Genomic DNA, 44288 nt, shown 5'->3' with positions numbered 1-44288 from the left:
CCGCGCGCTCCATCACCGAACTGCAGCCCCACCTACCACCCACAAGAGGAAGTACCTTCATGTCCACAAATGTCCGCGTAGCCATCGACGTCGGTGGAACCTTTACCGACATGGTGAAGCTCGTACCGGAGACCGGTGAGCTTCGCTTCGAGAAGGTTCCCACCACCCCGCAGCAGCCCACCGCCGGCGTGCTGGCCGCATTCGACAAGGCGGATGCCGCGCCCTCAACGGTCGAGACCTTCAACCACGGCAGCACACTGGGCCTGAACTCGCTCCTGACGCGCAGCGGCGCGCGCATCGCGACGATCGCGACCCGCGGCTTCCGTGACGTCTATCTGCTCGGTCGCACGGACCGCAAGGTGATGTACGACTTCGCCTACCAAAAGCCGAAGGCGTTGCTCGAGCGGTACGACACGTTCGAGGTCAGCGAGCGCAGCTACTTCGACGGCACGGTCGGCACCCCCTTCGACGAGGAGGATGCCCGATCGGTCGCCCGTGAGATCGCGAGCCGCGGCTATGACGCCGTCGCCGTCGCATTCCTGCACGCCTACGCGAACCCAGACCACGAGGTCCGGATGCGCGAGGTCCTCGCGCAGGAGGCCCCCGGCGTCGAGGTCACGCTCTCACACGAGCTGTCCCGCGAGTACCGCGAGTACGAGCGCACGAGCACCGCGGTGCTCGACGCCTACATCAAGCCCATCATGCGCACCTATCTGAAGGCGCTCGAGAGCGAGCTGGAGCAGCGCGGATTCACCGGTCGGTTCCTGATGTCCCGCTCCGGCGGCGGCGCGATGACGGCATCCGCCGCCCGCGAGCAGCCGGTGCACCTGATCCTCTCCGGCCCCGCCGGCGGAGTCGTCGGCGCTGCGGCATTCTCGAAGCTCATCGACCGCCCCAATCTGATCACCATCGACATGGGCGGCACGAGCCTGGACGCCTCGCTCGTGCAGAACGGCCAGCCGGTTCTCTATCACGGCGCCGAGTTTGAGGGCCTGCCCATCAACACGCCGTCGCTGTACATCCACACCATCGGCGCGGGCGGCGGATCGCTCGGCTACCTCGACGAGGCCGGCGCGCTCCAGGTGGGGCCGAAGAGCGCCGGTGCGGTGCCGGGCCCCGCCGCCTATGGCCGTGGCGGCACGCAGCCGACCTTCACCGACGCGGCACTCGCGATCGGCTACCTCGGTGTCGACACGCCGCTCGGCGGCGAGCTCACCCTCGACCGGGAGAAGTCGTTGGAGTCGCTCGCTGCGATCGCCGGCGAGCTCGGTCTCACGGTGACGCAGTTGGCGCGCGGCATGGTGCGGATCTCCAACACCAAGATCGTCGGCGCCGTCCGTGCGATCACCATCGAGCTCGGCAACGACCCCAAGGACTTCTCCCTGTTGTCCTTCGGCGGCGGCGGCGGCCTCGTCGCCGTCGATGTCGCGCGGGAGCTCGGCATCCCCGAGGTGATCGTCCCGCCGGGGCAGGGCGCGTTCTCGGCACTCGGCATGCTCATGGCCGATGTGCAGCACGACTACTCCCGCACCAGCCTCCAGAACCTCGACGACCTCGACGACGCCATCGCGAACGAGCTGTTCGCGGAGATGGAGGCCGACGCCGTCAGCACGCTCGAGAGCGAGGGCTTCGGCGCGGAGCGTCGGTCGTTCCAGCGCGTCGTCGCCGTTCGATACTCGGGCCAGGAGCACTCGGTGACGGTCCCGTACCCCGCCGGGAGCGCCGACGCCAGGGCCGCGATCCGCGAGGAGTTCGACCGCCTGCACCTGCGCCAGTACGGCCACATCATGGACGACCCGATCGAGACGACGGCACTGCGCCTGTCCGCGATCGGCATCGTCGACAAGCCCGATCTGCCGAAGGCGCCCGTCCGCCCCGCCGGCGAGAGCTACCCGGCCGGCACCCGCACCGTGACGCTCGACGGCGACAGCACCGCGGAGTACACCCTCGTCGCCCGTGAGGCCCTCATGGCCGGCGACGTCGTCGAGGGCCCCGCAGTCATCACCGAGCACACGGCCACCACCGTGATGCACGCCGGCGACCGCCTCGAGGTCGGCCTGTACGGCGAGCTCACCATCTCGATCAAGAACAACCAGAAGGAGTCCGCTCGTGGCTGACGCAGTAACCACGGAGATCATCCGCCATGGCCTTCTCGCCGCAGCCGAGGAGATCGCCCGCAACCTCTGCCGCACCGCGTACAACACGGTCGTGTATGAGATTCACGACTACGGAATCGGCCTGCACGACGTGAACGGCGACGTCGTCGCGGATGCCCCCGGCATCGCCGTGTTCACCCGCGGCAACGACGCCGGCATCAAGCACTCGATGGAGTTCCTCGGCGTCGACGCGATGGAACCGGGCGACGTCTTCATCTTGAACTACCCGTACTGGTCGAGCGCGCACACTCTGGACCCACTGGTGTTCGCCCCCATACACGCGGAGGACCAGCTCATCGGCTTCGCCTCCTGCCGCGTGCACATCACGGACCTCAACCAGAAGGACCCCGGCTACGTTCTCGACTCGACGCACAAGTCGCAGGAGGGACTCATGATGCCCGCCTCGAAGCTGTACCGGCGCGGCGAGCGCAACGACGACGTGTTCAACATCATCCGGTTCAACAGCCGGATGCCCAAGCACACCATCGGCGACATCCAGGCCCAGGTCTCCGCGTGTGTCACCGGCGTGCGCCGCACCCAGGAGCTCGCCGACAAGTACGGCGTTGCCGTGCTCACCGAGGTGATGGAGTCGATCCACGAGCACGGCGAGCGGCTCGCCCGCCTGGCCCTCGCCAAGCTGCCGAAGGGAACCTGGAGCGCCGTGGACTACGTCGACGACGACGGGATCAACAAGGGCGAGCTCGTTCGCCTGCAGTGCACCGTCACCGTCAGCGACGAGGAGATGGTGGTCGACTGGACCGGCAGCGCCGAGAACGTCGAGGGCCCGATCAACCTGCCCGTCGGGCAGACCGCCGCGCTGTCGAGCCTGATCTTCAAGTCGTTGACGACTCCGAACTCGCCCGTCGTCGCCGGCAACTTCGCCCCCCTTCGGGTGATCACCGTGCCCGGTTCGGTCATGCACGCCGTCGACCCGATGCCGACCTTCACCCTGTGGACCGGGCTGCTGGCCGGCGAGGTGATCCTGCGCGCCCTCGCCCAGGGCATGCCCGAGCTCGTGCCGGCCTGTTCCGGCGGCGATGTCTGCTCGATGATGGGGCTCGGCATCAACCCGCGGACGGGCGAGCCGTGGCAGGAGGCCACCAACGAGGCCGTTGGCTACGGCGGATCGGCGCACCACGACGGCGAGGACGGCATCATGCACCTCTCGGAGCCCGGCTGTCGCAACAACCCCGTCGAGGTGCTCGAGGCCAAGTCGTCGATGATCATCGACCACTACGGCTACCGGCCGGACTCGGGCGGCGCGGGCGAGTTCCGCGGCGGGGTCGGCGTCAGCCGCTCCTACCGCTTCACCGCCCCGTCCACCGGAATCTGCCTCGTGTACAAGACGAAGACCGAGCCGTGGTCGATCGGCGGCGGCCAGGAAGGGCGCCCGAACCGGATCGTGCTGAACCCCGGGACGCCGCGCGAGGTCATTCAGGGCGGCAGCTACAACAAGCTCGACGCCGGCGATGTCCTCGTGAACGCGACGGGTGGCGGTGGTGGCTACGGCCTGCCGTTCAAGCGCGATCCGCTCGCTGTCGCACGCGACGTGCGCAACGGCTTCGTTTCGGAGGAATCCGCGCGGAACGACTACGGTGTAGCGATGATGGAGGACTTCCGGGTCGACGAGGTGGCAACAGCCGCGCTCCGCGCCTAGCGGTCAGGAGGCCCGGGCGCTCCGACCGCCCGGGCCCCTCCCACGTCCAATTGTGAGACTCAACTCGAGAGGTGACACGAGATGTCGCAGACTGCTTCGCTGACCATTTCCGGCGCACACGTATGGGCGGGGGAGGGCCGGGGGTTCTCCGCCCGAGACATCGCGATCGTCGATGGCGTGGTCGCCGCTCACGCCGACCCCGCCGCGGAGGTCGTCGACGGTTCGGGTTCCTGGATCGTTCCGGGTTTCGTTGACGCGCACTTCCATGCCTACGCGACCAGCATGGACGGCTTCGAGAACGAGCGCGGCCCGCTCAGCTTCTCGGCGATCAACGGAACCCTGCGCCTCGAGAAGGCGCTCCAGCGCGGCTTCACGACCGTCCGCGACGTGGCCGGAGGCGACATCGGCCTCGCGCGCGCCATCGACGCGAATCTGTTCGCCTCGCCGCGGTACCACTTCACCGGGCCGGCGCTCAGCCAGACCGGGGGCCACGGCGACCCACGCTCAGAGCACGTCGACGTGTGCTTCAGCCACGGCCACATGTGTGAGGTCGTCGACGGAGCCGAGAACCTCCGCGTCGCCGTGCGCGAGCGCTTCCGCACCGGTGCGCACGCCATCAAGGTGATGACTTCCGGCGGGGTCTTCTCGCTCACCGACCCGATCCGCATCCCGCAGTACTCCCCGGAGGAGCTGCGCGTCATCGTCGACGAGGCAACGCGTCGCGGGAGCTACGTCGCCGCGCACGCCTACTCCTCGGAGGCCGTGCAGCACTCGATCGAGAACGGTGTCCGCTCGATCGAGCACGGCAACTTGATTGACTCCGAGACGGCCCGGCTGATGGCCGAGCGAGACGCCTTCCTCGTCCCCACGCTGGCCGCCTACGACGCCATGGACCGCCGTGGCGCAGAGATCGGCCTCAACGCGATCTCGCTCGCCAAGAACTCCGAGGTGCTCTCCAAGGGCCAGGAGGCCATTCAGCTCGCCCTGGCCGCCGGCGTGCGCGTGGGCTTCGGCAGCGACCTCATGGGCGATCTCGAAGACGACCAGCTGTGCGGCATCCGCTTGCAGACGGAGGCCGCTGGGCCCAGCGCCATGCTGCGCTCGCTCACGCAGGAGAACGCGGCCCTCATCGGCGACGACAAGCTCGGACACTTGGGCGTCGGCGCGTACGGCGACCTGCTCATGCTCACCGCGAACCCGCTCGAGGATCCGTCGGCCCTCTGGGAGCAGGACGCCCGTCGCGCCGTCGTCCAGGCGGGGCGCATCGTCCGCGCCGAGCGCTAGCCGCGGGTGCCGGCTGGCCTCGACCTCGAGCAGGGCACCGCCATCTGGATGCAGTACCTGACCTCGTGGTTCGCCTTCGTCGAGGTCGCGAGGCTGCGCCCCGACGACACGGTGCTCATCACCGCCGCGGCCAGCAGCGCGGGGCTCGGCGCGCTCCAGATTGCTCGGCTGCTCGGCGTGCGCTCGAGGCCGGCAGGCTGGCGCCGATCATCGACAGGGTCTTCGACTTCCACGAGCTCATCGACGCCTACCGGTACATGGAGTCCAACGCCCAGAACGGCAAGATCGTCGTGCGCGGCGAAACGCCCCACACGACTCAGGGCTAGCCCCCTAGTCGCCCTCCGAGGCCGGGCGTAGGTTTCCCCCCGAGCGACGGCCCCGCCGTTGCCCTGGGGGCACAACCGAAAAGGCAGTGTCGCGTGCACACGGGTCGTCGGGGGTTGCCCTGCTCGTCCGGCTCTGCCTCCCTGATCGACCTCGTTCCGAGATCATGGAGGACCCAATGAGAATCACGTCCATCGTCGCCGCGGCCGGCGTCCTCGCGCTCGCGTCGCTCGCCGTCGCCGGCCCCGCAGTGGCCGGAGGCCGCGACAACAATCCACCGCCCCAGGCGGGCACCCCGGTCACCCTGGCCGACGGGCTGCTCACACCGCTCAGCATGGCGGTGGGCCGCGACGGCAGCGTCTACGTCAGCCAGAACTTCACCGGCACGCTAAACAAGGTGGGGAGGGACGGCACCACGAGCGTCGTCGCGAGCGCGCCCGGCGATGAGATCGGCGCCGTGTCGGTGCGGAGGAACACGGTCTACTACGCCCAGGCGGCCCAAGACCACACCCGCTCGAACATGGTGTCGATCGGCAAGAAGGGCACGCCGACCCCGTTCGCCGATATCTTCGCGTACGAGAGCACGGTCAACCCCGACCAGATCAACACCTACGGCTTCATCGGGCTGCCGCAATCCTGCGCCGACCAGTTCGATCCCACGGTGGAACCGTTCCTCCCCGCCACGTACACGGGCGTCGTCGACACGCATGCCTACGCGTCCATCGCGCTCGACGACGCGATCTATGTGGCGGATGCCGGAGCGAACGCGATCCTGCGCATCGACTACGACGGCACCATCTCGACGACGGCGGTGCTGCCGCCGGCCACACCGGTCACCGCGACCGCGGAGATCGTGGCCGCGTTCGGCTTCCCCGCCTGCGCGGCCGGCTACCCGTACGCGTTCGAGCCGGTGCCCACCGGCATCGCGCTGGGCCCGGACGGCTGGCTCTACGTGTCCAGCCTGCCCGGCGGCCCGGAGGACGCGAGCCTCGGCGCCCGCGGTTCGGTGCTGAAGATCGACCCGGATGACGGGGAGATTCGCACCGTCGCCACCGGATTCGTCGGCAGCACCGGCGTCGCCGTCTCGCCGAAGACCGGCACGGTGTACGTGACGGAGCTGTTCGGCGGCCCGACCGGCACCGGTCAGGTCTCGGTCGTCCCGCGCGGCGCGAAGACCCCGACAGTCTTGCTGGCCATCAACTCGCCGGCGGCGATCGCACTGGCCAAGGGCAAGCTCTACCTGACGACGGACGCCTTCGTGCTCGGCGAGACCGGTCCGCAGCCGGTCGGCAAGGTCACCCAGGTGCCCCTGCGCGGCAGCGGGCAGGGCGACGACTCAGAGGATGACGGCGGGCACGGCCACCACGGCGGCAACGGCCACTGGGGCAACCACGGCCAGAACGGCCACTCCGGGGGCCACCGCTAGCGAGAGGCACACGGCAGAGGGGCCGGCCGCGCGGCCGGCCCCTCTGTCTGCGCGCTCATTCGTTCCGCGTGATGCAGCGCCCCGAAACGCGGCCCGAGAATGAACGGGGGAGGAGGCGCCCGTGGACGTGAAGTCGATCTGGCACGCGATCTCGCGCCGCTGGAGCCGAGACGACCGCCCGGACGTCCACGAGGAGGCCGACCCAGCCGCGGCGCAGCGCTTCCTCGTCGGCCTGGGGAGCGCCCTGCTCTCGGTCGGTGTCGCCACGACCGACATCCACCGGACGCTGCACGGCGTCGCCCGGGCGCTCGGCTACGAGCAGGCGTCGATCATCGTGCTGCCGACCGTGATGATCGTCTCGCTCACCGAGGCCAGCGAGCGCGGGCTCGCGGCGACGGAGCCGCACGACGGCGAGGTGCGATTCGACCGCGCGTCCGGCGTCTACCAGCTCGTCCTCGCCGCCCAGCGCGGCGAGCTCACCGCCGAGGAGGGGTTGGACAAGCTGGCGGAGATCCGGGCCGAGCCGCCGCGGTTCCGCTGGCCGGTGCGGATCATCGGGCACGGCGTCGCGGCATCCGGGGTGGCCCTCATCCTCCTCGGCGCCGACCTGACCAGCATGATCGGCGCGCTGCTCCTCGGCTCGCTGGTCGGGGCAGCCAAGCTCGTCGTGCGGCCCAACTCCTTCTCCGCGACCCTGCTGCCGGCGTTCATGTCGTTCCTGACCGCGCTGCTCGTCTTCGCGGCGGCCGAGGCGCACCTGCTCGCCGTGCCGCTGCAGGTGCTCGTCCCCGCCCTGGTCACGCTGCTGCCCGGAGCGGCGCTCACCACCGGCATCCAGGAGCTGGCCGCCGGCGACATGATCTCCGGGTCGAGCCGCCTCGTCTCGGGGGCCAGCCAGCTCGTCCTCCTGGCCTTCGGGATCATCGCCGCCCTCACCATCAGCGGCCTGTCGCCCTCCCGCGCGCTCCAGGTGACCGGGCCGGGGTTCGGCGCGTTCGAGCCGTGGGTCGGCGTCATCCTGATGGCCCTGGGCTTCTTCCTGTACTACTGCGGCCCGCCGCGCTCCGTGTACTTCCTCACCGTCACCCTGTTCGCCGCCTACGGCGCGCAGGTGCTCTCGGCGCTGATCGTCCCGGCCGTCTTCAGCGGCTTCGTCGGCGCGCTCGTGCTCACCGTCGTCGCCTACCTGCTGCAGTCCTTCCGCGGCGCCCCGCCCGCCGTGGTCTGCTTCCTGCCGGCCTTCTGGCTCCTCGTGCCCGGAGCAGCGGGCCTGATCGACTTCACCCAGAAGGTGCTCGGCCTCGCCCTGGAGACGGTGAACACCTTCTCCGTGCTCGGCTCGATCGTGGCTATCGCGCTCGGCGTCGTCACCGGCACCGCCGTCTACCGGCAGATCTACCGGCTCGCGCCGCGCCGCTGGGGTCTCCAGTTCAGCTGATCGGCCACGGCTGCCACCCGGCCCCCGGTGATCGAGAGCATCACCCGGTTCGGGTGACGTCGGGCGCGTTGCCCGCGTCTACGGTCTGAGTACCGCTGGGCAACGAGAGGCAGGTGCGAAAATGTGTCGATGGCTGGCATACACAGGTGAACCGCTGCAAGCCTCCACAGTGATTCTGGATGCTCAACACTCGCTGGTGGCACAGTCGCTGGATTCGCCGCTCGGCAACGAGACCGTCAACGGCGACGGATTCGGTTTCGGCTGGTATCCCGAGAACGCTCACGCGGGGGACGCGCCGGCGTTCTTCCGCAGCATCGAACCGGCCTGGAACGACCAGAACCTGCGGGAGCTGACCCGCAGCGTGCGCAGCCCGCTGTTCTTCAGCCATGTTCGGGCGGCCGCCGGGCCACCGATCCAGCAGACCAATTGCCATCCGTTCCGGCACCAGAACTGGATGTTCATGCACAACGGCTTCCTCGACGGGTTCGCGAAGATGAAGCGCGACCTGACCTTCGCCGTTGACCCGTCTCTGTACCCGACCATTCTGGGCACGACCGACTCCGAGGTGCTGTTCAACCTCGCGCTGACGCTCGGCCTCACAGACGACCCGATCGCGGCGATGGGGGAGGCGATCCGAATGGTCGAGGCCGTCGGGCGTGAGCGCGGCATCGCATTTCCGATGCAGGGCACGCTCGCCGTCACAGACGGTGTCACCGTGTGGGCGTTCCGATACTCCTCGCAGGGGCGCACGCGCACGCTGTTCCATTCCGTTGACGTCGACACCGTGCGCGAGATGTACCCGGGCGCCGAACGACTCAAGCTGTTCGGATCGCGCGCCCGGCTCATCGTGTCTGAACCGCTCAACAACCTACCCGGAGTCTTCAACGAGGTGCCCGAATCGACGGTCGCCGTCGTGGATGCCTCCGGTTACCACCACGAGCCGTTCCTCGCGACAAACGACTGACGCTGTGCGGCGCATGGCGGCGACAACGAATGGCGCGTTCAGGCCGTTGCGACGATCACCGTAGCGTCGCGTGTTTCATCGCGCGCGATGCGAGTCGTGAACCCGGCCGCCGAAAACAACGCCGCAGAGGCGCCGGCCTGAGCGCTGCTCGTCTCGATCAACAGGGTGGAGCTCGGGTGCAGCCACTCTGCGGCCTCCGCCGCGATCCGGCGGTGCACGTCGAGGCCGTCGCTGCCGCCGTCGAGCGAGGCCAGCGGCTCGTGCTCACGGGCCTCCGGCGGCATGAAGGCGATCGCCTCGCTCGGCACGTAGGGCGCGTTGACGGCGAGCACATCGATCCGGCCGCGGAGGCCGCCCGGCAGCGCCGCGAACAGGTCGCCCCTCAGCACCGTGGCGCGGCCGGCCAGGTTGCCCGCCGCGCACGCGACGCTCGCGGCCGAGACGTCGCTGGCGTACAGCCGCACGCCGGGCCGGGCGGCGAGGATCGCGGCGCCGATCGCCCCGCTGCCGCAGCAGAGGTCGACGGCGATCGCCCCCGGGGCGCAGGCGGCGATCGCCTCCCGGGCGAGCAGCTCGGTGCGCCGGCGCGGCACGAAGACGCCGGGCGCGACGCCGATGCGGATGCCGGCGAACTCGGCCCAGCCGAGCACCTGCTCCAACGGCCTCCCGTCGAGCCGCTCCGCCAGCAGCCCCGCCAGCCGGGCGGGATCGCCGCCCGCGGCCTGAGCGAGCAGCGCGGCCTCGTCCTCCGCGAACACGGAGCCGCCCGCCCGGAGCGCGCGGACGAGCTCGGGCAGCAGCGACTGGGCTTCGGGAGGGGGCAGGGCGCGCCTTTCGACGGATCGATGCTAAACCCTTGAGCCGCGGAATGCACGAGCGGCGCGGGTCGCGGCATTCGAACGTGCGTTCGGTAGTGGAGAATGGGTGGGTGACCATCGTTCTCGCCCGCAACAGCCCGACCGAGGTCGTGGCGAGCAGCGTGGACGCGCACGGCGAGCTGCTCGGCGAGGCCACCGTGCTGCCGTTCGACCGGCTCGCCGGCTTCGTCGCCGAACGGGAGGGCGCCCCGGAGCCGGAGCGCTGGGTGTGGAGCGACAGCTCCCGCTGGTACGGCGACCTTTTGAACGCCGGGGTGCGCGTGCGGCGCTGCCACGACCTGCGGCTCAGCCACGCGATCCTCCGCAACTCGACCCTCACCGCGCACACGGCCTTCGCCCGCGCCGAGCCGACCGCCTGGGATCAGCCGGTCGAGCCGCCGAGCGCGCACGTGGCGCCCGTGCACAGCACCCTGTTCGACCTCGGCGAGACCATGGCCAGCGGCCGCAGCGCCGCCCGCGAGGACAGCGCGGCCGAGTACCGGCACCAGCTGCAGGCCCTCTCCGAGGTGCCGGATGCCGGCCGGCTGCGGCTGCTGCTGGCCGCCGAGTCCGTCGGCGCGCTCATCGCCGCCGAGATGCGCCACGCCGGGCTGCCGTGGCGCACCGAGGTGCACGACGCCCTCTTGACCGCTGAGCTCGGCCCGCGCGTGCCCTACGGCACCCGCCCGGCCCGGCTCGAGGAGCTGGCCGGCCGCATTCGCGGCATCCTCGGCGACCAGAGCGTCAACCCGGACTCCCCACCGAACGTGCTCAAGGCGCTGAACCGCGCCGGGCTGATGATCACCTCCACCAACCGCTGGGAGCTGGCCGAGTACAGCCACCCGGTGATCGAGCCGCTGCTCGAGTACAAGAAGCGGGCCAGGCTGCTGACCGCCAACGGCTGGACCTGGATGGACCAGTGGATCATCGACGAGCGCTTCCACCCCGACTACGTGCCGGGCGGTGCCGCGACCGGCCGCTGGGCGACGAGCGGCGGCGGCGCCTTGCAGCTGCCGAAGCAGATCCGCGCCGCCGTCACCGCCGACCCCGGCTGGAAGCTGGTCGTGGCTGATGCCGCCCAGCTGGAGCCGCGCATCCTGGCCGCCCTCTCGGCCGACACCGCGATGGCCGCGGCCGGCCGCGGCACCGACATGTATGCCGGCATCGTCGCCAGCGGCGTGGTGGAGAGCCGCGAGCACGCCAAGGTCGCCATGCTCGGCGCCATGTACGGCGCGACGACGGGGGAGAGCGGGCGGCTGATGCCGAAGCTCACCCGGGCCTACCCGCGCGCGATCCGGCTGGTGGAGCAGGCGGCCAGGGCCGGAGAGCGCGGCGAGCACGTCACCAGCTGGCTCGGCCGCTCGTCGCCGGCGCCCGGCGCGGACTGGCAGGAGGCCCAGCGCCTGGCCAGCCAGCCGGGGGCGAGCGCCGCCGAGGAGTCCCGGGCACGCAGCCGGGCCCGCGACTGGGGCCGGTTCACCCGCAACTTCGTCGTGCAGGGCAGCGCGGCCGAGTGGGCGCTCTGCTGGATGGGGGAGATCCGCAACGGGCTGCGCGCCATCGAGCAGCGCTCCAGCACCCCGCCGGGGCGCCTCGCCACGGCATCCGGTGCCGTCTTCGAGTCCCTCCCGCACCTCGTGTTCTTCCTGCACGACGAGATCATCGTGCACACGCCGGAGGAGCACGCGGAGGAGGTCGCCCAGACGGTGACCGAGGCGGCCGCCTTCGCCGGCCGGCTACTGTTCCGCGACTTCCCGGTGGACTTCCCGCTCGGCATCGCGGTCGTCGACCGCTACTCCGAGGCCAAATAGCCCCGGCTCAACTGCGGCTCAGGCCGCGGGGCGCCGCCCGCGGCGGGGGCGGGACTCGCTGAGCGGACGGGCGAGCGCCGTGCCGGCGGCTGCCGCCTCGCAGGCGTCGAGCCAGCGCAGGGCGGCCGCGCGCAGCTCCTCCTCGGATGCCGCGGCGAGGGCGCCCTGCGCGGACTCCGGCTCGGTCTCGCGCAGCAGCGGCGCGCCCCAGAGCTCGCGGTGCTGGGCGAGCAGGCTCGCGAACGGGGCACCGGGCAGCGAGGAGGCGACCAGCAGCTGGTCCAGCATCTCGTTCCAGTCCAGCTGCCCCGGGCCGACGACGCTCAGCCACTCCCTGGCGGCCAGCGTGCCGGAGGGCGTCAGCGCGTAGAGCGGCAGGCCGTCTGCGGTGGCACCGGCGTCGCGCACCAGGGCGCTCTTGCCGAGGCGGTCGAGGGTGGCGTAGATCTGGCCGACGTTGATGTCGCGGCGGTGGCCGAGACGGGAGAGGAGCTCCGCGTGCAGCTGTGCCCCGTAGGCCGGCCCCAAGGTGAGCACGGCGAGCAGGCTCTCGCGTACCGACATCCCGCTCCTCTCATCGACCCCACTTCGTGCCTCGAGCCTATGCAGCACGCGGTGCGCCGGGGTGTTGCCACGCTGGGCGCGCGGAATTCCGGGGCGGAGCGGCTATGCCAGTGCCGAGACGAACGCCGCAGCCAGGCGCTCCGGCGCGACCACCGCCACCTGCTGGGCCACGTAGCCGCCGCTCGAGGAGCCGAGCAGCACGGCGCGGCAGCCCGGCGGCATCCATGAACGCCAGCGCCTCCGCCGCCAGCGACGCGAGCGTGCGGGGCGCCGCGGCGTCGTCCCGGCGTTGGTCGACGGTCCACGCCCCCACGCGTGCAGCAGGAGAAGGGGTGCAGTCATGCCCCATGCGAGGCCGCAGAGGCTAGACGCTGGCCGCACTCTCAGGGCATAATCGGGGAAGTGCCCGTTGGGGAAGCCGTTTCAGAGGTCGTTGGGGAAGACGCACCTCAGAGGAAACGGAGAGAACATGACGGCACCCACAGCCCGTCAGGCGAGCCCCGCACGGGGAGTCATCTATGTCCACTCGGCGCCCAAGGCCATGTGCCCGCACGTCGAATGGGCGGTCGGCCGAGCCCTTGAGCGCGCCGTGAACTTCGACTGGGCCGGGCAGCCCGCCCTCGACGGCGCCCTGCGCACCGAGTTCTACTGGGAGGGCGAGCGCGGCACCGGCGCTGCCATCGCCTCCGCCCTGCACGGCTGGGAGCAGCTGCGCTTCGAGGTGACCGAGGATGCCGGCAGCGGCTCCGACGGGTCCCGCTGGATGCACACGCCGAGCCTCGGCATCGTTTGGGTGCAGATCGACAGCGCGGGCAACATGGTCGTGCCGGAGGACCGGATCCGCTCGGCCATGGCGCGCGCCGGGACCGACGCGCTGGAGCTGCACCGGGAGCTGCGGCTCGCCCTCGGCCAGGAGTGGGACGACGAGCTGGACGTGTACCGCTACGCCAGCGACTTCGCCCCGGTGGTCTGGCTGCACAAGACCGGCTGACCCCACAGACGCAGAAGGCCCGCGCGGAATACCGTGCGGGCCTTCTGAGCGTCGGGGCTCCGGGGCTAGATGCTCCGGAACGCGACGACGGCGTTGTGGCCGCCGAAGCCGAAGGAGTTGGAGATGGCCAGCTGCGGGCCGTCGCCGAGCGGGATCGGCTGGCCGGAGATGGTCAGCGGGATCTCGGGGTCCTGCGTGGTGAGGTTGATCGTGGGCGGTGCCACGCGGTTCGTGATCGCGAGGATCGTGAAGATGGCCTCCAGTGCGCCGGTGCCGCCGAGGAGGTGGCCGGTTGCGCCCTTGGTGCCAGACACGGGGATCTCGTTGACGCGCTCACCGAACACGGCCTTGAGCGCCGCGTACTCGGCGATGTCGCCGACGGGCGTGCTCGTGGCGTGCGCGTTGATGTGCGTGACATCCTCCGGGCGGGCGCCGGCCAGCTCGAGCGCCATCTCGACGGCGCGGCTGGCGCCGCGACCCTCCGGGTCGTTGGCGGTGATGTGGTATGAGTCGGCGGTGACGCCGCCGCCGGCGACCTCGGCGTAGATGCGCGCACCGCGGGCCAGGGCGTGCTCTTCCGTCTCGAGCACGAGGCTGGCCGCGCCCTCGCCCATGACGAAGCCGTCACGGTCGACGCTGTACGGCCGGGACGCGTGCGACGGGTCGTCGTTGCGCTTGGAGAGCGCCTGCATCGAGGAGAAGGACGCCATGGTGATGGGGTGGATGGCGCTCTCGGTGCCACCGGCGATGACGACGTCCGCGTACCCGGCCTGCAGGTGCTCGTAGGCGTTCACGATCGACTCGGTGCTCGAGGCGCAGGCGGAGGCCACGGTGCGGGCGAAGGCGCGCGCACCGAAGTGCATCGACACGGCCGCGGAGGCCGCGTTCGGCATCAGCATCGGCACGGTCATGGGGAGGACGCGGCGGGGGCCCTTCTCTCGGAGGACGTCCCACGCGTCGAGGAGGGTCCAGATGCCGCCGATGCCGGTGGCGAAGTCGACGCCCAGGCGTTCCGGGGCGACATCGGGTGCGCCGGCATCCGCCCACGCCTCCATGGCCGAGATCAGGGCGAACTGTGCCGAGGGGTCGAGGCGCTTCGCCACGGGACGGTCGAGGACCTCCTCGGGGCGAACCTTCGCGCGGGCGGCGAACTTCACGGGAAGCTCGTACTGCTCAACCCATTCGAAGGGGAGCGTCTCGGCGCCGGAGACGCCGGCGAGCAGCGCTTCCCAGGTCTCGGATACGGTTCCGCCGAGGGGCGACGTCGCACCGATACCCGTAACAACAATCTTTTTGGTCATAACGGTCAAACTCTCCACGCAGTGAGGAACAAGCGGGCATGCCCGGTCAAGCGGGTCGGGCTGAGCCGACCCGCCAGACGGGGAAAGGGGTCTTAAGCCTGGGCTCCGACGATGAAGGTGACAGCGTCACCAACGGTCTTGAGGTTCTTGACCTCTTCGTCGGGGATCTTGACGTCGAACTTCTCTTCAGCGTTGACGACAATCGTCATCATCGAGATCGAGTCGATGTCGAGGTCGTCGGTGAACGACTTGCCCAGCTCAACCGTGTCGGTCGCGATGCCAGTCTCGTCGTTGATGAGCTCGGCCAGGCCGGCAAGAACTTCTTCGGTGGACAATGCCATGTGTTTTCTCCTTGAGGGGGGTGTTTCGTTTGACCGCCACCTAGTTTAGGGGGACGGCAGGATTGTTAGGGCAGCACCACGACCTGTGCGCCGAAGACCAGACCGGCGCCGAAGCCGATCTGCAGGGCGAGGCCGCCGCTCAGCCCGGGGTGTTCCTCGAGCAGGCGGTGGGTGGCCAGCGGGATCGACGCCGCCGAGGTGTTGCCGGTCGTCGCGATGTCGCGGGCGATGGCCACGCTCTCCGGCAGCTTCAGCTGCTTGGCGAACTCGTCGATGATGCGCATGTTGGCCTGGTGGGGGATGAAGGCGGCGAGGTCGTCGGCGGTGATGCCGGCGGCGGCGAGGGCCTCCTTGGCCACCTTCGCCATGTCCCAGACGGCCCAGCGGAAGACCGTCTGGCCCTCCTGGCGGAGCGTGGGCCACTCGGACGCACCGTCGCGGTACTCGACCAGCGTGTGGTTCATGCCGACTGCGGCGGCCTTGGAGCCGTCGGATCCCCAGACGGTGCGGGAGATGCCGGCGAAGTCGCTCGGGCCGATGACGACGGCGCCCGCGCCGTCGCCGAGCAGGAACGAGATGCTGCGGTCGGTGGGGTCGACGATGTCGGAGAGCTTCTCCGCGCCGATGACGAGCGCGTAGTGGGCGACGCCCGCGCGGATCAGGGCGTCGGCCTGGGCGACGGCGTAGGCGTACCCGGCGCAGGCGGCGTTGACGTCGTAGGCGGCGGCGGGGTTCGCGCCGACACGGTCGGCGACGACGGCGGCCATCGACGGCGACTGCTGGGTGTTGCTGATGGTGGCGACGATGACGGCGTCGATGAGCTCGGGGGCGATGCCGCTGCGCTCGATCGCCTCGCGGGCGGCATCCGTGGCCAGGTCGAGCGCCGAGACGTCGGCCGTGGCACGGGTGCGGGTGATGATGCCGGTGCGCTGCTGGATCCACTCGTCGGAGGAGTCGATGGGCCCGGCGATGTCGTCGTTCGTGACGGCGACGGAGCCGCGCGCCGCGCCGACCGCGTAGATGCGGGTGTGGGCCGGGCCGTGCGACTGCTGCAGGGTGGGACGGGTCATGGTCTGAAAGCCGATCTGCTGTGGAGGAGTGTGAGACTACGCGTTGTCGAGGAGCTCGAACGCCGCGGGCAGGTCATCGGGGGTCTTGATGGCGACGGTGGGCACACCGCGGAGGGCGCGCTTGGCCAGGCCGGTGAGCGCGCCGGCCGGGGCCAGCTCGATGATGCCGGTGACGCCAGCTGCCGCGAACGACTCCATGCAGAGGTCCCAGCGCACGGGCGAGGAGACCTGGCCGACGAGCAGTTCGACGAAGCGGGAGCCGCTCTCGACCCGGGTGCCGTCGTTGTTGGTCCAGATCGGGAGGGTCGGGTCGCTCGGGCTGAGGGTCGCGGCGACCTCGCTGAGGTGCGCGACGGCCGGGAGCATGTACCGGGTGTGGAAGGCGCCGGCGACCTGCAGCGGGATGACGCGGGCCTTGGCCGGCGGCTCCTCCGCGAGGGCGGCGAGTGCCGGCAGGGCGCCGGCGACGACGATCTGGCCGCCGCCGTTGTAGTTGGCCGGCTCGAGGCCGAGCTCGGCGAGTCGGGCGAGGAGCTCGGCCTCGTCACCGCCGAGGACGGCGCTCATGCCGGTGGGCTGGGCGGCGGCGGCGGATGCCATGGCGCGGCCGCGTTCGCCGACGAAGCGGATCGCGTCCTCGTCGCTCAGGATGCCGGCGCCTGCTGCCGCGGTGATCTCACCGACGGAATGCCCGGCGATGCCGGCGATCTTGTCCCGGCGGCCGCCGGCCTGCAGGGCCTGCAGGGTGAGGATGCCGGCCGCGACGATGAGCGGCTGGGCGACGGCCGTGTCGCGGATGGTGTCGGCGTCGCTCACGGTGCCGTGGGCGAGCAGGTCGGTGCCCGCTGCATCCGAGAGGCCGCGCAGGCGCTCGGCGAATTGCGGTTCGGCCAGCCAGGGCTCGAGGAAACCGGGGGTTTGGGAGCCCTGTCCAGGGCAGACGACGACGATCACTTCTCTAGTTTGCCAATCTCATGCCGTGCTGTGATGTGGAGCATCGACAGCGTATCGGCGAGACCCTTGTGAATCTCGCACAAATCGGGGGGCTAATCAGCGGCGTCGGCGCAGGCCGTCGTGGTCGCTGATGGAGCCGATGATGAGCGCGGACTGCAGAATCAGCGCCTCGCGGGCGCCGGTGGCATCCCAGCCGATCACCTCGGAGACGCGCTTCAGGCGGTAGCGCACGGTGTTCGGGTGCACGAAGAGCTCGCGCGCCGTCGCCTCGAGCGAGCGCCCGTTGTCGAGGTAGCACCACAGGGTGGTGAGCAGCTCGGTGGAGTGCGCCTGCAGCGGGCGGTAGATGCGGTGGATGAGGGTGGCGCGGGCCAGCGGGTCGCCGGCCAGGGCGCGCTCCGGCAGCAGGTCGTCGGCCTGCACCGGGCGCGGTGCGTGCCGCCAGGAGTGGGCGACGGCGAAGCCGGCCAGTGCCGCCTTGGCGCTCTTGGAGGCGTCCACCAGGTTCGGCACCTCGTGGCCGAGCACGAGGTGGCCCTGGCCGAAGTGCGGTTCCAGCTGCACGGCCATCTCCATGAAGCTGATGACGGGCTCGATCGGCTTGGACTCGTCGTCCGTGTCGGCATTGGCCCCCGGTGAGGGCTGAGAGCGGCCGATCACGAGCACCAGCCGGTTGCCCTGCACGCCGATGAGCACGTCGGCGGACATGTGCCGGGCTGCGCGGCGCAGCTGGTCGACGTCCAGCATGCGCGGCGTGGTTCCGACGAGCACGGAGACCTCGCCGTGGCCGTGCCAGCCGAGCGCGGCGATGCGGCTGGGCAGTTCGTCGTCGTACTCGCCGGAGAGGATCGAGTCGACGACCAGGGCCTCCAGGCGCGCGTCCCAGAGGCCGCGGGCCTCTGCGGCCCTGGCGTAGACGTCGGCGGCGCCGAAGGCGATCTCCCGCGAGTAGAGCAGGATCGCCTCGTGCAGGCCCTCGCCGCGGTCCTTGATCCGCTCCTCGACGACCTCGACGACGACACGGATCAGCTGCAGCGTCTGCTGCAGGCTGACCGAGCGGAGGAGCTCGCGCGGGGCGGCCCCGAACACGTCCGCGGCGATCCACGGCGTGGAGGCCGGGTCGTCGTACCAGGAGATGAACGAGGTGATGCCCGCTTGCGCGACGAGGCCGACGGCGGAGCGCCGCCCCGGTGGCATGTCGCCATACCAGGGCAGCGTCTCCTCGAGACGCTTCAACGTCGTGGTTGACAGCTCACCGGAGAGGGTGCGCAGCCAAGCCAGCGTCTCTTCTTTTGTCTTCGGCCTCGTCGCCACGGTTTGTTAGCTCTCGCCCCCGGCTGAGCCCGTCGTGCCGGCGTTGACGTCGTGCAGACGGTACTTCGCGATCGCCTGCGCGGGTGCGCCGGGGTCGACCTCGCCGCGTGCTGCAAGCAGCTGCAGCGTGCGGACGACCATCGACGGTCCGTCGATCTTGAAGTAGCGGCGGGCGGCGGCACGCGTGTCGCTGAAGCCGAAGTCGTCGGCTCCCAGCGTCGCGTAGGTGCCGGGGATGAAGGGGCGGATCTGGTCCGGCACGCTGTGCGAGAAGTCCGTCACGGCGACGAACGGGCCCTGGGCCGCGCCCAGCTTCTGCCAGACGTACGGCGTGCGGGGCTCTTCCTCCGGGTACAGGAAGTTGTGCTCGTCGGCGGCCAGGCCGTCGCGGCGCAGCTCGCTCCACGAGGTGACCGACCAGACATCCGCCGACACGCCCCAGTCAGCGGCGAGCAGCTCCTGCGCCTCGAGGGCCCAGGCGACCGAGACACCGGATGCCAGCAGCTGAGCCTTCGGGCCGGCGGCCGCGCCGTCCTTGAGCTTGTAGATGCCGCGCATGACGCCGTCGACGTCGAGACCCTCCGGCTCGGCCGGGTGGATGATCGGCTCGTTGTAGACGGTCAGGTAGTACATGACGTTGGGGTCTTCGTGCGCCCCGCCGTACATGCGCTCCAGGCCGCTGCGGACGATGTGTCCGATCTCGTAGCCGTAGGCCGGGTCGTAGGAGACGACGGCCGGGTTCGTGGCGGAGAGCACCAGGGAGTGGCCGTCGGCGTGCTGCAGGCCCTCGCCGGTCAGCGTCGTGCGCCCGGCGGTCGCGGCGATCATGAAGCCGCGGGCCATCTGGTCCCCGGCGGCCCAAATGGCGTCGCCGGTGCGCTGGAAGCCGAACATCGAGTAGAACACGTAGAACGGGATCAGCGGCTCGCCGTGGGTGGCGTAGCTGGTTCCGATGTTCGTGAACGACGCCAGGGCGCCGGCCTCGTTGATGCCGACGTGGATGATCTGGCCCTGCGGGCTCTCCTTGTAGGCGAGCAGCAGTTCGCGGTCGACCGAGGTGTAGTGCTGGCCGTTCGGGTTGTAGATCTTCGCCGTCGGGAAGAAGGCGTCGATGCCGAAGGTGCGCGCCTCGTCCGGGATGATCGGCACGATGCGGTGGCCGAAGTCCTTGGAACGGATCAGGTCCTTGAGCAGTCGGACGAACGCCATGGTGGTGGCGATCTCCTGCGTGCCGGAGCCCTTCTTCGCGATGGCGTAGGCGGAGTCATCCGGCAGCGAGATCGCCGTGTGCGCGCTGCGGCGCTCCGGCAGGTAGCCACCGAGCTCGCGACGACGGTCGTGCAGGTACTGGATCGCCTCGTCGTTGTCTGCCGGCTTGTAGTACGGCGGCAGGTACGGGTTCTCTTCGAGCTGCGCGTCGGTGATCGGGATGTGCATCGCGTCGCGGAACGTCTTGAGGTTGTCCAGCGTCATCTTCTTCATCTGGTGGGTCGCGTTGCGGCCCTCGAAGCTCGGTCCGAGGCCGTAGCCCTTGACGGTCTTCGCCAGGATGACGGTCGGCTGGCCCTTGTGCTCGGATGCCGCCTTGAACGCTGCGTAGATCTTGCGGTAGTCATGGCCGCCGCGCTTGAGGCCCCAGATCTGGTCGTCGCTCAGGTCCTTGACGAGCTCGAGGGCGCGGGGGTCCCGGCCGAAGAAGTTCTCGCGGACGTAGGCGCCGTTCTCAGCCTTGTAGGTCTGGTAGTCACCGTCGGGGGTGACATTCATCAGCGTGCGCAGGGCGCCGTCGGTGTCGCGGGCGAGCAGGTCGTCCCACTCGCGGCCCCAGACGACCTTGATGACGTTCCAGCCGGCACCGCGGAAGAAGCTCTCCAGCTCCTGCACGATCTTGCCGTTGCCGCGGACGGGGCCGTCGAGGCGCTGCAGGTTGCAGTTGATGACGAAGTTGAGGTTGTCCAGGCCCTCGTTGGCTGCGACCTGGAGCTGGCCGCGGCTCTCGACCTCGTCCATCTCGCCGTCGCCGAGGAACGCCCAGACCTGCTGGTCGCTGGCGTCCTTGATTCCGCGGTTGGTGAGGTAGCGGTTGGTCTGCGCCTGGTAGATCGCGTTGATCGGGCCGAGGCCCATCGACACGGTCGGGAACTGCCAGAACTCGGGCATCAGGCGCGGGTGCGGGTAGGAGGAGAGACCGTACGGGGCCTGGGACTTCTCCTGGCGGAATCCGTCGAGCTGCTGCTCGCTCAGGCGGCCCTCGAGGTAGGCGCGGGCGTAGGTGCCGGGGGAGGCGTGGCCCTGGATGAAGATCTGGTCTCCGCCGCCCGGGTGGTCCTGGCCGCGGAAGAAGTGGTTGAAGCCGACCTCGTAGAGCGAGGCCGCTCCGGCGTAGGTCGAGATGTGGCCGCCGACGGAGATGCCGGGACGCTGTGCGCGGTGCACCATGACGGCGGCGTTCCACCGCAGCCAGGCGCGGTAGCGGCGCTCGATGCCCTCGTCGCCGGGGAAGGCTGCCTCGTCCTCAGGCGCGATGGTGTTGATGTAGTCCGTGGTCGGAACCATGGGCACGCCGAGGTGCAGCTCTTTGGAGCGCTTCAGCAGGCTCAGCATGATCTCACGGCCGCGTTCGTGCCCGTGAGCAGCGACAAGCGCGTTGAGCGATTCGGCCCACTCGGCCGTTTCCTCCGGGTCGGAGTCCACGTTGTTGACCGAGTAAGGGTCCTGGTCGTTGACAGTCACAGTCGACCTCTCTCTTTGTTCTAGTACCGATCGCGTGTGCAGGGCAGGCCGTGTCAGCGCGCTCAAAAACAATCTGAACACAAGCGAAAACCAGGTCGGGTCGCGACCGGGCACAGTACGCCATCCTATTGATTCTATTTCGGGTACGCCGACACCGGGCGGCTACGATCGAGGCGTGCATTCGGCGATATCCGGGCCGAATCAGAACAGGAGCCCCAGAGTGACGCTGCAGATTGGGCAGGCCGCCCCCGATTTCGAGTTGGCCAACCAGTGGGGTCAGGGCGTGAAGCTCAGTGATTTCCGAGGGAAGAAGTCCGTCGCGCTGGTGTTCTTCCCGCTCGCCTTCTCCGGTACGTGCACGGGGGAGCTGTGCGAGCTGCGCGACAACCTCGCCCTGTTCGCCGCGCAGGACGTCGAGCTCATCGGCGTGTCCGTCGACTCCAAGTACGCGCTGCGGGCCTGGGGCGAGCAGGAGGGCTACGACTTCCAGCTCCTGGCCGATTTCTGGCCGCACGGGGAGGTTGCCAGAGAGTACGGCGCGTTCCTGCCGGAGAAGGGCTTCGCGACCCGCGCCACCGTGCTGATCGACAAGGCCGGCGTCATCCGGGCCCACTTCGTCACGGCGCCGGGCGAGGCCAGGCAGCTGGACGCCTACCGGAGCGCACTCGCCGAGCTGGCGGAGCGGCCCGCCGCGTAGACGCGCCGGGCGGTGCCTAGCTCGCGGCGAGGATGTTGACCGCCCGCGAGATGACGAGCGCCAGCAGGACGAACCCGGTGAGCGCCTGGGCCGACATGATCAGCTTGGTGCGCGAGCGCATCGGCATGGCATCCGTCGGGCTGAACGCCATCATGTTGGTCAGCGAGACGTAGAGGTAGTCGACGAAGCCGGGCCGCCAGTCCGCGGCCTGCGCGGAGACACGGCGAATCTCGTCGACGTCGTCGCTGCTCTCGTCCTGCGGGAACTTGAAGTCGGCGATGGGGAGCTGGCTGCGTTCGAGGTTTCCGCGGGCGACGGGGCCGCCGCGATCGAGGTCCCAGTACAACAGGCCGAAGGCGATCACATTGGTGATCCACACCTGCAGGGCCGTCAGGAGCAGCGTGGGGCCGTTGGCCGAGCCGTCGATGAGCGAGCGGATGACGTAGGCGACGTTGATCTGGTTGGCGATCACCAGGAGCGCGGCAAAACTGATCGACAGCCAACGCGACCACTGTGTCTGCCGGGTGAGGCGGTGCGGGTTCTGGATCACCAGGGGGATGAACATGAGCAGCAGGATCACGGTGGCAACCTGGCGGAGCACAACCGTGTCGGGGTTCGGCACGCTCACGTAGAGCAGGAGCGCGACGACCAGCCCCGCGAACGCCGGCCAGCGCGTCTCCGAGCGGCGCTCCTGGGCGTCGCGACCATCGTCCTTCGCCGGCGAGATGCGCATGACCATGAGTGTAGGCAGCGATGCGCAGGCGGGGCCAGTGGCGCGCGGCATCCGAAAATGTCGGTAAGGTAGTTGAGTCGTTGCGCGTGATTGCGCGCAATGGGCCTTTAGCTCAGTTGGTAGAGCGCCACGTTTACACCGTGGATGTCATCGGTTCGAGCCCGGTAGGGCCCACACGCAAAACCCCCGGTAAACCCGGGGGTTTTTTGTTTGATCCGGCGGTGTTTTGGCCCAGATGTTGGCCGCGTGTCGGTGAGGTGTCGGTGGCGAGCTTCGCCAGAGTGTTGCAGATAGCTGGGTTACGTTCAAAACAAAACGCCCACCGGAATCCGGAGGGCGTTTCAGTGGAATGTCTAGGCGCTGTGCACGGCAACCTTCCGTAGAACTCGTACCTCCGCGTTCGGCGCCCTCGCCCGATCGTTGAGCGCGGTCATCGGCTGAGCGTCGGCGGCGGTCTCCATCCGATGGAGGTGGACGCGGAGCGTGATCGCGGTGTCGGCGTGCCCAAGCCACGTACTAACAGCTTTGACCTCAATCCCGGGACTCCTGCTGCTTTGCTTAACTCGGGAGTTCTCCAGGCCATTGAAATAGCCACACAAGACTTCCCACGAAGGGGCAGAACAGGTCGCTCGGGATTGGATGCGATGGCTGGGGGTACGCGACGCTGAGACGACCCGAGGTGGGGCAGACGGCGGTGTTGAAGTCACGTCGGGTCAGTTTGTAGCTCAGGTAAAGATCTACGACGCGAAGACCGGATCCATCGGCATTGACGCGGTGCGACAGATCGCTGCTATTGAGGCAGCGGAGCAGAGGAAGACAATCTTCTTCGCGACTTGCCGGTACACCGACGAAGCTATCAAGTTCGCGGAAGCCGCAGGGGTGCTTTCGTTCTGGTTCAGCGCGGTTGGAAATGGGGCTCAGCTGGCGCCTAGGACCGACCTCACACCTGATTTTGCCAGTGCAGCTGTACCCGACACGTGTCAGTATCCGAAGTGGAGGAACGACGTTGAAGCAGGCCGGGCCTGACGCCGTAATCGACGATCGAACCGCTGTCGTTCCGCGTCCCAACCAGCTGTTCAAACATTCGCGTGTGCCTGGCCGGGTCGCGAGATTCCAGACCTCCACGTCTCGCAATGTGTGAACGTCACGGCACAATGGATCGAACTGAAAGAGGGAGCCCCGGATGGCGCTAACGACTGGCCCGATTCTCCTTGACGCGGGCATCGACCTCGCTGATGCCCTGGTGATCCGACACGCGTATGTGCGAACCCATGAGGACAGCGGTCTACCAGGCATACACGCGGACTCCACCGACGCGGAGATTCTCCAGTACACGAGAAACCAGTCCGCAAACACGCAGAGGTTCCCGGCGGTACCGCCTCGTTTTTGGATCGTCTTCACCAAAGAGGGCGGTGACCAGGCCCGGCTCTGGGGCGTCGTCGAGAACCGCGGCGAGATTGCCAATGACGGGGTGCGTCGGATCTTCGACGTGATCGAGTCAGATCACATGACGGACCTTCGAAACCGGCTCGTAGTCGGATGGAGGTCGCCGCGTGCCTGGTGGGTATGGGCCAACACAGCGGCGAGCCTCCCTGTAATGGGCATCGCCGATTCGGAGCCGGTGCCCTTCCCCGGGTTTGACAGGCTCGTCCTCGATCATGCGAAACTCCAGGCGGTCATGCGTGAACACCGGTACGCCTCGTGGCGTACCGCACTCGCATCGGTTGCCGGTATCTGTTTGATAACTGACACCAGCGACGGGCGCCAGTACGTTGGAAAAGCGGATGGCCTCGAGAACATCCGTCAGCGGTGGGGCACATATGCGGCCAACGGGCACGGTGGCAACGTCATGCTCCGCGGACTCCAACCGGCCAGCTTCCGCTTCTCGCTCCTGCGTGTATTCGACCCGGCGACACCTACACCGGTGATCGATGCTGCAGAGAACCACTTCAAGGTGGCTCTGGACACGCGTGGGCATGGTCTGAACGGAGGCTAGGGCCAGGCGGCTCGCCGTAGCCGCCTGGCCTCGTGCAGCACAGATACCGCACAGGAAGAGGTCGCCCGGTCGGCGTAGGCGTGTCGCTCGCGAACTGCCGGCGCATCTCACGGAGCGAGGCAAGCTATCTGGCCAAAAGGTTAGCCCTCAGCTAGCGGCTTCCACTTCTCGTGGCCCTCGTAGCCCAGGGGCAGCCAGTCGATCGTATAAGTGTCATCAGCCCCAGTCAGAGCGACCTCATCGTAGTCGTATCCGCCCGCGTACCAGGCGACCCAGTCGGTCGCTTGCTTGGGGAAGAGCACGTTCTTCATGTGATCCGCATCGTGTGTCGCCGAGTAGCTCTCAAATGTTGAGTACGACTCCGCTTCGATGATCTCGGCATCGGTGACGATCTGCACGATGATGTCGGTCGTCTTTGCAGCACGAGTGACATCGGTGATGATCAGCTTGACCTGCTCTTTGAAACCGGGGTTCGAATAGTCGAGCTTGTCGGTAAGCACCCAATACTGCTTCAGGCCGCCTTCGGCAATCGGATCTTCAGCGGTGATGAGTTCGTATGCGGGGCCTTCGTAGACGGACACCTCAGCGGCAGGCTCCGATTTCACCTCGGCCTCCGCTTCGGCTTCCGCGGTCGCAGTGGGTGCCCCTGGAACAGACGCCGCCTCGTCGTCCCCGCCAGTGACGATGCTCATCACGGTGATAATGCTGGCCAAGACTACGACCACGCCACCCAGTATCAAGAATGGGGTCCAGTTGACTTTGGGCTTCACGCGACGGAAGCTCAGCTGGGTGCGAAGCAAAGGGAGTTCGGTCTGGGATACGAATTCCCAGCCGTCCTGCTTTGCCTTCTCGATGGAGCGTGCCTCCATGCCGCGTACGGTTGTGGCGGTCGTCGTCTCGTACTTGACTTCTACGTCAGCCATGGGGCTCCCCTAAACCCCCGCGGGGACTCATCTAAATTGAACTCAGTGGAGCCTATATGTCCCGGTACGATCGCCGATCCCGGCGCACCGGAAGCTTCAACTTCGAATTGACCCGAATCACCGGCAGGCGAAGACGCACCCATGCGACAGGTTCTCCGGCGCCATCGGCGACTGCGCCTATTCAGAGGACGTTGCGGCGTCTATCTCTCGCTTGAGTCTGAGCCATGCGGAGTCCGCCGCACTGCACCCTCCTCAGGCTTTGACCTGAATTCATTTCGTCGGGGCTGCAGCGAGACGCCCATCATTGGGAGTGAGTGCAGCCATCTGCAGCTGAAGGACGCCGCCATGTGCTGCGCGTGATTCATCCCCATCGCGTAGAGCTCTGCAGGGGCGAGCAGCCTCTCTCGATAGGCGATGCGGGGAGCCATCAGCCGAACAGCCTAGTCTTTGGGAACCGGTAGCCGGCCCAGACCGCGTTCCGAGTTGAACGAGTTGTGGAGGATTCGAACGTTCCCCCAGACGTCATCGCCACCCTCCGAACGAGGCCGAACATGGGCTATCTGCGATGCTGCTGGATGAGGCTCCTGAGCGCCCCGTCGACCGTCGCTCCGCAGATCTCGCAGGTGCCGCCGAAGTGTTCGAGCAGGTACGCCACTGCCTTGCGCCGGAGCAACTGAGAGCTGGGCAGAGGCGTCATCCGCCAGGCCCTTTCCTCGGCGTCGTGAGTTCCTTGGGGGATCCCATAGTTTGCCGCCAAATCGATCGGGGCCCGCGGTGCCGACAGCTCTGCCAAGACCCGCGTGTTACTGCAGAGCCCGCAAATCAACGGTCGCGAAGAAACAGCGGAATCTTTCGGAGTCTTGCTCTGCCTATGGCTACAGGCACATTTACACCGTGGATGTCATCGGTTCGAGCCCGGTAGTGCCCACATTGAAAAACCCCCGCTCTCACGGGGGTTTTTTCTGTTTCCGGGCGTTGTCGGCCGGCTATGCCTTGGCCGCACGGCGGGCGCGCCGGGCCTCCGGCGACGCGGCGTTCAGCACGCGCACGATGCGGTCCATCGTGTCGAGGCTGAGCTTGCCGTCGGAGTTCGCGACGAGGGTGCGCAGCGGCATGCCGCCGACGACGGCCGTGATCATCGCCTGCGTGTCGTCGTCGCCGCCCGCTGGCAGTTTCTTCGTGATGACGCCGAGCAGCGCGCCATGCAGGCGGCGCCCCAACCACGTCGTGCGCAGGTCGTCGATGGGGGAGTTGATGCTGTACGGCACGAGCCCCGCGGCCGGGGGAACCGGGCCTCCGAGGAGCCGCGCGAACTCGGCGGCGCTGGCCACCGCAGACTGGGGCCGCTCGACGGGGGTCACGGCGTCGCCGGTGGCGAGCAGCACGATCGTGGAGCTGCGGATGTCGCGCGAGGAGGAGCCGACACGGATCTCGTAGTCGCCGCTCTCCGCCGCCCACGAGGAGCGCGCGACGTCATAGATGGCGAACGCACGGTGCCCCAATGCCAGGGTCACGCGCCGGGTCTCGTTGGGTTCGAGGTGCACCTTGGCGAACGCCTTGAGCTCCTGCTCTGGCCGGTGCACCACGGAGTCTCTTGCGTGCACATAGAGCTGCACGACCTCGGAGCCGGCGCGCTCGCCCGTGTTCGTCACGGGGACGGTGATGGCCAGGTTGACGCCCTCGCCGGAGACCTCCAACGCCCCGTACTCGAAGCTGGTGTAACCGAGGCCGTGCCCGAACGGGAAGCGCGGGGCGATCCCGAACGAGTCGTGGAAGCGGTAGCCGACGTAGATGTTCTCGCGGTACTGCACCTGCGTGGGGCTCGTCGTCGGGAAGTGTGCGGACGCCGGGAGGTCGGCTGCCGCGACGGGGAAGCTCTCGCCGAGCCGCCCGCCGGGCTCCGCATCACCGAAGAGCACGTCGACGATCGCGGGCCCGGCCGCCTGGCCGCCCAGATAGGCCTCCAGCAGCGCGGCGGGGGCATCCGCCCACGGCAGCTCCAGGGGAGCGCCGTTGACGAGCACGACGACGGTTCGCGGGTTCGCCGCCGTCACGGTGCGTACCAGCTCGTTCATGGCTGGCGGGAAGACGAGGTTCTCGCGGTCGATGCCCTCTGCTTCCTTGCCCGCCGGGATGGCGAGGAGGAGGACGGCGACGTCGGCGGCCTCGGCGGCCTCTTGCGCTGCGGCGGAGTCCTCCGCGCTGACGGCGCCGGAGGTGGCGTCGTAGCCGCGAGCGAAGGTGAACTCGGCGCTCGTGCCGAGACGACCGTGCAGCGCGTCGAGCACAGTCTCGACCGTGATGGCGTTGACATGCGCGCTCCCGACACCCTGGTAGCGGGGGGTCTCGGCAGCGGCGCCGATGATCGCGATCGTGCCCTCGGCGCGGAGCGGCAAGATGCCGTCGTTGCGGAGCAGGACGGTGCCGGCGGCCGCGGCGCGGCGTGCGAGGGCGTGGTGGGCGTCGAGGTCGGCCGAAACGGCGGGGCCGGCTGCTGCCGCGGCGGCGCGCAGGGCGAGCCGGGCAACGCGGGCGGCTGCGGCATCCACCTCGGCAAGGGTGAGGGTGCCCTCGGCGATGGCCTTCTTGACGCGCCCGGTCCAGATTCCGTTGTTGCCCGGCATCTCGAGGTCGAGACCCGCGCGGATGCCGGCCGGGCGGTCGGAGACGGCGAACCAGTCGCTCATGACGAGACCGGAGAAGCCCCACTCCTCGCGGAGGATCTGCGCGAGGAGCCGCTGCGACTCGCCGGGGTGCTCGCCGTTGACCAGGTTGTACGAGGTCATGACCGTCCACGGGTCCGACTCCCGCACCGCGATCTCGAAACCGGTGAGGTAGATCTCGCGCAGCGTGCGCTCGTCGATGACGGAGTCCAGCCGCATCCGGAAGGTCTCCTGGTTGTTGCCGGCGAAGTGCTTGATCGAGGAGCCGACGCCCTGCGACTGCACTCCGCGCACGAGCGCGGCGGCGATCTTGCCCGACAGGTGAGGGTCTTCGGAGAAGTACTCGAAAACACGCCCGCCCCCGGGGTGGCGCTTGATGTTGAGACCGGGCCCGAGCAGCACGCCGACATCCTTCGAGCGGGATTCGCGACCGAGTGCCACCCCGACCTCCTCGACGAACGCCACGTCCCAGGAGGATGCGAGCACGGAGGGCGAGGGGAAGCAGGTCGCTGGCAGCATCTCGCCACCGCCGACGTGGTCGGCTTCGGAGGCCTGCTTGCCGACACCGTTCGGGCCATTCGCGAGGAACGTCGAGGGAATCGCGCCCACCGTCTCCGTCGACCACATGTTTGCGCCTGAGAGAAGCAGGAGCTTCTCGTCGAGGGTGAGCTGGGACACGAGTGTGGCAGCGCTGCCGGAGTGCGGTGTGGTCATTGCTCTTTCCTGGTGGGAGTGCCGAATTTTTGGCAGCAGTGTCGTCCTACTATGTCAAACCCGAACGTCACTTGGCATGTGGGTTTGCGGTGCCTGCGCTCCTGGCTTGCGGGGGAGGCGCGTCAAGCTAGAACGGTGAGGCGTCGTTGAATAGTAGTGGCGGTTCGATTTCGACGGATGAGCCTGTCGAAACCATCGGAGACTTCGGTGGGGCGTGCTGCATCCGAGACGGTGTCGTCGTGTACTCGCGGCCGCTCGGGGAGGTCCAGCTCAGGTTCCCGTTTCCGGTCTGCTCGACCCGCCAGCGGGAGTTGTGCTTGAGCCGGTGATGCTTCTTGCACAACACCGCCAGATTGGCCTCGACGGTCAGCCCGCCGTTCTCCCAGGCCCGGGTGTGGTCGGTCTCGGAGCGCTCCGCCTTCCGCGTGCAGCCGGGGAACCGGCACGTCTCGTCCCGGTACAGGATCCAGCGCCGCAGGGAGGCGCTCAGCCGGTACTGGGTGGGGTCGAGCTGGAGCGGGGTGCCGTCGAGCGGGTCGGTGAGGATGCGGTGCAGGGTCGGCGCCTGGGCGACGAGTCGCCGGGCGGTGTCTGCGTCGATGGGGCCGTAGCCGTGGAGCTCGGCCGGCTCCTCCGAGGCGCCGATCAGCGTGTCGATGCCAATCGTGATCTTCGGGACGGCGACGAAGACCTCGGGGCGGGCGAACGCGAGTGTCGGGATGTGGCTGCTCTCGCCGTCGGGTGAGCCAGCGGGCAGGCCGAGCAGCAGCTCGGCGGCGATGTCCGCCTCGAGTTGGGCGTGCGTGCCCGCACTCAGGATGCCGGCCGCCGCTTCTCCCGTTTCCAGATCCACGTGATCGGCGGCTTCGGCGGCCTCCTTCTGCGCCTCCGTGGCGAGGTCGCCCACCCGGGTGCTGATGGCCAGCGCTTTCTCCGCCTCGAGGTAGAGGTGCAGCCAGGCCATCCCGTCGGCGTCGGGTTCAAACACCAGCCGCCGGTCCGCCCTCGACCGGGCCGCGCGCTCGGCGAGGGCGTCCGGGTGCAGCCGGTCGCGAAGGCGGGCCACGGCCCGGTGGAACGCGGACACGTTCATGGTGCGGGCCTTGCCAAGCGCCTCCCGCTCGAAGCCGGCGTGCAGGGCCGGGGGAAGGAAGACGGCTGCGGCGAGGATCTCGCGGGCGTGCCGCCCGGTGATGGTGCCGGCGGAGAGTTCGGCCAGGGTGTTGGTGAAGGTTCCGCAGAGCTGGCCGGCCTCGTAGATGAGGCCGACCATGGTGCGCTCGTGCACCCGGAGGACCAGGGCGAGCTCGGCGGTGATGCTTCGCCTCGCGAACTGCTCGTCCAAGGACGGGCGTCCGCCCAGCGGGTCGGCGATCGCCACCGCCCGGCGCACGGCGGAATCGATGCGCCGATAGCGCTCGGCCTGCACGAAACACTCCAGCGACGCGCCCGATGAGAGCTCGGCTAGGTCCGCGTCCAGCACCGGGTCGGACCCGGTTCCTGGGGCCTGCGTCGGCTGCGTTTCCATGACTGAAGCGTCTCACCGACCTCTGACATTCCAAGCCGAAAACAGGCCCGAATCTGGGCAATTGTGGACAGTTTCGGCCGTCGTTACCTGATTGTGACCTTCGGGCGTCCGGCGCGGGCCAGTGTTGCGGGTTGGCTCCGGGGCTTCGCTCGTTCCTCGCTCAGCCGACGTGGGGAGGGGCGCTCCGCCGACGTGGGGAGCGACGTCCGGCCGACATGGGGAGGGGCGCTCGGCCGACGTGGGGACCAGTGGGGCGGAGGAGAGCGAGGGCAGGTTGGCGAGATTGGGGCGCCGGGTCTCGATACGGCGCTGGCGCGCCTACTCGACCAACGGGAAGGTGCGAGACGTGTCCCGTTCGTCCGCCGCGTGGGCTGCGCATGCTCGAGCTGGAGCAGCCCAGGGCCCGCGGAGGCGGGAAACGGCAGCCTGCCGCGGCCGGCCTCCGCACGTCGGCTGGAGGGGGCCGCGCCGCGAGGAACGAGCAGCGCAGCCCCCGAAGCCCTGGAGCGGACAACGAACGACCGCGCCGGCATCGGTCGACGCGAGTTCTCCGGCGCGAGCAGGTGCGGGCGATCGTGGCTTCGGGCGCTGGCGCGCCTACTCGACCAACGGGGTGGAGGCTGGCAGCCTGCCGCGGCCGGCCTCCGCACGTCGGCTGGAGGGGGCCGCGCCGCGACGAAGGAGCAGCGCAGCCCCCGAAGCCCGGGAGCGGACGACGAACGACCGCGCCGGCATCCGGCAGCACGGTAGAAACGGCGGTCTGCGGCATCCGGTTGGGACTCGAACGGTGGTGGGGGAGGCCGCAAACGGCGACGAGGTTTCCTCCCGTTCTCGCTACGGCCTCCGAGACGGGCGGATTGCTAGGATTGCGGGCGGCGCGAGCCGTCCATCCGACCGCCATCACTTTCTGTGCGAGTACCCATGTCAAGATCCCTCACTACCGGCGCGCCCTGGCGGGTCATTCTCGTGTTCGCTGTGCCGTTGCTGATCGGCAACATCGTGCAGCAGCTCTACCAGGTTGCGGACGCGATCGTCGTCGGCCGCTGGCTCGGCGTCGACTCGCTCGCCGCGGTCGGAGCGACCGGCTCCCTCCTGTTCCTGCTGCTCGGTTTCGCCTGGGGTGTGACCTCCGGGTTCGCGATCCCGACGGCGCAGGCGTTCGGCGCGGGAGACGTCGACGCCGTGCGACGCTCGGTCGCGACGGGCACGCTGCTCACCGGCGCCATCAGCATTGTGCTGACCGTCGGGGCACCGCTCATCGCCGGGCCGGCGCTCCAGTTGCTGCAGACCCCCGAGGAACTGCTCGATGAGGCGACGGTGTTCACCCAGGTCAGCTTCCTCGGGGCATCGGCCGTCATGTTCTTCAACTTCCTCTCCGCCGTCATCCGCGCGATCGGAGACTCGCGCACCCCGCTGCTGTTCCTGGTGCTCGCCTGTGTGCTGAACGTCGGCCTCGTCGTGCTGATGGTCGGGCCGCTGGGTTGGGGTGTCGCCGGGGCTGCACTGGCCACGGTCGTCGCGCAGGCGGTGTCCGTCGCGCTCTGCCTCGACTACGTCCGCCGACGGCTCCCCGTTCTGCACCTGCGCCGCGCCGATTGGCGAGTGCCGCGGGCCGCGGTCGCCGAGCACCTGCGGGTGGGCCTGCCGATGGGTTTCCAGGCATCGATCATCGCCATCGGAACGCTCACCGTGCAGGTGGCGCTGAACGGGCTCGGCACCGAGGCGGTGGCCGCGTACACGACGGCCTCCCGCGTCGAGTCGATCGCGGTGGCGCTGCTCTCCTCGCTCGGCCTGGCGGCATCCATGTTCGCCGCTCAGAACCTCGGCGGGCGCCGGCCCGATCGGATCCGGCGCGGGGTGGCTCAGGCCGTGTGGATGGCGATCGGCACCGCGATCGTCGTCGGCGCCCTGCTCATCCTGTTCGGCGAGCAGATGGTGCGCCTCTTCGTCGGTGACGGCTCCGACGCGGTGGTCGCGGATGCCGCATACATGCTCGCCGTCGGCGGCTTCACGTACACCTCGTTGGGTGTTCTGTTCGTGCTGCGCGGTGCGCTGCAGGGCCTCGGCCTCACCGCGGTTCCGACGCTCACCGGGGTCATCGAGCTCGCCATGCGCGTCGGGGCGGCCATCGTCCTCGGCTCGCTCTTCGGGTTCGCCGGTGTGGTGTGGAGCAACCCGCTCGCCTGGTTCGGCGCGATCGCGCTGCTCATCCCGGCGTACCTGCGGGAGCGCCGCCGGCTCGCCGCGATGCCGGTCGAGCCGCTGGCCCCGACCCCGACCACGCCGATCGCCATCATCGGCCCGGTCGACGGCTCGATGAGCGTCGATGCCGTGGTGACGGGAGCGGTGCCGGTGCAGCGCCTCGCCGACCGCGACGCCCGGACCGGGGTCTCCACGCCGACGCACTGACCGGGGCAGCGCAGGAGCTGACCCGGTCACGCTGTGGGCGTTAGCCGAGCTGGATTGCCGTGCCGTCCGTGAACATGTTGTCGCTCACGTGCAGCTTCACCGGCGTCACGCCGGCCGGGATGTCGAACAGGATCGGGCCCTGGACAGCGTTGCCGGGGTTGATCGCAGACAGCCAGGTCTGGGCGTCGCCGCCGGCGTAGAGGGAGGCGCTGGAGTCGGCGTCGTAGCTCTTGCCCTCGGCATCCTCGAGCGTGACGTAGTTCACGATGAAGGTCTGCGAATCGTTACCGACGTTCATGATCTTGAGGTCCAGCTGGTAGTAGGTTCCCTGAGCCGTCTGCGTGAACGGCTCGGCGCCGACCGTGGTGCCCGCGTCGGCAGCCGACAGGGCGGTGAACTCGAAGGCGCCGACGGTGACCGGCACGTTCAGTCCCGGCGTCTCCGGCGCCGCCACTGCCTCCGCCGGCGCCTCCTCGACGGCGGCGCTGCCGGACGAGTCGCCGACGGTCGAGTTGCCGCCGTTCGAGGCGCCGGCGCTGCAGCCGGTGAGCGCCGCGGTGACGACAAGCGCCGCCCCGGCGACGAGTGCGGAACGACGGTAGATGAAGCGTGAGAACACGGATGCCTCCTGATAGGTGCGAAAGGGGGCCGATCGGCCACATCCAGATCACCACGGGCGGGTCCAGGGCCGTCACCTCGTTTCCGGCCGTGCGCGCCGACCGAAAGGATGGAACGCCTGCCCCGCAATCCGCACAAAAGGCGGTCGGGCGGCGTCAGTGCTGCCCCATACGATCGATACATGACCGCTGCACCGCCCCTGCAGGCTGACGGCTGGGCGTCATCCGTCACCCCAGCCGTGCAGCCCTCTCGTGCCCGCCGAGCCTGGTCGCTCGCCGGGTCGATCGCCCTCGCCGTGCTGTGCGCTTTCATGGCCTTGGCCGCGGCCGGCACCCACGGTGCCGGCGAGAGCACGTTCGCGCCGCCCGTGCAGGTGCTGGCGATGGTCGGGGCGTTCCCGATGCTCGCGGTGAGCGTGCTGCTCGTCTGGCGGCATCGCATCCCCACCGTGGTTTCCGGCCTCGCGACGGCCCTCACGCTGATCATCCCGACCACGCCGCTCCCGGCCCTCATCGCGCTGGCCGCTGTGACCGCCGCCCGGAGTGGGCGAGTGCGCTGGGCGCTGGTCGGCGCGACCTACGCCGCAACGATGGTCTCCTTCTACTGGGATGTCGGCTCCCGCACCTCCTTCCTCGCACTGTTCGTGGGCGGGAGCGAGGCGGGGACGCCGGCCAGGCAGGCCCTGATCTGGGTGGTCCCCGTTGTCGCCGCGCTGGCCGTCGCCCCATTCGCGGCATTCGGCTTCTCCCGGCAGGTGCGGGCCGAGCGGGATGCGGCGCGGATGGGCAATGTGACCGCCGCCCGCAACATCGCCGCGCTGCACCAGGAGGTCTCGATCGAACGCGAGCGGCAGGGGATCGCCCGTGAGCTCCACGACACGCTGGCCGCCCGCCTGAGCTCCGTCTCCCTGCACGCCGGCGCCCTCGAGCTCCAGGTGGGAGAGACCGACGAGAAGGCCTCCGCCGCGGCGCGGGCGGTGCGGGAGTCGGCCCAGCACTCCTTGGACGATCTCCGCAACGTCGTCCGCGTGCTGCGCAACCCGGAACTACGGATGGGTGTCAGAAACGGACTGCTCGATATCGGCACCCTCGTCGACGCTGCGGCGGCGGAGGGCACCGACATCCGCACTCAGCTGTTCATCGCAGACGCGGCATCCTGCGACCCGGAGATCGCGCACGCCTGCTACCGGATCGTGCAGGAGGCCATCTCGAACGTGCGTCGCCACGCGCCGGGGGCCTCACTCTCGATCGACCTGCGCGGCGGGCCGGAGACGGGCCTCACCCTCCGCACCGTCAACTGGCTGATGCCCGAGACAGCGCCGGCCTCAACCGGCGGCGGCAACGGGCTGATCGGCATGCGCGAACGCGTGGCCATCGTCGGGGGCGCGTTTCAGGCCGGCCCGACGCCGGAAGGCGCCTTCGCGGTCGTCGCCTGGCTGCCGTGGCACCGTCGCTAGACTGGCGCGGTGCCACGCTCGGATCACCCCACCAGCCCCACCCGCGTTCTCGTCGTCGACGACGACGCCCTGGCCGCCGCCGGCATCACCGCGCTGCTCGGCACGGCCGATGACCTCCTGGTGGTCGGCCGCTGCAGCGACGGTGACCAGGTGGCACACGCGATCCGCAGCCTGACGCCAGACGTCATTCTCTGTGACGTGCGGATGCCGGGAATGGACGGCGTGGCGGTGGTGCGCTCCGTGCCGCACGGACAGCCAGGGGCTCCGCGGGTCCTGATGATGACGGCCTTCGATGAGGACGGGCAGGTGCTGGAGGCCGTCGCCGCCGGCGCCGTCGGATTCCTGCTCAAGGACGAGGACCCGAGGCGCATCATCGACGCCGTCCGGCACGTCGCGGCCGGCGACGCCGCCTTCTCGCCGCGGGCCGCGCGCCAGCTCACCCACTGGGTGCAGGACTCGCACAGCGCCGACGCGCGTCGCGACGCCCTCGAGAAGCTCGCCCTGCTCACCGACCGCGAACTCGATTTCGCCCGGGCCCTCGTCACCGGAGCGAGCGACGCCGAACTCGCCGCCCAGTTCTTCGTGGCCGAGACGACCGTCAAATCGGCGCTCTCGGCGATCAAGACCAAGTGGGGGATCCGAAACCGCACCCAGCTCGCCGTCATCGTGGCACGGTCCGGGGTGGCCTGACCCACAGGCCCAGGCGCCGGGTTTCCGCGCCGGCGAAGGCCTCACAGGTCAATTTGTAGCAGCATCGACCGAGAGCGGCTCTCAGTATTCGGTCGTAGTTTTGCCGCATGACACGCACATACGTTGTAACAGGTTCAGCATCGGGAATCGGCGCCGCCACGGCCGAGCTCTTGCGGGAGCGCGGCTTCCGGGTGATCGGCGTCGACATGCGCGACGCCGAGGTGATCGCAGACCTCTCGACCCCTGCCGGCCGCCAGGCCGCCGCGCAGGGCGCCATTGACGCAGCAGACGGCCAGATCGACGCCGTCGTGGCCGCGGCCGGCATCTCGGCGCCCATCCCGCTGACCGTCGCCGTCAACTACTTCGGCGTCACCGAGTTCCTCGAGGCGCTGGCCCCGACCCTCGCGAAGTCGGCCGCCCCGCGTGCCGCAGTCGTCAGCTCGATGGCCACCCTGCAGCCGAACTCGGTCGAGCTCGTCGACGCCCTGCTCGCCGGCGACGAGGCGAAAGCCCTCGAGGTCGGCGGCGCCCTCGCCGACCAGGGCCCGAAGATCGGGTACCTCAACTACCCGTCCAGCAAGCGCGCGGTCAGCCGCTGGGTGCGCCGGGAGTCGATCACCCCGACCTGGGCCGGCGCGCACATCCCGCTGAACGCCGTCGCCCCCGGCACGGTGCTCACCGCCATGACCAAGATGCTGCTGGAGACGCCGGAGAGTGTCGCGATGGTCGACGCCAACGTGCCGATGCCGCTCAACTACCACTCGGAGCCGGTCGTCATCGCCGGTCTGCTCGCCTGGCTCACCAGCGAGGAGAACACGCACGTCACCGGCCAGACCATCTACGTCGACGGCGGTGCGGATGCCAGCATCCGCGGCAACGACATCTGGAGCTAGCGTCGCACGATGAGCTCGGTCGGCAACCAACGCGGCTCATCGAAACGCTGCGACAGCTCCGCGGCGGTGATCGCGGGGAACGGGGCCTCGTAGCCGACGGCGAGGTAGGCCGCCTCGCTGCTCGGCAGCACCTCAACGCGCTCGTCCGCGACGAGCGCGTTGAGGGCTGCCGTGGCATCCGCGCTCATGCCCAACCACGCCACCACGTACTCCCCGAACAACATGGCGTTCTCTCCTTCGACGTCCACGCCGAGGGAGGCCAGCACGGCGAGCACCTCGGGGATGGTGCGCCCGCCGGTGCCGCGCAGAGCGGCGACCAGCGCCTCGGTGGTGTCGCTGGAAATCATGGTTCTCCCTCCACGGCCGGGAGATCGGCCGTTCGCCTCCAAGTTAAGCAGACTCCGGTGCGGCTAGCATGGCGCCATGGATGCCGAGCGGGCCGGACGGGCGCGGGGGCTGGGCTTCCGCATCGGCCTCGCGCTGAAGGGCATCGACGGCCTCGTAGAGTTGCTCACCGGCCTGCTGCTCTGGCTCGCCCCCGAGGTGCTGCGCTCCCTCGCCGCCACCGTGGCCAACACGCCCGACAACGACTCGGCCGCCGACCGGCTCGTCGAACACTGGGCCGGGCGGCTCGCCTCCGATCTCGCCTCCGGCGCGCACGTCGCCGTGATTGTCTTCCTGCTCTCGCACGGCATCGTGAAGCTGGCCCTCGTCTACTGCCTGCTGCGCGACTACCGCTGGGTCTACCGCCCGGCGCTGCTGATCCTCGGGCTGTTCGCGCTCTACCAGCTCGTCGTCCTGCTCGAGGCACCCACGCTCGGCACCGGGCTGTTGTTCCTGTTGGATGCCGTCATCATCTGGTTGGTCTGGCGGGAATGGCGGAGCAAGACCCGCTGAGATGCGGCACTATTGCTGAGTGCAACACAGCGAACCACAGATTCTCCCCGAAACCCCCCTTCGCGCCGACCGCACGAGGGCGCTCCCGCGGCTCGTCGCCCGCGCCCCGTGGTGGGTGCTGCTGCTCGTCGGCCTCGCCTGCGTCGTGTTCGGCGCGCTCATCATCCTGCGCCCGCTCAGCTCGCTGGCGACGCTCGGGGTGTACGTCGGCCTGAGCTTCATCGTCTCCGGCCTCGCCGACCTGCTCACCGCCGGCCGGGACGCCACGCCCCGCCTGACCCGCCTGCTCGGCAGCGCCTGGATCGCCGCCGGCCTCATCGTCCTGGTCTGGCTCGGGCTCGCCATCGACGTGCTGCCGGTCTTCCTGGCCGTCGTGCTGATCGCCACCGGAGTGGTGAGCACCGCCGGCGTCATGCGCGGCAGCGCCGACCAGCGCGCCGCGGCACTGCTGTTCGGCCTCGCCGACATCGCGTTCGGCGTGCTCGCCCTGTTCTGGCCGGACGTCACCCTGCTCGTCGTCGCCGTGCTGTTCGGCGCGCGCACCGTCATCTTCGGAACGGCGACCATCTGGTCGGCCGTGCTGATCTGGTTCGGCGAGCGCCCGGCGGATGACGCGGGCGCCACGCCCAGCCTGCTCCGGCGCTGGGCGCGCCTGGGCGGCGCGATCGGCGCCGTCATCCTCGCCCTCGGCGCCAGCGCCCTGACCTGGACGATCCAGCCGGGCGCCGCCCACTCTGACGCCTTCTACACCGCGCCGGGCGAGCTCTCCGGCGAACCGGGCGAGCTGCTGCGCGTCGAGCCGTTCGAGCGGGGCATCCCCGACTCGGCCGTGGCCTGGCGGATCCTGTACACGACGACCACGGACACGGGCGCGCCCACCCTGGCCAGCGGCATCGTGCTCACCTCGGCCACCGGCACGGACGCGCCGCGTGATGCGATCGCCTGGGCGCACGGCACCACCGGCTACGCCACGCACTGCGCGCCGTCGCTGCTGGCCGACCCGATCGGGGCCGGCGCCCTGCCCGCCCTCGAGCAGATCCTCGACGCGGGCTGGTCGCTCATCGCCACCGACTACGCCGGCCTCGGCACGGCCGGCGCCCAGCCCTACCTCGTCGGCGGGGGAGAGGGCCGCTCCGTGCTGGACTCCGTGCGCGCCGCCAGCCAGATGGAGGAGATCGCGCTGAGCGGCCGGACCACGATCTGGGGCCACTCCCAGGGCGGGCACGCCTCCCTCTGGGCCGGGCAGCTGGCCGAGAGCTACGCGCCGGAGCTCGACATCGCCGGCGTGGCCGCGCTCGCCCCGGCCAGCGACACCATCGGGCTCGTCAACCACCTGCCGTCCGTGACCGGGGGCAGCGTCTTCGCCTCCTTCGTCGCCGAGGCCTACTTCGCGCACTACCCGGACGTCACCCGCGTCGAGTACCTCGAGCCCTCTGCCCGCACGCTCGTGCGCGAGATGTCGACCCGCTGCCTGTCCGCGCCGGGCGTGCTCGTCTCGGTGCTCGCCGCCCTCTCCATCGACCAGGACATGAGCATCTTCCGCAGCGACCCCACGCAGGGCGCGCTCGGCGAGCGGCTCCGCGCCAACACGCCGCGCGGCGACATCCGCTCCCCGCTCTTCGTCGGCCAGGGCGGAGCAGACCCCCTGGTCGACCCGGCCATGCAGCGCGCCTACCTGGCCGAGCGCTGCGCGAGCGGCCAGGAGCTGGAGTACCGGGAGTATGCCGGCCTCGACCACATGGGCATCGTCGGCCCCGGCTCGCCGCTGATCGGTGACCTCCTCTCCTGGACGCAGGATCGTTTCTCGGGAGAACCGGCCACCCCCAATTGCGCGGAGGCTGAAGCGGCCCGGTGAGGGCACCGGTAGGCTGGACGGGTGACAACCACTCTTGCCGACGTTATCCGGGTAGCCCACGAACTGTGGCCGCTCGACGGCGCAGAACCGTGGGACGCCCCCGGTCTGGTCAGCGGTGACGTCCAGGCGCCGATCACACGGATCGTGTTCGCCGTGGACGCCGTCTCCGACACCGTCGACGAGGCCATCGAGCTGGGCGCCGATCTGCTGATCGCGCACCATCCGCTGCTGCTCCGCGGGGTTACCAGCGTCGCAGAGGACCGCTACAAGGGTTCGCTGCTGCGACGCCTGATCAAGGCCGACTGCGCCCTGCTCACCGCGCACACGAACGCGGATGTCGTCATCGACGGCGTCTCGGACGTCATCGCCCGGCGGCTGGGGCTCGTGGATGCCGTCGCCATCGACCCGGGCGCTGGTGGCACCATCGACCCGCGCGTCGGCATCGGCCGTGTCGGTTCCCTGCCCGAGCCGACCACGCTCGGCCGGCTGGCCCGCGCCGTGGCCGAGCTGTTGCCGGCGACCGCCGGCGGGGTGCGCGTCTCCGGCGAGTACGACGCCCCGGTGCAGGCCATCGCGCTCTGCGGCGGGGCAGGGGACTCGCTCCTCGCCCGCCCGGCCGTGCTGGCATCCGATGTCTACATCACCAGCGACCTGCGCCACCACCCGGCGTCCGAGGCCCGCGAACAGGCCCGCCTCGGCGGCGGGCCGGCGCTCATCGACGTCTCGCACTGGGCCAGCGAATGGCTCTGGCTGGAGTCGGCGGCGGCGCAGCTGCGCCTGGCACTGCCCGGCGTCGAGGTGCTCGTGAGCGAGCTCAACACCGACCCCTGGAACTTCGTCATCACGCAGTGATGCACAAGCACACACCTACGCAGCACCACCTACGCAGCACCATGAGGAGAAACACGTGAAGGCACCCGAAGCGGAACAGAAGAACCTGCTGCGCCTGCAGGCAGTTGACACCCGACTGCAGCAGATCGCCCACCAGCTGAAGAATCTGCCGCAGCAGGCCGCCCTCGCCGAACTCGGCAAGACCCTCGACGAGGTGCGCCGCCGCTTCGCGATCGCCACCGGCGAGGTCGACGACGCGCGCACCGAGCTCGGCCGGCTCGAGTCGGATGCCACCGTCGTCGAGGCGCGCATCAAGCGCGACTCCGACCGGCTGCAGGCCAGTGCCTCCGTCAAGGACATCCAGGCCCTCGAGGCCGAGCTGGCGTCGCTGGCCAAGCGCAAGAACGACCTCGAGGAGATCGAGCTCACGGTGATGGAGCGCGTCGAGGAGAAGGAGGCCGCCCTGGCCGCCATCCTCGCCGAGCGTGATGCCGTCCTCGACCAGGTGAGCGTGCTCGAGCAGGAGCGCGACCGCGCCGCCGTCGAGCTGACCGCCCAGCAGGCCGACACCGAGCGCGACCGCGCCGCCGTCGCGAAGACCGTCAGCGAGGAGCTGCTGGCCCTCTACGAGAAGCGCCGCACCCTCGGCGGCGGCATCGGCGCGGCCCTGCTGCGCGCACGCACCTGCCACGGCTGCAACATGACCCTGACCGGCGCCGACCTCGAGACCGTGCGCCAGGCGGCCTGGGACGACGTGCTGTTCTGCCCGGAGTGCGACCGCATCCTGATCCGCACCGACGAGTCCGGCATCCCGCTCAGCTAGTCGGGAGCCCACCTCCAGCCGCGATAGGCTGGAGGTGCGAATGGGTCGGCAAGACGGTCGCGTCACGGGGTTTCGGCCCCGTGCCGAGGAACGTCCGGGCTCCGTAGAGCAGGACGGTGGGTAACGCCCACCCGGGGCAACCCGCGAGACAGTGCCACAGAAAACAGACCGCCTCGGGCTTCGGCCCGCGGTAAGGGTGAAACGGTGGTGTAAGAGACCACCAGGGATCAGGGTGACCTGATCTGCTCGGTAAACCTCGTCCGGAGCAAGGTCAGACAGAGAACGATGCGGCTGCTCGTCGCGTTCTCGGGTAGACCGCTAGAGGGCTGCGGCAACGTAGTCCCGAGATAGATGGCCGTCCAGCGCCGCGCCTCGGTGCGGCGGGGACAGAACCCGGCGTAATAGCCGGCCCATTCGCCCCCACCTCTGCGCGGGCTACCCCGCGTCCGGGTTGAAGCGGTAGCCCATGCCCGACTCGGTCAGCAGGTAGCGCGGCTCCGACGGCGTCGGCTCCAGCTTCTTCCGCAACTGCGAGAGGTAGAGCCGCAGGTAGCCCGTGTCGTTGGTGTACTGCGGGCCCCACACCTCGGTCAGCAGCACCTGCCTGCTCACCAGCCGGCGCGGGTTGCGCACGAGCACCTCCAGCACCTGCCACTCGGTCGGGGTGAGTCGCACGATCTCGTCGGTGTCGCCCGCCGAGCCCGTTGACACCCGCCGGGTCACCTGGCGGGCCGCCAGGTCCACCGTGATGTTGCCGAAGCGGATGACGGGCTCGTCACTGGCCGTCGGCGTGCGCCGAGTCAGCGCCCTGATGCGCGCGAGCAGCTCGTCCACGGCGAACGGCTTCGTCACGTAGTCGTCGGCGCCGGCGTCCAGGGCGTCCACCTTGTCGGCGGAATCGCTGCGGCCGGAGACCACCAGGATGGGGGCGGAGCTCCAGCCGCGCACGGCCTCGATCACCTGGATGCCGGTCAGCTGCGGCATCCCGAGGTCGACGACCAGCAGCTCCGGGCGCTGCGCCGCCGCGAGGGCGATCGCCTCCGCGCCGTCCCTGGCCACGACCACCTCATAGCCGTGTGCGGACAGGGTGATCTGCAGCGCCCGCAGGATCTGCGGGTCGTCGTCGGCGATGAGGATCTTCATAGGGCTGCCATCATTCTGCGCTGTTCTCGGTGGGGGTGGCGGATGCCGGGAGGGTGACGACCAGGGTCAGGCCGCCGCCGGGGGTGTCGTCGGCCTCCAGCGTGCCGCCCATGCCCTCGACGAAGCCCTTGGCCAGGGCCAGGCCGAGTCCGATCCCGGTCAGGTTGTCGGTGTCGCCGAGGCGTTGGAACGGCACGAACATCTCGTCCTTGCGCTCGGAGGGCACCCCGGGCCCGTGGTCGGTGACTCGCAACTGCACGGCCCCGCCGAACTCGCTGGCCGACAGTGCCGGCGGCTTGCCCTCCGGGGAGTAGCGCACGGCGTTGGCGATGAGGTTGACGATGACGCGCTGCAACAGCACCTCGTCGGCGCGTACGGCGGGCAGGTCCAGGGGAAGCTCGATGCTGATCGCCCCCGGGTGCAGCGCCAGCTCGTCGAGGGCGGGCGGCAGGAGGTCGTCGATGTCGACATCGGTGAGGGTCACGGCCAACACTCCGGCCTGCACCCTGCTGACGTCGAGCAGGTTGGTGACGAGCGCGGCGAGCGCGTCCAGGCTCTCCCTGGCCGTGGCCAGCAGCGTCTCGCGGTCACCCTCGCTGAGCGAGATGCCGTGCGACTGCAGGCTGGTCACGGCGGCGGTCGCGGCGGCGAGCGGCCGGCGCAGGTCGTGCCCGACCGCGGCCAGCAGCGCGCTGCGGACGCGGTCCGTCTCGGCCAGCGGGCCGATCTCGTTCGCGGTCGCGGTGAGCGCGTTGTGCTCGAGGGTGGCCTCGATCTGCACCACGATGACGGCCAGCAGGCGGCGGTCGCTCGCCTCCAGGTCGCGGCCGGAGAGCTCGAGCACCGCCCTCTCGCCGACGGGCAGCAGCGTCGTGTGCTCGGCGTCGGCCGGTTCCCCGTCGGAGTAGAGCACCTCCTCGCCGGCCAGCAGCCGCACCCCGTTCAGGCCGAAAGCCTCCCTGGTGCGCGAGACGAGCGCCTGCAGCGCGTCCTCCCCGCGCAGCACCCCGCCGGCGATGGTGGCGAGCAGCTCGGACTCCGAGGCGGCGCGGGCGGCAATCCGGCTGCGCTTGGCCGCCTGGTCGACGACAAGGCTGACGAGGGCGGCGACGACCATGAACAGGGCGAGGGCCACCAGGTGCAGCGGATGCGCGATGGTGATCGTGTACAGCGGCGCGACGAAGAAGAAGTCGAGGCTGAGCCCGGAGAGCACGGCGGCGAACATGGCCGGCCAGAACCCGCCGACCATGGCGACGACGACAACCAGCAGTTGGAAAGCCAGCACGTCGCTGGCCATCGACTCGATCGAGCTGGTGGCCGAGAGCAGCCAGGTCAGCAGCGGGCCGACGACGAGGGCGATCGCGAAGCCGGCCACGCGGCGGCGCCGGGTGATCCCGCCCGTCAACCGGGGGAGGGCGAAGCGCAGCCCGGCATGCGAGTGGGCCACGATGTGCACGTCAATGTCTCCGGACTCGCGGATCACCGTCTGGCCGATGCCGGGGCCGCTGAGCAGGGCGAGCAGCCGGCCGCGCCGGCTCACGCCGATCACCAGCTGGCTGGCGTTGCTGGCCCGGGCGAAGTCGACGAGCGCGGTCGGCACGTCGCTGCCGATCACCTGGTGGTAGCTGCCGCCGAGCTGCTCGACGAGGGCCCGCTGGCGCGCCAGCGCCTCCGGGTGGGCGGCGCGCAGGCCGTCGTGGCTGGTCACGTGCACGGCGAGCAGCTCGCCGCCGGCGGAGCGGGCGGCGATGCGGGCGCCGCGGCGCAGCAGCACATCGCCCTCCGGCCCGCCGGTCAGGGCCACGACGACTCGCTCGCGGGCCTCCCACTTGGTGTCGATGCCGTGCTCGGCCCGGTACTTCTGCAGCGAGCTGTCGACCTCGTCCGCCAGCCAGAGCAGGGCCAGTTCGCGCAGCGCGGTGAGGTTGCCGAGCCGGAAGTAGTTGGACAGCGCCGCGTCGATGCGGGTGGCCGGGTACACCTGCCCCTCGGCCAGGCGGTCCCGCAGGGCCTGCGGGGCGAGGTCGATGACCTCGATCTGGTCGGCGCCGCGCAGCACGGCATCCGGGATCGTCTCCCGCTGCGGAACGCCGGTGATCTGCTGCACGACATCGTTCAGTGACTCGATGTGCTGGATGTTGACGGTCGAGTAGACGTCGATGCCCGCCTCCAGCAGCTCGTCCACGTCCTGCCAGCGCTTGGCATTGCGGCCTCCGGGGGCGTTGGTGTGGGCG

At 69.6% G+C, this 44288-nt stretch carries 37 protein-coding genes, 1 tRNA gene, 1 other RNA gene and 1 pseudogene; 22 read left to right on the top strand and 18 right to left on the bottom strand.

Features of this window, described 5'->3' with window-relative positions:
• Positions 1 to 59: 59 nt before the first annotated feature.
• The 3 genes from GY24_RS09685 (at position 60) to GY24_RS09675 (ending at position 5097) form a co-directional block, all read left to right on the top strand.
• Entirely contained in the window at positions 60 to 2117 is a 2058-nt protein-coding gene (locus GY24_RS09685; RefSeq protein WP_104475441.1) for a hydantoinase/oxoprolinase family protein, read from the top strand.
• Positions 2110 to 3813: a hydantoinase B/oxoprolinase family protein gene (locus tag GY24_RS09680; RefSeq protein ID WP_104475440.1), complete on the top strand. Its 1704-nt coding sequence runs from the start codon at positions 2110 to 2112 to the stop codon at positions 3811 to 3813. Before GY24_RS09685 ends, GY24_RS09680 begins: the two co-directional genes overlap by 8 nt.
• An 81-nt stretch (positions 3814 to 3894) precedes the next feature.
• Positions 3895 to 5097: a metal-dependent hydrolase family protein gene (locus tag GY24_RS09675; protein ID WP_104475439.1), complete on the top strand. Its 1203-nt coding sequence runs from the start codon at positions 3895 to 3897 to the stop codon at positions 5095 to 5097.
• On the opposite strand, the gene GY24_RS18080 is transcribed toward GY24_RS09675, so the two are convergent.
• Entirely contained in the window at positions 5094 to 5330 is a 237-nt protein-coding gene (locus GY24_RS18080; protein WP_233279297.1) for a hypothetical protein, read from the bottom strand. The two genes, GY24_RS09675 and GY24_RS18080, sit on opposite strands and share 4 nt — an antisense overlap.
• On the opposite strand from GY24_RS18080, the gene GY24_RS18230 reads away from it, so the two are divergent.
• The 4 genes from GY24_RS18230 (at position 5295) to GY24_RS09655 (ending at position 9249) form a co-directional block, all read left to right on the top strand.
• A complete protein-coding gene (locus GY24_RS18230) occupies positions 5295 to 5423 on the top strand; it encodes a zinc-binding dehydrogenase (protein WP_407662170.1) in 129 nt (42 codons plus the stop codon). The two genes, GY24_RS18080 and GY24_RS18230, sit on opposite strands and share 36 nt — an antisense overlap.
• Positions 5424 to 5599: 176 nt before the next feature.
• On the top strand, positions 5600 to 6847 hold the full coding sequence (locus GY24_RS09665) for a ScyD/ScyE family protein (RefSeq protein ID WP_161498718.1): 1248 nt from the start codon (positions 5600 to 5602) through the stop codon (positions 6845 to 6847).
• A 121-nt stretch (positions 6848 to 6968) separates the two neighbouring features.
• A complete protein-coding gene (locus GY24_RS09660) occupies positions 6969 to 8285 on the top strand; it encodes a threonine/serine exporter family protein (protein WP_104475437.1) in 1317 nt (438 codons plus the stop codon).
• 196 nt (positions 8286 to 8481) lie between these two features.
• Positions 8482 to 9249: a class II glutamine amidotransferase gene (locus GY24_RS09655; RefSeq protein WP_407662169.1), complete on the top strand. Its 768-nt coding sequence runs from the start codon at positions 8482 to 8484 to the stop codon at positions 9247 to 9249.
• A 38-nt stretch (positions 9250 to 9287) separates the two neighbouring features.
• Here GY24_RS09655 and GY24_RS09650 read toward each other — a convergent pair whose 3' ends face one another.
• Positions 9288 to 10007 (bottom strand): putative protein N(5)-glutamine methyltransferase, encoded by a 720-nt coding sequence (locus tag GY24_RS09650; protein ID WP_233279296.1) that lies wholly within the window; start codon positions 10005 to 10007, stop codon positions 9288 to 9290.
• A 170-nt stretch (positions 10008 to 10177) separates the two neighbouring features.
• On the opposite strand from GY24_RS09650, the gene GY24_RS09645 reads away from it, so the two are divergent.
• Positions 10178 to 11917, top strand: coding sequence for a bifunctional 3'-5' exonuclease/DNA polymerase (locus GY24_RS09645; RefSeq protein ID WP_233279295.1), 1740 nt, complete (start codon positions 10178 to 10180; stop codon positions 11915 to 11917).
• An 18-nt stretch (positions 11918 to 11935) separates the two neighbouring features.
• Here the strand turns inward: GY24_RS09645 and GY24_RS09640 are convergent, their stop codons facing one another.
• A complete protein-coding gene (locus GY24_RS09640; protein WP_104475433.1) occupies positions 11936 to 12481 on the bottom strand; it encodes a PadR family transcriptional regulator in 546 nt (181 codons plus the stop codon).
• A gap of 102 nt (positions 12482 to 12583) precedes the next feature.
• On the bottom strand, positions 12584 to 12823 hold the full coding sequence (locus GY24_RS17485; RefSeq protein ID WP_133161156.1) for a hypothetical protein: 240 nt from the start codon (positions 12821 to 12823) through the stop codon (positions 12584 to 12586).
• Between the two features lie 127 nt (positions 12824 to 12950).
• Here GY24_RS17485 and GY24_RS09635 point away from each other — a divergent pair, with 127 nt between their 5' ends.
• Complete coding sequence (locus GY24_RS09635) at positions 12951 to 13472, top strand: DUF3145 domain-containing protein (RefSeq protein WP_083364057.1); 522 nt, start codon at positions 12951 to 12953, stop codon at positions 13470 to 13472.
• Positions 13473 to 13537: 65 nt separating this feature from the next.
• On the opposite strand, the gene GY24_RS09630 is transcribed toward GY24_RS09635, so the two are convergent.
• From GY24_RS09630 to aceE, 6 genes are all read right to left on the bottom strand, one after another.
• A complete protein-coding gene (locus GY24_RS09630) occupies positions 13538 to 14773 on the bottom strand; it encodes a beta-ketoacyl-[acyl-carrier-protein] synthase family protein (protein WP_104475432.1) in 1236 nt (411 codons plus the stop codon).
• Positions 14774 to 14865: 92 nt separating this feature from the next.
• On the bottom strand, positions 14866 to 15114 hold the full coding sequence (locus tag GY24_RS09625; RefSeq protein WP_047410294.1) for an acyl carrier protein: 249 nt from the start codon (positions 15112 to 15114) through the stop codon (positions 14866 to 14868).
• Positions 15115 to 15179: 65 nt separating this feature from the next.
• Positions 15180 to 16184: a beta-ketoacyl-ACP synthase III gene (locus GY24_RS09620; protein ID WP_104475431.1), complete on the bottom strand. Its 1005-nt coding sequence runs from the start codon at positions 16182 to 16184 to the stop codon at positions 15180 to 15182.
• A gap of 36 nt (positions 16185 to 16220) precedes the next feature.
• Complete coding sequence (locus tag GY24_RS09615; RefSeq protein ID WP_104475430.1) at positions 16221 to 17138, bottom strand: ACP S-malonyltransferase; 918 nt, start codon at positions 17136 to 17138, stop codon at positions 16221 to 16223.
• A 96-nt stretch (positions 17139 to 17234) separates the two neighbouring features.
• The gene (locus tag GY24_RS09610; RefSeq protein WP_104475429.1) at positions 17235 to 18452 is read right to left on the bottom strand and encodes a PucR family transcriptional regulator; all 1218 of its coding nucleotides are present in this window, start codon (positions 18450 to 18452) and stop codon (positions 17235 to 17237) included.
• 6 nt (positions 18453 to 18458) lie between these two features.
• On the bottom strand, positions 18459 to 21185 hold the full coding sequence (aceE, locus tag GY24_RS09605; protein WP_104475428.1) for a pyruvate dehydrogenase (acetyl-transferring), homodimeric type: 2727 nt from the start codon (positions 21183 to 21185) through the stop codon (positions 18459 to 18461).
• A 220-nt stretch (positions 21186 to 21405) separates the two neighbouring features.
• Between aceE and GY24_RS09600 the strand changes: the two genes are divergently transcribed.
• On the top strand, positions 21406 to 21882 hold the full coding sequence (locus tag GY24_RS09600; RefSeq protein ID WP_104475427.1) for a peroxiredoxin: 477 nt from the start codon (positions 21406 to 21408) through the stop codon (positions 21880 to 21882).
• Between the two features lie 16 nt (positions 21883 to 21898).
• Here GY24_RS09600 and GY24_RS09595 read toward each other — a convergent pair whose 3' ends face one another.
• Entirely contained in the window at positions 21899 to 22615 is a 717-nt protein-coding gene (locus tag GY24_RS09595) for a hypothetical protein (RefSeq protein WP_104475443.1), read from the bottom strand.
• 101 nt (positions 22616 to 22716) lie between these two features.
• Here GY24_RS09595 and GY24_RS09590 point away from each other — a divergent pair.
• The 3 genes and pseudogenes from GY24_RS09590 (at position 22717) to GY24_RS09580 (ending at position 24611) form a co-directional block, all read left to right on the top strand.
• Positions 22717 to 22789: transfer RNA gene (locus tag GY24_RS09590), tRNA-Val, on the top strand.
• Positions 22790 to 23224: 435 nt separating this feature from the next.
• Positions 23225 to 23641: pseudogene (locus GY24_RS18225) on the top strand (restriction endonuclease); the annotation flags it as partial.
• Positions 23642 to 23798: 157 nt separating this feature from the next.
• Positions 23799 to 24611, top strand: coding sequence for a GIY-YIG nuclease family protein (locus GY24_RS09580; protein ID WP_104475425.1), 813 nt, complete (start codon positions 23799 to 23801; stop codon positions 24609 to 24611).
• Positions 24612 to 24751: 140 nt separating this feature from the next.
• Here the strand turns inward: GY24_RS09580 and GY24_RS09575 are convergent, their stop codons facing one another.
• The 3 genes from GY24_RS09575 to GY24_RS09565 form a co-directional block, all read right to left on the bottom strand.
• On the bottom strand, positions 24752 to 25534 hold the full coding sequence (locus tag GY24_RS09575) for a hypothetical protein (protein WP_104475424.1): 783 nt from the start codon (positions 25532 to 25534) through the stop codon (positions 24752 to 24754).
• Between the two features lie 986 nt (positions 25535 to 26520).
• Entirely contained in the window at positions 26521 to 28911 is a 2391-nt protein-coding gene (locus GY24_RS09570; protein ID WP_104475423.1) for a glycoside hydrolase family 3 C-terminal domain-containing protein, read from the bottom strand.
• 127 nt (positions 28912 to 29038) lie between these two features.
• Positions 29039 to 30439, bottom strand: a complete 1401-nt coding sequence (locus GY24_RS09565; RefSeq protein WP_104475422.1) for an HNH endonuclease signature motif containing protein — start codon at positions 30437 to 30439, stop codon at positions 29039 to 29041.
• A gap of 921 nt (positions 30440 to 31360) precedes the next feature.
• Here GY24_RS09565 and GY24_RS09560 point away from each other — a divergent pair.
• On the top strand, positions 31361 to 32848 hold the full coding sequence (locus GY24_RS09560) for an MATE family efflux transporter (RefSeq protein WP_104475421.1): 1488 nt from the start codon (positions 31361 to 31363) through the stop codon (positions 32846 to 32848).
• Positions 32849 to 32888: 40 nt separating this feature from the next.
• Here GY24_RS09560 and GY24_RS09555 read toward each other — a convergent pair whose 3' ends face one another.
• Complete coding sequence (locus GY24_RS09555) at positions 32889 to 33467, bottom strand: DUF4352 domain-containing protein (RefSeq protein ID WP_104475420.1); 579 nt, start codon at positions 33465 to 33467, stop codon at positions 32889 to 32891.
• Positions 33468 to 33647: 180 nt separating this feature from the next.
• Here GY24_RS09555 and GY24_RS09550 point away from each other — a divergent pair, with 180 nt between their 5' ends.
• The 3 genes from GY24_RS09550 to GY24_RS09540 all read left to right on the top strand — a co-directional run bounded on the left by GY24_RS09550 (position 33648) and on the right by GY24_RS09540 (position 36505).
• A complete protein-coding gene (locus GY24_RS09550) occupies positions 33648 to 34922 on the top strand; it encodes a sensor histidine kinase (protein ID WP_161498717.1) in 1275 nt (424 codons plus the stop codon).
• Between the two features lie 9 nt (positions 34923 to 34931).
• Positions 34932 to 35612: a response regulator transcription factor gene (locus GY24_RS09545; RefSeq protein ID WP_104475418.1), complete on the top strand. Its 681-nt coding sequence runs from the start codon at positions 34932 to 34934 to the stop codon at positions 35610 to 35612.
• 107 nt (positions 35613 to 35719) lie between these two features.
• Positions 35720 to 36505 carry an SDR family oxidoreductase gene (locus GY24_RS09540; RefSeq protein WP_104475417.1) on the top strand — a complete coding sequence of 262 codons (786 nt, stop codon included), beginning with the start codon at positions 35720 to 35722 and terminating at the stop codon, positions 36503 to 36505.
• Here GY24_RS09540 and GY24_RS09535 read toward each other — a convergent pair.
• Complete coding sequence (locus tag GY24_RS09535) at positions 36502 to 36852, bottom strand: hypothetical protein (RefSeq protein WP_083364040.1); 351 nt, start codon at positions 36850 to 36852, stop codon at positions 36502 to 36504. The two genes, GY24_RS09540 and GY24_RS09535, sit on opposite strands and share 4 nt — an antisense overlap.
• A 76-nt stretch (positions 36853 to 36928) precedes the next feature.
• Here GY24_RS09535 and GY24_RS09530 point away from each other — a divergent pair, with 76 nt between their 5' ends.
• The 5 genes from GY24_RS09530 to rnpB all read left to right on the top strand — a co-directional run bounded on the left by GY24_RS09530 (position 36929) and on the right by rnpB (position 41328).
• A complete protein-coding gene (locus tag GY24_RS09530) occupies positions 36929 to 37402 on the top strand; it encodes a DUF2127 domain-containing protein (protein WP_104475416.1) in 474 nt (157 codons plus the stop codon).
• Between the two features lie 19 nt (positions 37403 to 37421).
• Entirely contained in the window at positions 37422 to 39257 is a 1836-nt protein-coding gene (locus GY24_RS09525; protein WP_202972931.1) for a lipase family protein, read from the top strand.
• Positions 39258 to 39278: 21 nt separating this feature from the next.
• A complete protein-coding gene (locus GY24_RS09520) occupies positions 39279 to 40109 on the top strand; it encodes a Nif3-like dinuclear metal center hexameric protein (RefSeq protein ID WP_104475415.1) in 831 nt (276 codons plus the stop codon).
• 55 nt (positions 40110 to 40164) lie between these two features.
• Positions 40165 to 40911: a zinc ribbon domain-containing protein gene (locus tag GY24_RS09515; protein WP_104475414.1), complete on the top strand. Its 747-nt coding sequence runs from the start codon at positions 40165 to 40167 to the stop codon at positions 40909 to 40911.
• A gap of 41 nt (positions 40912 to 40952) precedes the next feature.
• An RNA gene (rnpB, locus tag GY24_RS09510) (RNase P RNA component class A) lies at positions 40953 to 41328 on the top strand.
• An 18-nt stretch (positions 41329 to 41346) separates the two neighbouring features.
• Here rnpB and GY24_RS09505 read toward each other — a convergent pair.
• Entirely contained in the window at positions 41347 to 42054 is a 708-nt protein-coding gene (locus GY24_RS09505) for a response regulator (protein WP_104475413.1), read from the bottom strand.
• Positions 42055 to 42064: 10 nt separating this feature from the next.
• Positions 42065 to 44288, bottom strand: a 2224-nt coding sequence (locus tag GY24_RS09500; RefSeq protein ID WP_104475412.1) for an ATP-binding protein, incomplete at its 5' end; no start/stop codon positions are given.

Source organism: Microterricola pindariensis, assembly GCF_002936985.1.
GTDB classification, from domain to species: domain Bacteria; phylum Actinomycetota; class Actinomycetes; order Actinomycetales; family Microbacteriaceae; genus Microterricola; species Microterricola pindariensis.
The sequence above is the reverse complement of the archived record's forward strand: the minus strand, read 5'-3'. Positions and strand labels throughout refer to the sequence as shown.

Excerpts from the sequence above, each read along its gene's own strand:
- GY24_RS09625 (WP_047410294.1), bottom strand. The coding sequence starts at position 15,114 with ATGGCATTGTCCACCGAAGAAGTTCTTGCCGGCCTGGCCGAGCTCATC.
- GY24_RS09535 (WP_083364040.1), bottom strand. The coding sequence starts at position 36,852 with ATGATTTCCAGCGACACCACCGAGGCGCTGGTCGCCGCTCTGCGCGGC.
- GY24_RS09630 (WP_104475432.1), bottom strand. The coding sequence starts at position 14,773 with ATGACCAAAAAGATTGTTGTTACGGGTATCGGTGCGACGTCGCCCCTC.
- GY24_RS09565 (WP_104475422.1), bottom strand. The coding sequence starts at position 30,439 with ATGGAAACGCAGCCGACGCAGGCCCCAGGAACCGGGTCCGACCCGGTG.
- GY24_RS09505 (WP_104475413.1), bottom strand. The coding sequence starts at position 42,054 with ATGAAGATCCTCATCGCCGACGACGACCCGCAGATCCTGCGGGCGCTG.
- GY24_RS09575 (WP_104475424.1), bottom strand. The coding sequence starts at position 25,534 with ATGGCTGACGTAGAAGTCAAGTACGAGACGACGACCGCCACAACCGTA.
- GY24_RS09635 (WP_083364057.1), top strand. The coding sequence starts at position 12,951 with ATGACGGCACCCACAGCCCGTCAGGCGAGCCCCGCACGGGGAGTCATC.
- GY24_RS09550 (WP_161498717.1), top strand. The coding sequence starts at position 33,648 with ATGACCGCTGCACCGCCCCTGCAGGCTGACGGCTGGGCGTCATCCGTC.
- GY24_RS09580 (WP_104475425.1), top strand. The coding sequence starts at position 23,799 with ATGGCGCTAACGACTGGCCCGATTCTCCTTGACGCGGGCATCGACCTC.
- GY24_RS09685 (WP_104475441.1), top strand. The coding sequence starts at position 60 with ATGTCCACAAATGTCCGCGTAGCCATCGACGTCGGTGGAACCTTTACC.
- GY24_RS09595 (WP_104475443.1), bottom strand. The coding sequence starts at position 22,615 with ATGCGCATCTCGCCGGCGAAGGACGATGGTCGCGACGCCCAGGAGCGC.
- GY24_RS17485 (WP_133161156.1), bottom strand. The coding sequence starts at position 12,823 with ATGACTGCACCCCTTCTCCTGCTGCACGCGTGGGGGCGTGGACCGTCG.
- GY24_RS09560 (WP_104475421.1), top strand. The coding sequence starts at position 31,361 with ATGTCAAGATCCCTCACTACCGGCGCGCCCTGGCGGGTCATTCTCGTG.
- GY24_RS09640 (WP_104475433.1), bottom strand. The coding sequence starts at position 12,481 with ATGTCGGTACGCGAGAGCCTGCTCGCCGTGCTCACCTTGGGGCCGGCC.
- GY24_RS09530 (WP_104475416.1), top strand. The coding sequence starts at position 36,929 with ATGGATGCCGAGCGGGCCGGACGGGCGCGGGGGCTGGGCTTCCGCATC.
- GY24_RS09540 (WP_104475417.1), top strand. The coding sequence starts at position 35,720 with ATGACACGCACATACGTTGTAACAGGTTCAGCATCGGGAATCGGCGCC.
- GY24_RS09570 (WP_104475423.1), bottom strand. The coding sequence starts at position 28,911 with ATGACCACACCGCACTCCGGCAGCGCTGCCACACTCGTGTCCCAGCTC.
- GY24_RS09620 (WP_104475431.1), bottom strand. The coding sequence starts at position 16,184 with ATGACCCGTCCCACCCTGCAGCAGTCGCACGGCCCGGCCCACACCCGC.
- GY24_RS09675 (WP_104475439.1), top strand. The coding sequence starts at position 3,895 with ATGTCGCAGACTGCTTCGCTGACCATTTCCGGCGCACACGTATGGGCG.
- GY24_RS09665 (WP_161498718.1), top strand. The coding sequence starts at position 5,600 with ATGAGAATCACGTCCATCGTCGCCGCGGCCGGCGTCCTCGCGCTCGCG.